Origin of the sequence: Pseudomonas sp. SJZ077, assembly GCF_007993905.1 — a bacterium.
GTDB lineage: Bacteria > Pseudomonadota > Gammaproteobacteria > Pseudomonadales > Pseudomonadaceae > Aquipseudomonas > Aquipseudomonas mandelii.
Window position 1 is genome coordinate 113,688 of the sequence record NZ_VIUJ01000010.1, and the last position, 56,619, is coordinate 170,306.

The 56,619-nt window shown below is 57.5% G+C and carries 55 protein-coding genes (2 of these 55 running past the window's edge); 13 read left to right on the forward strand and 42 right to left on the reverse strand.

Features of this window, described 5'->3' with window-relative positions; genetic code table 11:
- Positions 1-342 carry the 5' portion of a co-chaperone YbbN gene (locus FBY01_RS16690; protein ID WP_042932242.1) on the reverse strand. It extends 45 nt beyond the left edge of the window, so the window shows 342 of its 387 coding nt (coding positions 1-342); it begins with the start codon at positions 340-342; its stop codon lies beyond the left edge, outside the window.
- Here FBY01_RS16690 and FBY01_RS16695 point away from each other — a divergent pair.
- Both FBY01_RS16695 and FBY01_RS16700 read left to right on the forward strand, forming a co-directional pair.
- Positions 341-784 (forward strand): PilZ domain-containing protein, encoded by a 444-nt coding sequence (locus FBY01_RS16695; protein WP_010461337.1) that lies wholly within the window; start codon positions 341-343, stop codon positions 782-784. The two genes, FBY01_RS16690 and FBY01_RS16695, sit on opposite strands and share 2 nt — an antisense overlap.
- Before the next feature lie 161 nt (positions 785-945).
- Entirely contained in the window at positions 946-2,022 is a 1,077-nt protein-coding gene (locus FBY01_RS16700) for a 3-deoxy-7-phosphoheptulonate synthase (protein WP_010461339.1), read from the forward strand.
- A 66-nt stretch (positions 2,023-2,088) separates the two neighbouring features.
- Here the strand turns inward: FBY01_RS16700 and FBY01_RS16705 are convergent, their stop codons facing one another.
- Positions 2,089-2,376, reverse strand: a complete 288-nt coding sequence (locus tag FBY01_RS16705) for a GNAT family N-acetyltransferase (protein WP_010461341.1) — start codon at positions 2,374-2,376, stop codon at positions 2,089-2,091.
- Positions 2,377-3,016: 640 nt separating this feature from the next.
- On the opposite strand from FBY01_RS16705, the gene oprI reads away from it, so the two are divergent.
- Positions 3,017-3,268, forward strand: coding sequence for an outer membrane lipoprotei OprI (gene oprI, locus FBY01_RS16710; RefSeq protein WP_002553018.1), 252 nt, complete (start codon positions 3,017-3,019; stop codon positions 3,266-3,268).
- A 122-nt stretch (positions 3,269-3,390) separates the two neighbouring features.
- Here oprI and FBY01_RS16715 read toward each other — a convergent pair whose 3' ends face one another.
- From FBY01_RS16715 to FBY01_RS16725, 3 genes are all read right to left on the reverse strand, one after another.
- On the reverse strand, positions 3,391-4,362 hold the full coding sequence (locus FBY01_RS16715) for a L,D-transpeptidase family protein (protein WP_145308653.1): 972 nt from the start codon (positions 4,360-4,362) through the stop codon (positions 3,391-3,393).
- 102 nt (positions 4,363-4,464) lie between these two features.
- Entirely contained in the window at positions 4,465-4,758 is a 294-nt protein-coding gene (locus FBY01_RS16720) for a hypothetical protein (RefSeq protein ID WP_003226812.1), read from the reverse strand.
- Positions 4,759-4,814: 56 nt separating this feature from the next.
- On the reverse strand, positions 4,815-5,420 hold the full coding sequence (locus tag FBY01_RS16725; protein ID WP_010461351.1) for an arylesterase: 606 nt from the start codon (positions 5,418-5,420) through the stop codon (positions 4,815-4,817).
- Between the two features lie 10 nt (positions 5,421-5,430).
- Between FBY01_RS16725 and FBY01_RS16730 the strand changes: the two genes are divergently transcribed.
- Genes FBY01_RS16730 through greB form a run of 3 tightly spaced genes read left to right on the forward strand, consistent with a single transcriptional unit; the run spans position 5,431 to position 9,150 of the window.
- Positions 5,431-6,114: an ABC transporter ATP-binding protein gene (locus tag FBY01_RS16730; protein ID WP_010461353.1), complete on the forward strand. Its 684-nt coding sequence runs from the start codon at positions 5,431-5,433 to the stop codon at positions 6,112-6,114.
- The gene (locus tag FBY01_RS16735) at positions 6,114-8,618 is read left to right on the forward strand and encodes an ABC transporter permease (RefSeq protein WP_145308656.1); all 2,505 of its coding nucleotides are present in this window, start codon (positions 6,114-6,116) and stop codon (positions 8,616-8,618) included. The genes FBY01_RS16730 and FBY01_RS16735 overlap by 1 nt, the downstream gene beginning before the upstream one ends.
- A gap of 34 nt (positions 8,619-8,652) precedes the next feature.
- Positions 8,653-9,150, forward strand: a complete 498-nt coding sequence (gene greB / locus FBY01_RS16740; protein ID WP_007943614.1) for a transcription elongation factor GreB — start codon at positions 8,653-8,655, stop codon at positions 9,148-9,150.
- Positions 9,151-9,154: 4 nt separating this feature from the next.
- Here greB and FBY01_RS16745 read toward each other — a convergent pair whose 3' ends face one another.
- From FBY01_RS16745 to FBY01_RS16755, 3 genes are all read right to left on the reverse strand, one after another.
- Complete coding sequence (locus FBY01_RS16745) at positions 9,155-9,463, reverse strand: hypothetical protein (protein WP_010461613.1); 309 nt, start codon at positions 9,461-9,463, stop codon at positions 9,155-9,157.
- Positions 9,464-9,710: 247 nt separating this feature from the next.
- A complete protein-coding gene (locus tag FBY01_RS16750) occupies positions 9,711-10,145 on the reverse strand; it encodes a DoxX family protein (RefSeq protein WP_077747921.1) in 435 nt (144 codons plus the stop codon).
- 103 nt (positions 10,146-10,248) lie between these two features.
- Complete coding sequence (locus FBY01_RS16755) at positions 10,249-11,670, reverse strand: transglycosylase SLT domain-containing protein (RefSeq protein ID WP_077747922.1); 1,422 nt, start codon at positions 11,668-11,670, stop codon at positions 10,249-10,251.
- A gap of 235 nt (positions 11,671-11,905) precedes the next feature.
- Between FBY01_RS16755 and FBY01_RS16760 the strand changes: the two genes are divergently transcribed.
- From FBY01_RS16760 to FBY01_RS16770, 3 genes are all read left to right on the forward strand, one after another.
- Positions 11,906-12,715: a TatD family hydrolase gene (locus FBY01_RS16760; protein WP_145308658.1), complete on the forward strand. Its 810-nt coding sequence runs from the start codon at positions 11,906-11,908 to the stop codon at positions 12,713-12,715.
- Positions 12,716-12,919: 204 nt separating this feature from the next.
- Positions 12,920-14,401 (forward strand): methyl-accepting chemotaxis protein, encoded by a 1,482-nt coding sequence (locus FBY01_RS16765; protein WP_145308660.1) that lies wholly within the window; start codon positions 12,920-12,922, stop codon positions 14,399-14,401.
- Positions 14,402-14,611: 210 nt separating this feature from the next.
- A complete protein-coding gene (locus FBY01_RS16770; protein WP_010461619.1) occupies positions 14,612-14,977 on the forward strand; it encodes a terminase in 366 nt (121 codons plus the stop codon).
- Here the strand turns inward: FBY01_RS16770 and FBY01_RS16775 are convergent, their stop codons facing one another.
- The 3 genes from FBY01_RS16775 to FBY01_RS16785 form a co-directional block, all read right to left on the reverse strand.
- Positions 14,978-15,775, reverse strand: coding sequence for an acyl-CoA thioesterase II (locus FBY01_RS16775; RefSeq protein ID WP_145308662.1), 798 nt, complete (start codon positions 15,773-15,775; stop codon positions 14,978-14,980).
- Between the two features lie 232 nt (positions 15,776-16,007).
- Complete coding sequence (locus tag FBY01_RS16780; protein WP_010461622.1) at positions 16,008-16,775, reverse strand: CHAD domain-containing protein; 768 nt, start codon at positions 16,773-16,775, stop codon at positions 16,008-16,010.
- 45 nt (positions 16,776-16,820) lie between these two features.
- Positions 16,821-17,099, reverse strand: coding sequence for a hypothetical protein (locus FBY01_RS16785; protein ID WP_010461623.1), 279 nt, complete (start codon positions 17,097-17,099; stop codon positions 16,821-16,823).
- Positions 17,100-17,322: 223 nt separating this feature from the next.
- On the opposite strand from FBY01_RS16785, the gene FBY01_RS16790 reads away from it, so the two are divergent.
- Positions 17,323-18,363: a patatin-like phospholipase family protein gene (locus tag FBY01_RS16790; RefSeq protein ID WP_010461624.1), complete on the forward strand. Its 1,041-nt coding sequence runs from the start codon at positions 17,323-17,325 to the stop codon at positions 18,361-18,363.
- 138 nt (positions 18,364-18,501) lie between these two features.
- Here FBY01_RS16790 and FBY01_RS16795 read toward each other — a convergent pair whose 3' ends face one another.
- The 6 genes from FBY01_RS16795 to kdpF all read right to left on the reverse strand — a co-directional run bounded on the left by FBY01_RS16795 (position 18,502) and on the right by kdpF (position 26,638).
- The gene (locus FBY01_RS16795) at positions 18,502-19,200 is read right to left on the reverse strand and encodes a response regulator (RefSeq protein ID WP_010461630.1); all 699 of its coding nucleotides are present in this window, start codon (positions 19,198-19,200) and stop codon (positions 18,502-18,504) included.
- Between the two features lie 36 nt (positions 19,201-19,236).
- Entirely contained in the window at positions 19,237-21,888 is a 2,652-nt protein-coding gene (locus FBY01_RS16800) for a sensor histidine kinase KdpD (protein ID WP_083374712.1), read from the reverse strand.
- 138 nt (positions 21,889-22,026) lie between these two features.
- On the reverse strand, positions 22,027-22,572 hold the full coding sequence (gene kdpC / locus FBY01_RS16810; protein WP_010461634.1) for a potassium-transporting ATPase subunit KdpC: 546 nt from the start codon (positions 22,570-22,572) through the stop codon (positions 22,027-22,029).
- A 205-nt stretch (positions 22,573-22,777) separates the two neighbouring features.
- On the reverse strand, positions 22,778-24,835 hold the full coding sequence (kdpB, locus tag FBY01_RS16815; protein ID WP_145308666.1) for a potassium-transporting ATPase subunit KdpB: 2,058 nt from the start codon (positions 24,833-24,835) through the stop codon (positions 22,778-22,780).
- A gap of 10 nt (positions 24,836-24,845) precedes the next feature.
- Positions 24,846-26,540, reverse strand: coding sequence for a potassium-transporting ATPase subunit KdpA (kdpA, locus tag FBY01_RS16820; protein ID WP_145308668.1), 1,695 nt, complete (start codon positions 26,538-26,540; stop codon positions 24,846-24,848).
- Positions 26,541-26,548: 8 nt separating this feature from the next.
- On the reverse strand, positions 26,549-26,638 hold the full coding sequence (kdpF, locus tag FBY01_RS16825; RefSeq protein WP_007899818.1) for a K(+)-transporting ATPase subunit F: 90 nt from the start codon (positions 26,636-26,638) through the stop codon (positions 26,549-26,551).
- 395 nt (positions 26,639-27,033) lie between these two features.
- On the opposite strand from kdpF, the gene eat reads away from it, so the two are divergent.
- Both eat and FBY01_RS16835 read left to right on the forward strand, forming a co-directional pair.
- Positions 27,034-28,398, forward strand: coding sequence for an ethanolamine permease (eat, locus tag FBY01_RS16830; RefSeq protein ID WP_145308670.1), 1,365 nt, complete (start codon positions 27,034-27,036; stop codon positions 28,396-28,398).
- A 125-nt stretch (positions 28,399-28,523) separates the two neighbouring features.
- Positions 28,524-28,691: a DUF2897 family protein gene (locus FBY01_RS16835; protein WP_010461642.1), complete on the forward strand. Its 168-nt coding sequence runs from the start codon at positions 28,524-28,526 to the stop codon at positions 28,689-28,691.
- 92 nt (positions 28,692-28,783) lie between these two features.
- On the opposite strand, the gene FBY01_RS16840 is transcribed toward FBY01_RS16835, so the two are convergent.
- Together FBY01_RS16840 and FBY01_RS16845 are read right to left on the reverse strand one after the other, a co-directional pair.
- Positions 28,784-29,635 (reverse strand): DUF1989 domain-containing protein, encoded by an 852-nt coding sequence (locus FBY01_RS16840; RefSeq protein WP_077747932.1) that lies wholly within the window; start codon positions 29,633-29,635, stop codon positions 28,784-28,786.
- A 15-nt stretch (positions 29,636-29,650) separates the two neighbouring features.
- Positions 29,651-30,304 (reverse strand): GntR family transcriptional regulator, encoded by a 654-nt coding sequence (locus FBY01_RS16845; protein ID WP_077747933.1) that lies wholly within the window; start codon positions 30,302-30,304, stop codon positions 29,651-29,653.
- 176 nt (positions 30,305-30,480) lie between these two features.
- Here FBY01_RS16845 and FBY01_RS16850 point away from each other — a divergent pair, with 176 nt between their 5' ends.
- A complete protein-coding gene (locus FBY01_RS16850; RefSeq protein ID WP_077747934.1) occupies positions 30,481-31,038 on the forward strand; it encodes a TetR/AcrR family transcriptional regulator in 558 nt (185 codons plus the stop codon).
- Here the strand turns inward: FBY01_RS16850 and fabF are convergent.
- The 23 genes from fabF to serC form a co-directional block, all read right to left on the reverse strand.
- The gene (gene fabF / locus FBY01_RS16855) at positions 31,035-32,309 is read right to left on the reverse strand and encodes a beta-ketoacyl-ACP synthase II (RefSeq protein WP_010461652.1); all 1,275 of its coding nucleotides are present in this window, start codon (positions 32,307-32,309) and stop codon (positions 31,035-31,037) included. The genes FBY01_RS16850 and fabF overlap by 4 nt on opposite strands.
- A 32-nt stretch (positions 32,310-32,341) precedes the next feature.
- The gene (locus FBY01_RS16860; protein WP_145308673.1) at positions 32,342-33,136 is read right to left on the reverse strand and encodes an SDR family oxidoreductase; all 795 of its coding nucleotides are present in this window, start codon (positions 33,134-33,136) and stop codon (positions 32,342-32,344) included.
- A gap of 195 nt (positions 33,137-33,331) precedes the next feature.
- Positions 33,332-33,667, reverse strand: a complete 336-nt coding sequence (locus FBY01_RS16865) for a helix-hairpin-helix domain-containing protein (protein WP_083374718.1) — start codon at positions 33,665-33,667, stop codon at positions 33,332-33,334.
- A gap of 112 nt (positions 33,668-33,779) precedes the next feature.
- Positions 33,780-35,774, reverse strand: coding sequence for a nucleoside-diphosphate sugar epimerase/dehydratase (locus tag FBY01_RS16870; RefSeq protein ID WP_083377234.1), 1,995 nt, complete (start codon positions 35,772-35,774; stop codon positions 33,780-33,782).
- A 108-nt stretch (positions 35,775-35,882) separates the two neighbouring features.
- On the reverse strand, positions 35,883-36,899 hold the full coding sequence (locus FBY01_RS16875; protein WP_083374719.1) for a glycosyltransferase family 4 protein: 1,017 nt from the start codon (positions 36,897-36,899) through the stop codon (positions 35,883-35,885).
- A gap of 204 nt (positions 36,900-37,103) precedes the next feature.
- Entirely contained in the window at positions 37,104-38,282 is a 1,179-nt protein-coding gene (locus FBY01_RS16880) for a DegT/DnrJ/EryC1/StrS aminotransferase family protein (protein ID WP_083374720.1), read from the reverse strand.
- A gap of 85 nt (positions 38,283-38,367) precedes the next feature.
- Positions 38,368-38,994: an acetyltransferase gene (locus FBY01_RS16885; RefSeq protein ID WP_083374721.1), complete on the reverse strand. Its 627-nt coding sequence runs from the start codon at positions 38,992-38,994 to the stop codon at positions 38,368-38,370.
- Complete coding sequence (locus FBY01_RS16890) at positions 38,991-39,587, reverse strand: sugar transferase (protein WP_145308675.1); 597 nt, start codon at positions 39,585-39,587, stop codon at positions 38,991-38,993. The genes FBY01_RS16885 and FBY01_RS16890 overlap by 4 nt, the downstream gene beginning before the upstream one ends.
- A gap of 50 nt (positions 39,588-39,637) precedes the next feature.
- Positions 39,638-40,858, reverse strand: coding sequence for a glycosyltransferase family 4 protein (locus FBY01_RS16895; RefSeq protein ID WP_083374723.1), 1,221 nt, complete (start codon positions 40,856-40,858; stop codon positions 39,638-39,640).
- A gap of 5 nt (positions 40,859-40,863) precedes the next feature.
- Positions 40,864-41,994, reverse strand: a complete 1,131-nt coding sequence (gene wecB / locus FBY01_RS16900; RefSeq protein ID WP_083374724.1) for a non-hydrolyzing UDP-N-acetylglucosamine 2-epimerase — start codon at positions 41,992-41,994, stop codon at positions 40,864-40,866.
- Positions 41,995-42,605: 611 nt separating this feature from the next.
- Positions 42,606-43,724: an NAD-dependent epimerase/dehydratase family protein gene (locus tag FBY01_RS16905; RefSeq protein ID WP_083374725.1), complete on the reverse strand. Its 1,119-nt coding sequence runs from the start codon at positions 43,722-43,724 to the stop codon at positions 42,606-42,608.
- A 4-nt stretch (positions 43,725-43,728) separates the two neighbouring features.
- On the reverse strand, positions 43,729-44,763 hold the full coding sequence (locus tag FBY01_RS16910; RefSeq protein ID WP_083377235.1) for a polysaccharide biosynthesis protein: 1,035 nt from the start codon (positions 44,761-44,763) through the stop codon (positions 43,729-43,731).
- A 2-nt stretch (positions 44,764-44,765) separates the two neighbouring features.
- Positions 44,766-46,013 (reverse strand): glycosyltransferase, encoded by a 1,248-nt coding sequence (locus FBY01_RS16915; protein ID WP_083374726.1) that lies wholly within the window; start codon positions 46,011-46,013, stop codon positions 44,766-44,768.
- Between the two features lie 144 nt (positions 46,014-46,157).
- Entirely contained in the window at positions 46,158-47,588 is a 1,431-nt protein-coding gene (locus FBY01_RS16920) for a hypothetical protein (RefSeq protein ID WP_084315790.1), read from the reverse strand.
- A 264-nt stretch (positions 47,589-47,852) separates the two neighbouring features.
- Entirely contained in the window at positions 47,853-48,092 is a 240-nt protein-coding gene (locus FBY01_RS16925; RefSeq protein WP_145308677.1) for a lipopolysaccharide assembly protein LapA domain-containing protein, read from the reverse strand.
- 24 nt (positions 48,093-48,116) lie between these two features.
- Positions 48,117-48,413, reverse strand: coding sequence for an integration host factor subunit beta (gene ihfB / locus FBY01_RS16930; RefSeq protein WP_083374729.1), 297 nt, complete (start codon positions 48,411-48,413; stop codon positions 48,117-48,119).
- A gap of 141 nt (positions 48,414-48,554) precedes the next feature.
- A complete protein-coding gene (locus FBY01_RS16935) occupies positions 48,555-48,833 on the reverse strand; it encodes a hypothetical protein (protein ID WP_077747954.1) in 279 nt (92 codons plus the stop codon).
- A gap of 213 nt (positions 48,834-49,046) precedes the next feature.
- A complete protein-coding gene (rpsA, locus tag FBY01_RS16940; protein ID WP_008148721.1) occupies positions 49,047-50,738 on the reverse strand; it encodes a 30S ribosomal protein S1 in 1,692 nt (563 codons plus the stop codon).
- A gap of 120 nt (positions 50,739-50,858) precedes the next feature.
- Positions 50,859-51,548, reverse strand: a complete 690-nt coding sequence (gene cmk, locus FBY01_RS16945) for a (d)CMP kinase (protein WP_010461679.1) — start codon at positions 51,546-51,548, stop codon at positions 50,859-50,861.
- Positions 51,545-53,752 carry a bifunctional prephenate dehydrogenase/3-phosphoshikimate 1-carboxyvinyltransferase gene (locus tag FBY01_RS16950; RefSeq protein ID WP_145308729.1) on the reverse strand — a complete coding sequence of 736 codons (2,208 nt, stop codon included), beginning with the start codon at positions 53,750-53,752 and terminating at the stop codon, positions 51,545-51,547. The genes cmk and FBY01_RS16950 overlap by 4 nt, the downstream gene beginning before the upstream one ends.
- A 28-nt stretch (positions 53,753-53,780) precedes the next feature.
- Positions 53,781-54,893 carry a histidinol-phosphate transaminase gene (gene hisC, locus FBY01_RS16955; RefSeq protein ID WP_010461683.1) on the reverse strand — a complete coding sequence of 371 codons (1,113 nt, stop codon included), beginning with the start codon at positions 54,891-54,893 and terminating at the stop codon, positions 53,781-53,783.
- 10 nt (positions 54,894-54,903) lie between these two features.
- A complete protein-coding gene (gene pheA / locus FBY01_RS16960; RefSeq protein WP_010461684.1) occupies positions 54,904-55,998 on the reverse strand; it encodes a prephenate dehydratase in 1,095 nt (364 codons plus the stop codon).
- A protein-coding gene (gene serC, locus FBY01_RS16965) for a 3-phosphoserine/phosphohydroxythreonine transaminase (protein ID WP_145308679.1) crosses the window boundary here: on the reverse strand, positions 55,998-56,619 show its 3' portion. 464 nt of this gene lie beyond the right edge of the window; 622 of the gene's 1,086 nt are visible here — the last part of the coding sequence; its start codon lies off the right edge, out of view; its stop codon occupies positions 55,998-56,000. The genes pheA and serC overlap by 1 nt, the downstream gene beginning before the upstream one ends.

Below are 56,619 nucleotides of genomic sequence, written 5' to 3' on the forward strand. Positions count from 1 at the left end.
TTCATTGAGCCCGGTGCTGGTCAGGCGCGACTGTACTGCCCCGAAAAACTCGCCGTCGCGCACTACAAACAGCGCCGGCAAATGAAAAACCTGATAACGCTCGACCAGCCCGCCATTGTCTCCGGCATCGATCCAGCACAGCCGATCGATCGCCAGATCGAGTCCTGGCAATTGCTCGCGGGCAAAACGGCAACTGGCGCAGCCGACACTGGTGAAAATTACCAGCGACACACCGCTCATCGCCAGCAGCCGCTGGTCGGCGTCGAAATCAGTCAGTTGCAATTCGACCACTATACTGGGGGAAACAATGTCAAATGGCCGACACAGGGAGTTTGTGTTCATGGGACGTTTTTTACCTCACCCTGACGATGTGCCCGTCGAGTTAACGTTGCTCAAGCATGAGTGCATTTCGCGGCAACGGCTGCACACTATCAGCCTCGGCGGCATGGCTTGCAATTACCACCGCGCCTGGCGCCACGGTACGGCGCTGGAAGTGCGCATGCCAACGTTGAATCCCGATTTGCGCTATCTGGGTTATGTGGCCTGGTGCCTGCGACGCAAACGCGGTTACCTGGTGGGCATTGCCTTCGTCGACGAACAGATGCTGTTCAGTGCGCGAATGGGCGAGCAGGTTTGCCAGATCGAACGTTATTGCCGCCTGCGTGACGCACACGATGACCTGCAGGATATTCAGGCCCTGGCCCTCGACTGGGTCCAGCAGCATGCCGACGAGTTCTCTCACGACACGGTTCGCAAGGCATTTGCACAGCCTGCGCTGGGTTAGGCAACGCTCTCAATTAGTGAGAATGCCCCTAAAACCAGCGTCTGCCCATTGTCGAGCAGGCGCGTAACGCGCTAAGGTTCGGCTCCCCGACGCGCTTAATTTGCTGTGCTCCGCCGCGCGGGTTCGCTGGCGGCCGGCACCCGTGACCTGACGAGTAAACGATGGCTGATTTACCGATCAACGACCTAAACGTCGCTTCCAACGAGACCCTGATCACTCCCGATCAGCTAAAGCGTGACATCCCTCTGAGCGACGCTGCCCTGCGCACTGTCACCAAGGGCCGTGAAGTCATTCGCAATATTCTTGATGGCACCGACCACCGCCTGTTTGTTGTCATCGGGCCTTGCTCGATCCACGACATCAAGGCTGCCCACGAATACGCCGAGCGCCTGAAGGCGCTTGCGGCTGAAGTGTCCGATACCCTGTATCTGGTCATGCGCGTGTATTTCGAGAAGCCACGCACCACCGTCGGCTGGAAAGGCTTGATCAACGACCCGTACCTGGACGACTCGTTCAAGATTCAGGACGGTCTGCACATCGGTCGTCAATTGTTGCTGGACCTGGCCGAAATGGGCCTGCCGACCGCAACTGAAGCCCTCGACCCGATCTCCCCGCAATATTTGCAGGACCTGATCAGCTGGTCGGCCATCGGCGCGCGCACCACCGAATCCCAGACTCACCGTGAAATGGCCTCCGGCCTGTCCTCGGCAGTCGGCTTCAAAAACGGCACCGACGGCGGCCTGACGGTCGCTATCAACGCCCTGCAATCAGTTTCCAGCCCTCACCGCTTCCTGGGTATCAACCAGGAAGGTGGCGTGTCGATCGTCACCACCAAGGGCAACGCCTACGGCCACGTGGTCCTGCGCGGTGGCAACGGCAAGCCGAACTATGATTCGGTCAGCGTCGCGCTCTGCGAGCAAGCGTTGAACAAGGCGAAGATCAAGCCGAACATCATGGTCGATTGCAGCCACGCCAACTCCAACAAGGACCCGGCCCTGCAACCGCTGGTGATGGAGAACGTCGCCAACCAGATCCTCGAAGGCAACCAGTCGATCATCGGCCTGATGGTCGAAAGTCATCTGAACTGGGGCTGCCAGGCCATCCCGAAAGACCTCGCCGACCTGCAATACGGCGTGTCGATCACTGATGCCTGCATCGATTGGTCCGCTACCGAAAATACCTTGCGCAGCATGCACGCCAAGCTCAAGGATGTGCTGCCCAAACGCGCTCGCACCTGATCACGTTTCGCCGAACACAAAAACGCCGGGCTAAACCCGGCGTTTTTTTGTGTTCGTATTTTAAGGTTACTGGCTCAACTTGGCGGCATGCCGCTGGTGACGTTCCATGTAGCGCTCGACGTAAGAGCACGATGGAATGACGGTGTAACCCATTTCCTCAGCGTACTCCAACGCCTTCTCGGTCAAGGCTGCCGCAATGCCGCGACCACGCAGCGCGTTGGGCACAAAGGTGCGATAGATATCCAGGGTCTGTTTCCCCAGATCCATATAGGTCAGGTAGGCACGATGACCGTCCACACTGGTCTCGAACTGATGACCAGCCTGGTCATGGTGGATGGACAACGCCTCGCTCATCACTACTCCTCGCGGGTCTTGAATTCTGACCCCTACCTTACCGATGTTTTTCCGGCGAAGGAACATCTACGCCACCTCGTGCCTGAATGGACACCGAGAAGAGCGGCACCGATCTCGCACAACCGAGCACGTATCAAATAGTAGGCACCATTGGCAGAAATGCTCAAGGTACGCTCGTCATCGCGCTCAGTGGCGGGTGCTGCTCCGGGTGACGCAGGGACGGCTCGACCGGAGATATCTGCGGGTCGATAGCCTGAACATTGCCGGATGTTGAGACTTAAGACGAACGCGCGCTCTTAAAGTCACCATCAAGAGGGATAAAGATTATGAGAGCCACGGCGCAAAATCCGAACAAAAGTATGGACGAATCCATATAGACAGACTTTAGCCAAGAATGAGAAAAACAGCGGTGAGTACACGGAACTTTTTTCGGCGGCTCGCTCATCTCGGGCCTCCTGGCTGGATATTTTTTAAACAACGCAGTTAAAAGTTGCTCGAAAAAGAATCAACGCCTACAATTTTTTTTGCTTCTTGCTACACGTCAGTTTACTTACTAGAAGTAATGGGTAGTATGTACGCCGGCTATTTCCTCACTCTGAGGAGACAGCTACTTAATAGAAAGTCCTTGAAGGGGAACACGATGAACAACGTTCTGAAATTCTCTGCTCTGGCTCTGGCCGCAGTTCTGGCTACCGGTTGCAGCAGCGTATCGAAAGAAACCGAAGCACGTCTGACTGCTACTGAAGACGCAGCAGCTCGCTCCCAGGCTCGTGCAGACGAAGCTTACCGTAAAGCTGATGAAGCTCTGGCTGCTGCTCAAAAAGCACAACAGACTGCTGACGAAGCTAACGAGCGTGCTCTGCGCATGCTGGACAAAGCTAGCCGCAAGTAATAATCCTTCGGGGTTGTTATCAAGCCGACCCATTTTTGGGTCGGCTTTTTTTTGCCCGGTGTTTCCTGCCGGCCATAAAAAACCCGCCGACGCGGCCTGCGTCGGCGGGTTCTTTTCAAGCCTTACTGCAGCGGATCGATCGGCGCACTCGTCACCATCGACGTAGAAGCGTTCGGCACTGCGATTTCAACCGGCAAGCCATCTTCAGCGGCAACCACGTCACGCACCACATCCCAATTCATGCGCAGGTTGTTGGTGATGTCCTCGCGCTTGAGCATCGCGTTGATCACCGCGGTGTGCTTGTCGACCACCGACGGGTTGCCGTTGTCGTCCAGCGGGGTGTGCGCTTCCAGATACACCTTGCCCCCACTGACGCCAAACTTGTAAGGGTCGTTGATGATGCGCACCGACGTCCCGACCGGCACCATGCCCGCCATTTCGAGCACGTTGTTGTTGAACATGCGGAAGCAGCCGTGGCTGGTGCGCATGCCGATGCCGAACTTCTTGTTAGACCCGTGGATCAGGTAGCCCGGCGTGCCCAAGGTGAATTTGAACGGCCCCAGTGGATTGTCCGGGCCTGCCGGCACGACGTTCGGCAGCGGATCGCCATCAGCGGCGTGCTCGGCCTTGATCGACGCTGGAGGGGTCCAGGTCGGATTCGGCGTCTTGGCGATGATGCTGGTATGGGCAATCGGCGAGCCCCAGCCTTCACGGCCGATACCCAGCGGGAAGGTGTACACCACGTTCCGGCCTTTCGGGAAGTAGTAGAGGCGGTACTCGGCCAGGTTGATGACGATGCCTTCGCGCGGACCCGGTGGCAGGATGAAACGCGTCGGCAGGACGATCTCGGTGCCAGCGCCCGGCAACCATGCATCGACGCCAGGGTTGGCCGCGACCATTTCCGAATAGCCCAGATCGTAAGTGGTGCCGAGGTCGGCGAAGGTGTCTTCGTACTTGGCATTGATCACTTGTACCTGACCGATGATGTCTTCACCGGGCGGTGGCAGGGGCAGCTCCAATGCGGCTACGGGGCCCGCCACACAAAGGGCGGCAAGAGACAGGCAGCGGGTGACGGCAGGAAAACGCGGCAACATCCGGAAAATCCTTCGCATGATCGACAAGGGTATAAAAACGCGATTGTACACTGGCATCTGGAAAATCGGGGAGTTGACCGATAGCAAGCAATCTATCGGCTTCTAAAGCTCGAAACGCAGTTCCGGCCAGATCGGCGAGGTGCCGCGCTTCTGCGATTCGAGAATGGCCCGGCACAGCGAACACAGGCGCTGGTCCTGGAACACCCGGCGGTCGACACTCGACCAGCGCGGTTGCGCGGGCAGCAGACTGCCGCACAAGGTTCGATCGGCCGAGCCGCCCAACTCCAGCTGACGGGTCACCAGATGCACCCGCACTTCCTGGCAGGCGAACAGATCCAGCTGTTCGTCAGGCTCGATCAGTTGGTAGGCAAAAAGGGACCAGGCAGGACGCGGCATCGGGGGCTCCAAATCGGGGGCGCCACCTTAGCCGAAACACCGCCGCTAGAAAAGCGTCAAAGCAGCGGTTTCAGTGTCGGCCAGACATTTTCCAGCAACTTGTCCTGAGCGCCCGCAGCCGGGTGCAATCCGTCGGCCTGCATCAAGTCCGGATGACCGCCCACGCCGTCGAGAAAAAACGGTACCAGCGGGATGTTTTTCTCTTCGGCCAGTGCGCTGTAGACCTTCGCAAAAGCCTCGGTATAACGAACTCCGTAGTTGGGTGGCAACTGCATGCCGAGCAAAAGCACCTTGGCGCCACTGTCTCTGGAGCTGTCGATCATCGACGCAAGGTTTTGTTGCAAATTAGCTGGGGGCATTCCGCGCAGGCCATCGTTGCCGCCCAATTCGAGGATCACCAGCTCAGGCTTATGCTCTGCAAGCAGCGCAGGCAGGCGCGCCTGGCCTCCGGCACTGGTGTCGCCGCTGATGGAGGCATTGACTACCTTATCGTCGAAACCTTCACGCTTGAGCCGTTGCTCAAGCAGCGACACCCACCCCAAGCGGGTATCCAGGCCGAAACCGGCGCTGATACTATCGCCAACGATCAGGACAGTACCCGCCGCTGCGTTCTGGGCCATGCACATCAAGGCCAGGCCAGCACTCAAAAACCACACACGCATCGGATTCTCCATGGGCGCAAGCATTCTCACCGCGAAGAACCTCAGCAAAGTGGTTCCCAGCGCGGAAGGTGAACTGACTATCCTGCACGAACTCAGCCTGGAACTGAACAAGGGCGACAGCCTGGCCATCGTTGGCGCCTCCGGTTCCGGCAAATCCACTCTCCTGGGCCTGCTCGCCGGCCTCGATCTGCCGAGCAGCGGTGAAGTCACCCTCGCCGGCCAGAGCTTGAGTAATCTCGATGAAGACCAACGGGCGCGCATTCGGGCCGAGCATGTGGGTTTTGTGTTTCAGTCATTTCAACTGCTGGACAGCCTGAACGCACTGGAAAACGTCATGCTGCCGCTGGAGCTCGACGGCCGCAAAGATGCCCGCGAACGTGCCACTCAATTGCTCCAGCGCGTTGGCCTGGGCCAGCGTCTGACCCACTCACCCCGCCAGCTCTCCGGCGGCGAGCAGCAGCGCGTTGCGATTGCCCGTGCGTTTGCCGCAGAACCCGATGTGCTGTTCGCCGATGAGCCCACCGGTAACCTCGACAGCCACACCGGCGAGCGCATCAGCGACTTGCTGTTCGAACTCAACCAGGAACGCGGCACGACCCTGGTGCTGGTGACCCACGACGAACGCCTGGCACATCGCTGCCGGCGCCTGATCCGCCTTGAAGCCGGCCTGCTGGTCGCCCCTCTGGAGCCTTGATGGCACGCCTGCCGCTGTTGCGCCTGTTCAGCCTTGCCATCCGCCAACTCCTGCGCGACGCCCGCGCCGGTGAGTTGCGCGTGTTGTTCTTCGCCCTGGTGGTTGCCGTGGCGGCGAGTACCGCCATCGGTTACTTCGGTGCCCGCCTGAACGGCGCCATGATGTTGCGCGCCACCGAATTTCTCGGCGCCGACCTGTTGCTTGAAGGCAGTTCTCCCGCGCGTCCGGAACAGATCAAAAGTGGCACGGAACTGGGACTCGAACACGCTCAAGTAGTCGAGTTCTCCAGTGTCATCGCCACCGACAACGGCATCCAGCTGTCCAGCATCAAGGCCGCCGACGACGTTTATCCGCTGCGCGGCGAACTGAAAAGCGCCCCGGCGCCCTTCGCCCCGGAAGAAACCGGTGGCGGCCCCAAACCCGGCGAAGCCTGGGTCGAAGCGCGACTGCTGACCGCGCTCGACCTGAAGATCGGCGACAGCATCGATGTCGGTCTGCGCACTCTGAAACTGGCCCGCGTCCTGACTTACGAACCGGACCGTGCCGGCAACTTCTACAGCCTCACGCCACGGGTGCTGATCAACCTCAGCGACCTCGCCGCAACCGGCGTGGTGCAACCCGGCAGCCGGGTCAGTTACCGCGAACTCTGGCGCGGTAAAGCCGAGGCACTGGAAACCTACCGTCAACTGATCAAACCCGGCCTGGCTGCCAACCAGCGCATCCAGGATGCTCGCGACGGCAACCGACAGATCGGCGGTGCGCTGGGCAAGGCCGAGCGTTACCTGAACATGGCCAGCCTGGTGGCGGTTCTGCTGTCCGGCGTGGCGGTGGCGCTGTCGGCAACACGCTTCGCCACTCGCCGATTCGACGCCAGTGCCTTGCTGCGTTGCCTGGGTCTGTCGCGTCGGGAAACCATGGTGTTGTTCAGTTTGCAGCTGACGGTACTTGGCCTGCTCGCCAGCCTCGGTGGCGCGCTCCTCGGCTGGCTTGCACAGCTTGGATTGTTCGCGTTGCTGCATGATTTGTTGCCAACCGACGTACCTCCGGGCGGTCTGTTTCCTGCCATCGCCGGGATCGGCACCGGGCTGGTGGCCTTGGCCGGTTTTGCCCTGCCGCCACTGGCTGCTCTCGGTCGAGTTCCGCCACTGCGGGTGCTGCGTCGGGACATGCTGCCGATTCCTTCCAGCACCTGGATGGTCTATGGCGCTGCGCTGGGCGCCCTCGGCCTGATCATGTGGCGCCTGAGCCTCGACCTGGTGCTGACCTTCGCCCTGCTCGGCGGCGGCGTGATCGCGGCGGTCATACTCGGCGGGTTGCTGTTGCTGCTACTCAAAAGCTTGCGTCGGATGCTGGCACGCGCTTCATTGCCCTGGCGCCTCGGGCTAGGCCAACTGCTGCGTCATCCGCTGGCGGCGGCCGGACAAGCCTTGGCCTTCGGTTTGATCCTGTTGTCCATGGCGCTGATCGCTTTGCTGCGTGGCGAGTTACTGGACACCTGGCAGAACCAGTTACCGAAAAACGCACCGAACTATTTCGCCCTGAACATCCTGCCCGCCGACAAACAGGCCTTCACCGATCGACTGATCGAGCTGTCAGCCCAATCGGCGCCGCTGTACCCGGTGGTGCCGGGACGACTGATCAGCATCAACGGCGAGCCGGTACAGGAAATCGTCAGCAAGGATTCGGCGGGTGACCGGGCTATCCAGCGCGACCTGAGCCTGACCTGGGCCGCGGACCTTCCGGCGGGCAACAAGCTCACAGCGGGCAACTGGTGGAGCGAACAGCCAGCCGATGACGTTCCTGGCGTGTCGGTGGAAGGCAAGGTCGCCGAAAGCCTGAAGCTCAAGCTTGGCGATCACATGGTTTTTACCGTCGGCGGAGCCAATCGCGAAGCGAAAGTCACCAGTCTGCGGGAGATCAACTGGGACAACTTCCAGCCGAACTTTTTCATGATCTTCCAGCCTGGCACGTTGAAGGATTTGCCGGCGACCTACCTGACCAGTTTCTATCTGGCGGCGGGTCACGACCAGCAGATTGTCGACCTGTCCAGGGCCTTCCCGGCGGTCACCATCCTGCAAGTCGAAGCCTTGCTGGAGCAGCTGCGCAGCATCCTCGCCCAAGTCACCTTGGCCGTGGAATACGTGCTGCTGTTTGTATTGGCGGCGGGGATGGCGGTGTTGTTCTCGGGCTTGCAGGCGACCCTCGATGAGCGCATTCGCCAAGGCGCGCTGCTGCGAGCACTGGGGGCCGAACGGCAATTGCTGGTCAAGGCGCGGCGGATCGAGTTCGGTTTGCTCGGCGCGGTCAGTGGCCTGTTGGCGGCGTTGGGGTCTGAACTGGTGAGCCTGGTGCTTTATCGCTACGCCTTCGACCTGCCGTGGCATCCACATCCGTGGCTGTTGGTGTTGCCGTTGATTGGCGCAGTGTTGATCGGCGGCGCCGGTGTATTCGGTACCCGTCGCGCGCTGAACGCCAGCCCCCTGACAGTGTTGCGCGAGGGTTGATAGACTCAAGACTCTCCCCTCACAAGAAGTTGCCATGAGCCGTTATCGCCCTCCCCGCCCCGCAGGCACCGCGCTGATCACCCCGGAAGGTGAAGCGCGGATGCGGGCCGAGTTTCATGAGCTCTGGCATGTCCGTCGGCCTCAGGTGACGCAATCGGTCAGCGAGGCAGCGGCACAGGGCGATCGTTCGGAAAACGCCGAGTACACCTACGGCAAAAAGATGCTGCGCGAAATCGACAGTCGCGTGCGCTTTCTCACCAAGCGTCTCGAAGCACTGAAGGTTGTCAGCGAGAAGCCAAGCGACCCGAACAAGGTCTACTTCGGCGCCTGGGTCACCATCGAAGATGAAGACGGCAAAGAGTCACGCTATCGTATTGTCGGGCCGGATGAGCTGGACTTGAAACTGGGCCTGATCAGCATCGACTCGCCGCTCGCCCGCGCGTTGATCGGCAAGGCGCTGGACGCCGAGGTTCGGGTCCAGACACCCACCGGTGAACAGTGCGTGTATATCGTGGCGATCGAGTATCTCTAAAGCTTCAGCGGCGCGTGATCAAACCTTGCCGGGCAACCCGGGTGAGCTGCCTGATCACCTCTGGCGCCTCTTCGACGCTGGGCGATTGAATCACCGCCAGATCAAAACTGTCGCTGGCAAACCGCGCCAGTGATTCACCGTCTTCGACAAACTGGATCAGGAACGCTGCAGGGCCGCCGGTACGACGTGGCCAGCCATCGAGATAACGCAGGAGCGTCGGCTGATGTTTTCCGCCAAGCAGGATTTTGGGGTTGCGCTGGGTGAGGTGTGCCGTGATCGGCGCGGGGCGTACAACGGGGCTTAGTGCATTCATTGGGTCGTGTCTCTGCCTCAAAAGTCTGCATGGCAGGTGAGAGGCAACACCGAACCAGCGCTTTAGCGGTATTTCGAAGCCTGTTACTAGCTTCTATCGGCAACTGGATGAGTTACCTGGCGCCCCGCAAGTAGCTGTTTAAATCGGCGCATGAGCAGCATCCTAGAGAAGCTGACCGGACAGTGTCAAGAATGACGCGCAACAAAAAGGCCCGCGCAATGCGGGCCTTTTCGTTGAGCCAGAGCGGTCAGTCAGCGATCGCGCGGTCTACCGACAGTTTGCCGGCACCCTCGATCAGTACCGCGATGCTGCCGCCGAGCAAGGCCAGGGCGAATTCATAACCGTTGTTGGTCATGAACAGGCCGTGGCTGATGTGCACGGTAAAAATGGCGACCAGCGAAAGGATGGTCAGCCCCAATGCTGCCGGACGTACCAGCAGACCTATGATCAGGGCCAGACCGCCGAAGAACTCGGTACCACCGGACAAGATCGCCATCAGGTGACCCGGTGCCAGACCCAGACTTTCCATGTACTGCGCGGTGCCGGCTATGCCGTAGCCACCGAACATGCCGAAGAGTTTCTGCGCACCGTGAGCAGCAAAGATGATGCCGACGAAGATTCGCAGAACGGTCAAGCCGTAGCCAGCGCGGGTAAACAGTACCTTGTTGATCAGTGTGCTCATGCTGTGTCATCCATAGTGATTGTGTGTTGGTTGGCCGTCATACTAATCGATAAAACAAATGTTAAAAGCGCATTATTTGCGACATAACAATCAGTTTAGCCGATCATTTCCGTGAGGCAACTTTCTGCCCCTGGGGCTCCAACGATTCCCTCTCACGATCGAACGCCAGGTAATACTTGTTCACGCTATTAACATAGCTGACGGCACCCATTCCCACCTGCTCCATTGCAATGCGCTCGACCTGGAAGAACCACTGATTGGGATTCAGGCCTCGGCGTCGGGCTTCGGCGCGCATGCCCTGCACCCGCTCCGGCCCCATGTTGTAAGCCGCCAGCACAAACGCCATGCGCTCGCGCTCGTTGAGTTTGGGGCTTGCGAAGAACTTGCGTCGGATCATTGCCAGGTACTTGGCCCCGGCCTGCACATTGGCGTCGAGGTTCTGAATGTTGTTGACCCCGACGCGCTGGGCGGCGGACGGGGTGATCTGCATCAGGCCGGTGGGGCCGCTGCCGCTTCGGGCGTTGGGTTGCAGGGCAGACTCCTTAAACGCCAGTGCTGCCAGGTTCAGCCAGTCCATGCCCTGGGCATCTGCGTGCTTTTGCAGCACCGGGCGAAGTTTTTCCAGACGCTGCCGATCAGCCTTGGCCAATGGATAGTGCACTTGATACAGACGTCGATAGATGCGCAGGAACGCCGCATCCTGGTCCGACGGCTTCTTGTAGGTCGTCAGGAAGCGATCGATGCTCGCGCGCAGCATCGAAGCGTCGCGTCGCACGAACCAGAACTCTTCACCCGGATCGCTGATCGACACCTGCTTATCGAGACGTAATTTGGGCAGGATCTTGCCCCAGCGCTCGGCAATCGGCTGCTCGACGATGGTCAGGTGAAAGATCCCGCCCTGGACCATTTCCAGAACGTCTTCGACCGCCAGACTGGGGTCGACCCATTCGATTTTCATCGGTGCCAGTTTGTGCAGCGCCAGCTTTGAATTGATCTGACTGACCGCATCCCCGGCCGCGCTGCCGGTGGGCAGCGCCAGGGTCTTACCCGAGAGTTGTTCGACGCGGGTGTAACGGCGCTCACCCTTGATGCCCACCAGCACCAACGGGATGTTGCTGGCAATCGGTTCACTGCTGCTGACCGCATGGCCCGGTTGCAAATCGAGCAGTTCCCCCGGCGCCACCAGGTCGCCCTCCCCGCGTTGCAAGGCACCGAGCAGTTGGTCCTTGCCTTTGGGAATGATCTTGAGGGTTATTTCCTGCCCGTCACGGGCGTGACCGTTGAGGTATTGCTCGAAGGCGCGCAGGCGGTGGTATTCGACGCCGATGGCCTGGCCCTGGACTTCACCGGAACTATTGCGGCTCTGGTTGACCAGCACCCGCAGCACACGACTGCTGCGAATCTCCGCCAGGTCACGGACCTTGGCCGCCGGCACGGCTTGCAGCGGGCCGGCCAGACGCGCAACCGCCGGCATCGGCAGCAGCAACGAACAGCACAGCAGTAGCAACATCGAGGGACGTGTCATCCACTCTCCGGAAAGAATACTGGGCCGATCTCATGAGTTTTCATGAAATCGAACGACAGAAACAGAGCGCCTTGAGCGCTGACAAAGTGCAAAAGACTGGCACAGTGATGGCACCCTGGCCACCCCTGCGTGTCTCGCGGCATCAAGAGACAGCCTTAACTCGTTGTAGTTCTTGGCTTTTCTTATAAATCTACAGCTCTGATATGCTTTCCGGCCTTTGGTCCGAGGTAGCACCATGCAACTCATCGATATCGGCGTCAACCTGACCAACCCCAGTTTTGCGGATAAGCACCAGGCCGTACTCGATCGCGCGTATGCCGCGGGGGTCTGCCAATTGGTCCTGACCGGCACCAGTGTCGAAGGCAGCGAGCAGGCGCTGGAGCTGTGCCGGCAACTGGACGAAACGGCCCAGCGACTGTTCGCCACCGCAGGCATTCACCCTCATTCGGCCAGCGACTGGAACGCCGACAGCGACCAGCGCCTGCGCAGTTTGCTCAAGGAACCCAACGTGGTAGCCGTGGGTGAATGCGGGCTGGATTTCAATCGCGATTTCTCGCCGCGTCCCCAGCAGGAAAAAGTCCTCGAAGAGCACCTAGCGATGGCGGTCGAGCTGCAATTGCCGGTGTTCCTTCATGAGCGCGATGCCAGTCAGCGACTGCTGGAAATTCTCCGTGATTACCGCGATCAGCTGCCGGCGGCGGTGGTGCATTGCTTCACCGGGGAAAAGAAGGCGCTGTTCAGCTACCTCGATCTGGATTTGCACATCGGCATCACCGGCTGGATCTGCGACGAGCGCCGGGGCACGCATCTGCATCCGTTGGTGAAAGAGATCAAGCGCGGGCGCTTGATGCTGGAGAGCGATGCGCCGTATCTGTTGCCACGCAGCTTGCGACCCAAGCCGAAGAACGGTCGCAATGAACCGGCATATTTGACTGAAGTGCTGCGGGAAGTGGCGTTGCATCGGGGGGAAGCGGAAGATGATCTGGCCGCCCACACCACCGCCTGCGCTCGCGCGTTCTACGGCCTGCCATCAATCCCCCGGTAACCACAAATCCCCCTGTAGGAGCGAGCCTGCTCGCGATGGCGTCGGCACATCCAACATTAATGTGACTGACAGGCGCTATCGCGAGCAGGCTCGCTCCTACAGGGGGGTTGCTGATCGTTGATCCACATCAAGTCCGGAATCCCTGCATAGCGGCACAATGCTGGCACCTTGCCAATGCTGTTTCCGCTATCAGAGAAGACCTCCATGGGTGCCTGGCTTAGCAACATCTCACTGAAGTACAAATTCTGGGCGGTCAATGCGGTCGCCTTCTTCACCACTCTTTTGCTGGTGCTGTACGCCGTGCAGCTCGAACAACAGGCCCGCAGCCACGCCTCTCAAGTGTCGGCTCAGGCGCAGGCTCGCTTGCTCAATGCCTGGCCTGCCGGACAACCGCTGCCCAAGGCCGATAACCTGCTGACCTACAGTCGCGGACAGGCGCCGTTGCTGAACGAGCAGCCGGTGCTGGAACTGGCCGATGCCAAGGGCTGGGTCAAGATCAATTCAATGCCGCTGTTCGGCGAAAACCCGTTGATGGGCGCCGAGGTGTTCTCCCGCCCCGACGGTCAGCAGATCGCGGTGATCGCCCATGGCCCGAGCCTGAGCCAGGTGTTTGGCGAACGCTTCGCCAATTACGCGGTGGCGGTGTTCATCCTGATGCTGGCGATGCTGGCCGCTTCGCAGCTATTGATCCGCTTCCTGCTGAGCCAACTCAACACCTTGAAAGATGTGATGCTCCACGTCGAGAAAACCGGCGACCTGTCAGCCCGTGTGCCACTCGCCTGCAAGGACGAGGTCGGGCAGATGGCCAATGCCTTCAACGCGATGCAGGCCGGATACCAGCGAGTAGTCAACACCGTTGCCAGCACTGCCCGGCAACTGGATGTCGGCGCGGCACGACTGGCCTCAAGCATGAACGAGGTGCGTCACGGCATGCTCGGCCAGCAAAGCGAAACCGATCAGGCCGCCACGGCGATCAACGAAATGACCGCCACTGTCTATCACATCGCCCAGCATGCCGGCGCGACCCGCGACCTCTCGCAAACCGCCGATACCTTGGCCGGTAGCGGGCAGGAAGTGGTCAGCCGGGTACAGAAATCCATCGCCGGGTTGTCCAGCGGCGTGCAGCAGACGGCCGAGATGATCCAGCGCCTGGCCGAGGACAGTCAGAAAATCAACGGCGTGGTCGGCGTGATTCACAGCATTGCCGAGCAGACCAATCTGCTGGCCCTGAATGCGGCGATCGAAGCGGCCCGCGCCGGCGACATGGGCCGTGGCTTTGCGGTGGTCGCCGATGAAGTGCGCAACCTGGCCAAGCGCGTGCAAACCTCGACCGACGAGATCACGATCATGGTTTCCGCGCTGCAGGCCGGGACTCGGGACGCGGTGGACTTCATGCAGGAAAGCTCATTCAAGGCTGACGACTGCGTGCAACAGGCCCAAGAGGCTGGTGTCGCGCTGGCACAAATCACCAGCGCGGTGGCACAGATGCGCGAAAGCAATACCCAGATTGCGGTGGCGGCCGAGCAGCAGAGTCAGGTCGCGGAAGAAATGAACCGGGCGGTGGTGAGTATTCGGGATGTGACCGAGAACACCGTGCAGCAAACGGTGGATTCGGCGACGACCAGTAATGATTTGGCAGCGTTGGCTGGGGAGTTGAACAAGGCGATCGGGCAGCTCAAGCTGTAAGGGCCTCTTCGCGGGCAAGCCTCGCTCCTACAAGGGTTGGCGATGCTTTTGATGTTGCAGGAGCGAGGCTTGCCCGCGAAGGCGTCAGACCGGTCACAATCAATCCCGACCATGGCCGCTATCACTCCGATAGCCAACCTTGATTCGCCGCCCGCAGTGGCCAGGCCTATTCTTCAATCATGTGTTCAACATGGATCGAGGATTAGCATCATGGGCAAACGTCACCCCAACCTACCCGCCTGGCAATGGCGCGCCTACCCGGGCAATCACCAGCACCCGACCAATCTGGTGTTGCACCTGATTGCCGTGCCGCTATTCATCGTGGCGTTTTTGCTGATTGTTTCCGGGGTGTTCGGCCTGAACTTCGTGAACTTCGCCATCGGTGTCATTGGCGTGATCGCTGCACTAGGCTTGCAGCGCCACGGCCACAGCCTGGAGACGCAAGCCTCCGAGCCGTTCAGTGATCGTAAGGATGCGCTATCGCGCTTGCTGGTCGAGCAGTTCCTGACCTTTCCACGGTTTTTCCTCAGCGGCGGCTGGTGGCGCGCCTGGCGTGAGCGCCACCGTCGTCATTGATCAGGCGAAAATCGTCACCGTCTGCCGGCTCATGGCGATCAACTGACCGTCCGCGCTCCACAGTTTCGCGGCCGCGTGACCGTAGCCGTCAGCGCCATGCTCGATTTCCACCAGGTATTTGCACCAGTCCAGCGTATTCAACTCGAGCAACGGCTGGACGAATTCTATGGTCCAGGTCAGCGTGCTGCCCATCGCGGGTTTGCTCAGGTGTGGCAACAGGGCCGGTGGCCAGGCGTCCACCAGCGCCAGAATATGCGACTCGCCGAGCGCCTCTTCCTTCACATCCCCACGCAAACGCACCCAGCCGCCCATATCGCGGGATTTGTTGCCGGTGAACGGCAGACCGCCGACACTCCAGCGCATCGCCAGATGCTGCATGAATTCCGGTAGTACGCCTTTGATATACGGCAGTTCCTGGCAATCGTCCCAGTGCTTCATCTCAGGTGCCGGCTCGGCCGCGACCGCCACTTCGGAAGGTCGCGAGGCACCGAAGCTGCCCTGGATCAACGTCACCACTTGCCCCTTTTGCATCGCCCGGCCCAGCACCTGGCTGACGGCTTTGCCTTCGCGCAACACATCGACCTCAAAACTGACCGGCACTTCGGGTTCGACTGGCCCGACAAAGGTGATCGCCAGCGAACGCACCGGCCGATCCGCCGGGACTTTTGCGCGCATGGCTTCGTATTGCAACGCGGCCACCAGGCCACCGAAACTGGCACGCCCCTGAGCCCATCCGGCCGGAATAGACAGCGCCAGCGGCTGGCTGCGGACGGCGTCGAGCAGATCGGAAAAGCGCATGGAAACCTCAGTGCGGAAAAAAGATGGAGAGATCTTAACCAGCCAGCGCAGGCGGCACAGCGCTTATTCCGGCCAAAAGCACTGACAGATGAGCCGTGCCTGTCCCTGGTTCAACACCCAAACCACTGTGGGAGCGAGCCTGCTCGCGAAACCGGTCTGTCAGCCAGCTCTGATGCCGACTGATACACCGCTTTCGCGAGCAGGCTCGCTCCCACATTTGATCGGGGTGGTTTCAGGATTTGAAGCAGGCGTCGCTGAGTTTGTCGAGAACGCGGTCGGCGCGTTCCTCGGCCTTGGCCATGGTGGTTTTCCAGACGGCGACACACGGGTGCAGATCAGGCTCCTGTTCAGCCCTGGCCAGCCATTGAAAACAGTCATGCCACTCACCCAGGGCACCTTGTGCCGACTTCAAACGTGGCATCGCCGCATCGGGCAATCGGTCAAGTTCGGGGTAGGCGTCGATGCCGTAGCGCACGCGCTTGATCAACAGACGCAAGCGATGGCGATCATGGGCAGGATCGTGCAGGGCCTGATCGAGTTTCTTCCATTGCTTGGCGAGGCGCTTTTCGATGCGTTTGCGCAGCCCCTTGAGCAGGCCCTGACGCTGGGAAGCACGGAGAAAACGCGGAAACGCGTCGAGAATCATCAGTAACTGCGTGACCTCGGGGCTTGTCGCCACCGCCGGATACGCCTTGGCCATCTGCGCCATACGTCGTTGCGCGGCCTCGGGTTGACCGTTCTTGAGCAGGTAGGCCGCCAGCACCTCGCGATCACGCAACGGCGTGGTCAACTCGCCAACCCGGGACGACGCCGCCTCCAGTTGCTCGACGCCAGGCAGCCCGCGCAACGGTCGCAACAGACTGCGCAGCCGGCGAACCGTGGTGCGCAGCTCGTGCAACGCTTCCGGGTCAGTGCGCGCACTCAGGCGCGCCTGGCAAGCCAGCAGACGAACTTCCAGACTCAGTACTTGAGCCACCAACCGATCAACCAAGGCCGACATCGCTTGCTCCCTGAGTCGAATGTCCACTGTTCCCTACATCATGCCTCAACGGCCGGCACGTGACTCACGAATATAGAAGCGCGCCTTCTCGGCTTTCTTGGTGCAGCCTTCGAAGCCTTCGAATTGCTGCTGGGTCTTGGCCGCCGTCAACAGCGACAGGGCCTTGGAGTAGCTGACGGTGCCGGCGAACCCCTCGGCCTTGGCCAGGTCCAGTTCATGCCACGCCGCATCGAGTCCACTACCGCAGCTGTCACGATAAGCGGTTTTGCCGGCACAACCGGCAAGCGCCAGGGCAATCAATGGCACGCAAATCCAGGCTTTCATCACTCACACCTCAACATTAGGTAAACAGTCGTGCTGGTAAGACGGTCTGGCACGTGAAAAGTGCCTTGGCCCCGCCGCGCAAACGTCAAGTGTGCGTGAGAATACCCATGCGCCGCCATGGAGTGTCGAAAAAACGACGCCCTTGGCCCACCGAGCGACCTTAGCGATTGAAGCGCGCCCCGTGATGGGTGCATTGTTGAACCTTGTCAGACGAGGGCGATTCATGAAAAAGCGTGTCGCACTGGTGCTGGGCTCAGGCGGGGCCCGGGGCTATGCCCATATCGGTGTCATTGAAGAAATCGAACGGCGCGGCTACGACATCGCCTGCATCGCAGGATGCTCGATGGGCGCCGTGGTCGGCGGGATCTATGCCGCCGGCAAACTTGACGATTATCGCGACTGGATCGAAAGCCTGGACTACCTCGACGTCTTGCGTCTGGTGGACGTCAGTTTTCGTCTGGGCGCGATTCGCGGGGAGAAAGTGTTCGGGCAGATCCGCAAGATCGTCGGCGAGATCAACATCGAAGACCTGCGCATCCCTTACACGGCGGTGGCCACGGACCTGACCAACCAGCAGGAAATCTGGTTCCAGGAAGGCTGCCTGCACCAGGCCATGCGCGCCTCGGCAGCGATTCCGAGCCTGTTCACACCTGTGATGCAGGGCAATCGCATGCTGGTGGACGGCGGCATTCTCAACCCTTTGCCGATCGTGCCCGTGGTGTCGAGCCATTGCGACCTGATCATTGCGGTCAACCTCAACTCCACCAACCAGCGCCACTATAAACTGCCGGTGATTCAGCGTCCGCCCGCGTTCAAGACGCGGTTCGACAGCCTGATCAATTCCCTGGGTTCAAAAATGCCGTTCCGCCGCAAGCAGGCCGAACAATTGCTGCTGCTGGAAAAGGAAGCGTTGATGGCCGAAGCGGCCGACATCAACCCCTGGATCGAATCCGCCGAACCCGAAGCCCAGCAACCGGCAGCCGCCCCCGAACGCGAAGGCGCACCGAAATCCGCCACAGGTTCGTTCATCATCGACAACGTGGGCCCGGCGTCGTTGCTGGACCTGATCAACCAGAGTTTCGAGGTGATGCAGACGTCGTTGGCGCAGTACAAGATCGCCGGGTATCCGCCGGACATCCTGATCAACGTGCCGAAACGGGTGTGTCGGTTTTTCGAGTTTTACAAGGCGCCGGAGTTGATCGCGCTGGGGCGGGAGATTGCGCGGGATACGCTGGATAGATACGAGAATGAGCGGGATGCCTGAAGTTTTCGGATGACGGTGGCCTCTTCGCGGGCAAGCCTCGCTCCTGCAGGGTTTGAGTCGTTCGCGAGCTTTGTGAACGATTCACATCCTGTAGGAGCGAGGCTTGCCCGCGAAGACAATAGGCCGGACACCAAAAAGCTAAAGACTTCCCTCACTCAACAACCGATAACCAACCCCCGCTTCGGTAACGATAAAGCGCGGCTGGGTCGGATCATCCGCCAGCTTCTGGCGCAAATGCCCCACCACAATCCGCAAATAATGACTGTCCTCGGTATGGGTCGGCCCCCAGATATCTTTCAGCAGTTGCTGCTGGGTGATCACCCGCCCGGGATGCCGGGCCAGTTGCGCCAGCACCGCATACTCTTTGCGGGTCAGCGCGACTTCGGCGCCATCGAGCAGCACCCGGCGATAGGCCAGGTCCACGGTCAGCGGGCCAAACGTCAGCGCCGCTTGCTGAGCCTCGCCAACGGGGGCCTGACGCAATAAGGCACGCACCCGGGCGAGGAATTCCTGGATACCGAACGGCTTGGTCACGTAATCGTTGGCACCGCCATCGAGCGCTTCCACCTTTTGCCCTTCGCTGGCACGCACCGAAAGCACCAGCACCGGCGCCGTCGACCATTCGCGAAACTCGCGCAGCACTTGCTGGCCGTCCATATCCGGCAGGCCGAGATCGAGCACCAGCAAGTCGGGTTTGTTCAACGCCGCCTGGGCCAGCCCTTCGTTGCCATTGCCGGCCTCCAGTACCTTGTAACCCTGGGAAGCGAGGCTGATGCGCAGGAACTTGCGGATTTGCGGTTCGTCGTCGATGACCAAAATGGTCGCGGTCTGGCTCATGGTTTCTGATCGTGGCATGGAGATGTCCGAAGGGTATCAGGCTTCACTTTCAAGGCCCGGCTGTTCCTGCAATGGCAAGTGCAGTGTGATGCAGGTGCCGCGCCCTTCAATGCCGTCCGCGACACTGATCCGACCGCCATGCGCGCCGACCATGCCCTGACAGATCGCCAACCCCAGGCCGGTGCCCTGCCCGCCCCGATCACCACGCGCAGCGGTGTAGAACATGTCGAAAATCTTCGCCCGCTCTTCCTCCGGAATCCCTGGCCCCTCGTCGCTGACCGAGAAAAACAGCTCGCTGTCATTGGCGCCGGCGCGTAATTGCAGACGGCCGTGAGGCGGAGAAAAACGTGCGGCGTTTTCCAGCACGTTGACCAGCGCCTGCTCGATCAACGCGGCATGCACGTACAGCAGCGGCAATTCGGCCGGCACTTCGGTGCTGACCTGCAACGGCGCCAGTACCGCGCGCAGACGATTGAGCGAACTGCCGACAATATCGGCCGGCGACACCCAGTCCCGCGCCAGCTTCAACGCACCGTGACCGAGGCGGGTCATGTCCAGCAGGTTTTGAATGTAACGGTCGAGGCGCTCGGCTTCATCGCGGGTGCCTTCAAGCAGTTCGCGGCGATCCTCCAGCGGGATGGCTTCACCGAGGGCCAGCAGGCTGTCGATGCTGCCGCGCATGGAGGTCAGCGGCGTGCGCAAATCGTGGGACACCGACGCCAGCAAGGCGCTGCGCAACTGCTCGGTTTCGCCGTGCAGGCGCGCCGCTTCCAGGTCTTCGGCCAGTTGTGCGCGAGCCAAGGCCTGGGCCAGCGGTTGACTCAACGCCGTCAACAAACGCCGACGCTGACCGCTCAAGGTCTGGCCTTCTTTGGCGCACACACCGAGCAGCGCCAACGGTCCGTCTTCCACCGACAACGGCCACCACCACCAACGCCCGAACGGCAGCGTACCGGTGCCCGCGCCCGCCGGCTGGTCGTGTTGCCAGGCCCAATCGGCGGCAGCGCGCTCGGCTTCGGAAAACTCCAGCGGGCCGCCGGTCTCGACCTTCCAGCCACCCTGGCCGTCGCGGTTGAGCAGGCACAGTTGCAGATCGCTCCAGCCATTGAGGTGCTGGGCCGCGGCGCTGACCACGGCCTGGCGGTCGGTGGCGGCGGTGAGTTTGCGCGACAGGTCGAGCAGTTCGGTGGTCTCTTCCTGAGTGTCGCGCAACGCCTGCAATTGCCGCCGCTGCCGCGCCGCGAGGTTACCGGTGAGGGCCGCCATCAGCAGGAAGAACAGCAAGGTCAACACGTCTTCTTCGCGCTGGATGGCGAACGAAAAATTCGGCGGGATAAACAGAAAGTCATAGGTCAGAAACGACAGCGCCGCACAAGCCAGCGCCGGGCCCAGGCTGCTGCGCACCGCCACGAGCAACACGGCGGCGAGGAACACCAGCGATATATTCGGCAGCGGCAAGACGCTCGCCACGGCCCAGGCCAAAGCAGTGGCCAGCACCGTCGCCACGACCGCCAGCGCGTAGTCGAACCACACCAGCGAATGCGCCGAACGCTGACGCGGCTGATGCTGTTCGTGATCACTGTCGAGGACGTTGATTTCCAGCCCCCGCGCATCACGCAGCAAGCGTGATGCCAGACCGCCGCCGAACAAGCGCCGACGCAAACGCTGGCGCGATTGACCGACCAGCACCAGGCTGGCACGGCGTTCGGCAGCGTGCTGGATCAATGTTTTTGCGACTTCACCGGCGCGCAGTAACACCACTTCGCCGCCCAGTCGCTCGGCCAGTTGCTGGGCACTTTGCAGGCGCAGTCGCGATTGTTCGTCGCGCACGCTGCCGTTGTCCACGTGCACCAGGCTCCACGGCAGATGCCGACGCTGGGCGACGCGGCTGGCGTGGCGTACCAGGCGTTCGGCCTGAGCATCGCCATCGACGCCGACCAACAATCGACCGCGCACCGCTGGCGCGGCCTGGCCAAGTTGTCGATATCCCTGGGCCAGGTCATCGTCCACCTGCGCAGCGGCGGTTTGCATTGCCAGTTCGCGCAGGGCGGTGAGGTTGGTCTGGGTGAAGAAGGCGTCGATGGCCGCCCGCGCCTGCTCCGGCACGTAGACCTTGCCGTCACGCAGACGCTCAAGCAGTTCGCGTGGCGGCAGGTCGATCAGCAGCAGTTCGTAGGCTTCTTGCAGCACCCAGTCCGGCAGGGTTTCGCGAACCTGCACGCCGGTGATCCCGCGCACTTGATCATTGAGGCTTTCGAGGTGCTGAACGTTGACCGTGGTGAACACGTCGATGCCGGCGGCGAGCAATTCCTGGATGTCTTGCCAGCGCTTGGCGTGACGGCTGCCAGGGGCGTTGGTGTGGGCCAGTTCGTCCACCAGCACCAATTTCGGCTTGGCCGCGAGCAGACCGTCGAGGTCCATTTCTTCGAGCGTGACGCCACGGTATTCCAAGCGCACCAAGGGCTGCTGCGGCAAGCCGCCGAGCAGCGCTTCGGTCTCGGCGCGGCCGTGGGTTTCAACCACGCCGGCGATGACTTTCACGCCCTGGCGCAATTGGGTGTGGGCGGCTTGCAGCATGGCGTAGGTCTTGCCGACACCGGGTGCGGCGCCGAGGAAAACCTTGAGCCGGCCACGGCCATCGCGGGGCAGGTCTGCTAACAGCGCGTCGGCGCGGCCGGAGTCACTCATTTGTCATTGCCTTATCTTGATTGATCGTTCCCACGCTCCGCGTGGGAATACAGCTCGGGACGCTCCGCGCCCCCTTCAGAGCCGAACGCGGAGCGTCCGTTGATGCATTCCCACGCAGAGCGTGGGAACGATCATCTTCTACAGGTTTTCCAGCGCGATGTTTAGCGCCAGCACATTCACCACCGGCGGCCCCACCAATGGCTGCTCAATGTGCGCATTCATCAATTGCTGAAGCGTAGACACCGGCAAATTACGCGCCGCCGCAACACGCGCCAGTTGATAGGCAATCGCCGCCGGTGGCAAGTGGGGATCGAGGCCGCTGCCGGAGGTGGTCACCATCGCCAACGGCACTGGCCCCTGACCGGGCACCAGCTGTTTGTTGGCATCGTCGATCACCCGGGTGGCCAGCGCCGGATTGCTCGGCGAAAGGTTGCTGGCGCTGCTCGACACGGTGGCAAACGCACCCGCCGATGGCCGTGGATGAAACCAGGCATCGCCAACGAAATCCTGGGCAATCAGCGAAGAGCCACGGACCTTGCCGCCGGCGTCACGCACCAGGCTGCCATTGGCTTGATCCGGGAACGCGACCTGGGCGACGCCAGTGACGACCAAGGGGTAAGCGACGCCGGTGATCAGGGTCATCAGCACGAGCAAGCTCAAGGCCGGACGTATCATTGTGGACATTTCAAAATCCTCGAATTCAAAGAACATTCATCAGGCACACACGTCACTTGTGGCGAGGGAGCCTACTCCCGCTCGACTGCGAAGCAGTCGTCAACCCGGCAAATGCGGTGTACCTGAACAAACACGGTGTCTGGGATGGGGCCGCTTCGCAGCCCAGCGGGAGCAAGCTCCCTCGCCACAAAAACCCCACCACAGCTCCCGACCGTCAAACCAGATGCAACGCCGTCAGCAGCATGTCGATCGCCTTGATCCCCACGAACGGCACTACAATCCCGCCCAATCCGTAGACCAGCAGATTGCGTCGCAGCAACGCCGCCGCGCTCGCGGCCTGCACTCGAACCCCACGCAGCGCCAGTGGAATCAGCACCACAATGATTAAGGCGTTGAACACGATCGCCGAGAGAATCGCGCTCTGCGGACTGCTCAGATGCATGACGTTCAGCACGCCCAATTGCGGGTAGATCGAGGCGAACAGCGCCGGCAGGATCGCGAAGTATTTGGCCACGTCGTTGGCGATGGAAAACGTCGTCAGCGCACCGCGGGTCACCAGCAATTCCTTACCGATCTGCACCACGTCCAACAGCTTGGTCGGGTCGCTGTCGAGGTCGACCATGTTCGCCGCCTCGCGCGCGGCTTGCGTACCGTCGTTCATCGCCATGCCGACGTCAGCCTGGGCCAGGGCCGGGGCATCGTTGGCGCCGTCGCCGCACATGGCAACCAGGCGACCGTCGTTCTGTTCGTGGCGAATGCGCGCCAGTTTTTTCTCTGGCGTAGCCTCGGCCAGCACGTCATCCACGCCCGCTTCGGCAGCAATGGCAGCGGCGGTCAGCGGGTTGTCGCCGGTCACCATGACCGTGCGGATGCCCAATTTGCGCAGCTCGGCAAAACGCTCGCGGATGCCGGGCTTGACCACGTCCTTGAGGTGGATCACACCGAGCAATTTGCCGTCGGCGCAGACCAGTAACGGGGTACCGCCGCTTTGAGCGATCTTGTCGATCTCACGGGACAGCGGCGCGGCCAGGTCGGCGCGTTTCACACCGACGAAGGCCAGCAATGAATCCACCGCGCCTTTGCGATACACACGCCCCTGATAGTCGACACCGGACAGACGGGTTTCCGCGCTGAATGGTACGGCCGTCAGCAACTCGGCGGCGGGTTCAGGTTGTGGCTGAGTGCCGCGCAGGTACTCGACGATGGACTTACCTTCAGCCGTGTCATCGGCCAGCGAGGCAAACAATGCGCCCTCCGCCAGTTCACGGGCGGTGACGCCCGGCGCCGGATGCACTGCGGTGCAGCGACGGTTACCGAACGTGATGGTGCCGGTCTTGTCCAGCAGCAGGACGTGAACGTCCCCCGCCGCTTCCACGGCGCGACCGGATTTGGCGATCACGTTCAGGCGCACCAGACGGTCCATCCCGGCAATACCGATGGCGGACAACAAACCGCCAATGGTGGTCGGAATCAACGTGACCAATAACGCCACCAGGAACACCAGCGGCAGGCTGCCGTTGGCGAAGTGGGCGAACGGTTGCAGGGTGACGACCACCAGCAGGAAGATCAGGGTCAGGCCGATCAGCAGAATATCGAGCGCGACTTCGTTCGGGGTTTTCTGGCGTTTGGCGCCTTCGACCAGGGCGATCATGCGGTCCAGTGTCGACTCGCCGGGGTTGGCGGTAATCTTCACCAGCAGCCAGTCAGAGACCAGGCGGGTGTTACCGGTGACAGCCGAACGGTCGCCCCCGGACTCACGAATCACTGGCGCGGATTCGCCGGTGATCGCCGCTTCGTTGACGGCGGCAATACCTTCAATGACCTCGCCGTCGCCGGGAATCATTTCCCCGGCTTCAACGCGCACCACATCACCTTTGCGCAGGCTGGTGGCCGGTACCACTTGAAAGGTGCCGTTATTGGTTTTACGGCGGGCGCTCAAGCCTTCGCTGCCGGCCTTGAGGCTGTCGGCGCGGGCCTTGCCGCGACCTTCGGCCAAGGCTTCGGCGAAGTTGGCGAAGAGCACGGTGAACCACAGCCACAGGGCGATTTGCGCAGCGACGAACGTCGGCACGGCACTGTCGGGAATGAAGCACAGCACGGTGGTCAGGATCGCGGTCAGTTCGACCACCAGCATCACCGGTGCACGCTGCAATTGCCGTGGGTCGAGCTTGACGAAAGCTTGCACCAGCGCCGGGCGCCACAGGGCCGAGATCGCGGTTTTTGGCTGTTCCGTCGCCTTGACGGCCGCCGGTTTGTTTACAGGCATATTCATCATTGACTCCTTAGAAGCCCATGCTCAGGTGTTCAGCGATAGGACCCAGCGCCAACGCCGGCAGGAAGGTCAAACCACCCACCAACAAGATGGTCACGGTCAGCAGGATCACGAACATCGGACCATGGGTCGGAAAGCTGTTCTGGCCGATTGGTGCGGTTTTCTTCATCGCCAGGCTGCCGGCCAACGCCAGTACCGGGAGGATGTAACCGAAGCGACCGATCAACATACCCAGTCCCAGCATCAGGTTGTGGAACGCCGTGTTGGCACCGAAGCCGCCGAAGGCCGAACCGTTGTTGGCACCGGCCGAGGTGTAGGCGTACAGCAACTGGCTGAAGCCGTGGGCACCGGGGTTGCTCACCGCAGCGACCGGACCGGGCAGGCTAGCGGCAATCGCGCCAAGCACCAGCACGCCGAGCGGCATCACCAGCAAGGTCACAACCAGCAACTGGACTTCCTTCGCCTGGAGTTTCTTGCCCAGGTATTCCGGGGTACGACCGATCATCAGGCCGGCGAGGAACACCGCGATCAACACGTTGAGCAACATGCCGTATAGCCCCGCGCCGACGCCGCCGAAGATCACTTCGCCAACCATCATGTTGACCAATGCGACCATGCCGCTCAGCGGGTTGAGGCTGTCGTGCATGCCGTTGACCGAGCCGTTGGACGCTGCGGTGGTGGTCACCGACCACAGCACCGTGGCGGTCGTGCCGAAGCGCGCTTCCTTGCCTTCCAACGGCGCGGTCTGTTCGACGGCGACGTTGTTCAGGGTCGGGTTAGGTTGGTATTCAGCCCACAACGAGGTCGCGCCGCCGATCAGGAACAGCGCCAGCATGCAGGCGATGATCGCGCGGCTCTGACGCAGGTCTTTCACGTAGTGGCCGAAGGTGAACACCAGGGCAGCCGGGATCAGAATGATCGAGCCAACTTCGAACAGGTTGCTCCACGCTGTCGGGTTCTCGAACGGGTGCGCCGAGTTGACGCCGAAGAAGCCACCGCCGTTGGTGCCCAGTTGCTTGATCGCAATCTGGCTGGCGGCCGGACCGAGCGGAATCACCTGATCGACGCCTTGCATGGTCACGGCATTCACGTACTGCGCGAGGGTTTGCGGCACGCCCTGCCAGACCAGGTACAGCGCCAGCAGCAGACACAGGGGCAACAGGCCGTAGAGGGTTGCGCGGGTCATGTCGACCCAGAAGTTGCCCAGGGTCTTGCTCGACTTGCGACCAATACCGCGGCACAGCGCAACCAATACCGCCAGGCCGGTGGCGGCGCTGACGAAGTTCTGCACGGTGAGGCCGACCATCTGGCTCAGGTAGCTCAGGGTCGCTTCGCCGCTGTAGGACTGCCAGTTGGTATTGGTCATGAAGCTGACGGCGGTGTTGAACGCTTGCGTCCACTCCTGACCCGGCAGGTTTTGCGGGTTCAACGGCAAGTGATCCTGGAACAACAGGATCGCGAACAACAGCAAAAAGCCCGCGAGGTTGAAGGCGAGCAAGGCCAGTGTGTATTTCTGCCAGCTCTGTTCGACCTGCGGATCAACCCCGGCCACCCGATAACAACCACGTTCGACCGGTCCGAGGATCGGCGAAAGCCAGGTGCGCTGGCCTTCCATGACCTTGTAGTAGAACCGCCCAAGGAACGGTGCCGGGATCAGCACCACGGCAAAGAAGGCCAGGATCAGCCAATAGTCATAACTGTGCATAGCCGCTCCTAGTTCCGGTCCGCGCGCAACAGCGCAACCAACAGATAAATGAACAGCCCCACTGCCAATAGCAGTGACACCCCGTCCAGAACGCTCATGGAAGTTCTCCGTGTTACGGCGTATTGCCGCGTGTGGAGTCATTGTCGGCAGGGAGGCTGTAAAGGAACGAGACCGAGGGGTGTGGCGGGGCATAAAGAATGCGTAAAGAGTGGGTTTATGCCGGCGTTACAGAGGTGTCTGGACCGGCGACTTCGCGGGCAAGCCTCGCTCCTACAGGTCCGTGGAGCGCTCGCCCTTGTAGGAGCGAGGCTTGCCCGCGAAGGCGGCATCACTGGCAACAACGCCCTCCACTGGCGCACAAAAACCAGCCATCCCGCAGCGAACATCCCCGATACGACACCTTTTTACGCTTTACGACTGCTATCACAACACTGGCACGCCCACTGCAAACGCCTCCCCCCGACGCTTTTCAAACCGTTCAGGGAGCAAACGCATGAACACACAACTCAAACCCACGCTGGGCACGTTGCACCTGTGGGGTATTGCGGTCGGGCTGGTGATTTCCGGTGAGTATTTCGGCTGGAGTTACGGCTGGGGCGTGGCCGGAACACTCGGGTTCCTGGTGACCTCGTTCATGGTCGCCACGATGTACACCTGCTTCATCTTCAGCTTCACCGAACTGACCACGGCGATTCCCCACGCTGGCGGCCCCTTTGCCTACAGCCGCCGCGCCTTTGGCGAGAAAGGCGGATTGATCGCCGGGTTGGCGACGCTGATCGAGTTCGTCTTCGCCCCGCCGGCGATTGCCTTGGCTATCGGCGCTTACCTGAATGTGCAATTCCCGGCCCTCGACCCGAAACACGCAGCGGTCGGCGCCTACATCGTGTTCATGGGCCTGAACATTCTCGGCGTGAAACTGGCCGCCACCTTCGAGTTGATTGTCTGTGTATTGGCCGTGGCGGAACTGCTGGTGTTCATGGGCGTGGTCGCTCCGGCGTTCAGTTTCAGCAACTTTGCGCTCAATGGCTGGGCCGGTTCCGATGTGTTCGGGGCGCCGGCGATTGCCGGGATGTTCGCGGCGATTCCTTTCGCCATCTGGTTCTTCCTCGCCATTGAAGGCGCAGCGATGGCCGCCGAAGAAGCCAAGGATCCGAAACGCACGATTCCCAAGGCCTACATCAGCGGCATCCTGACCCTGGTATTGCTGGCCATGGGCGTGATGTTCTTTGCCGGCGGCGTCGGCGACTGGCGCACCCTGTCGAACATCAACGACCCGCTGCCACAAGCCATGAAAACCGTGGTCGGTGAAAGCTCGGGCTGGTTGCACATGCTGGTGTGGATCGGCCTGTTCGGCCTGGTGGCGAGTTTCCATGGGATCATCCTCGGCTACTCGCGGCAGTTCTTCGCCCTCGCCCGCGCCGGTTACCTGCCGGCGTCGCTGGCCAAACTGTCGCGCTTCCAGACACCCCATCGGGCGATCATTGCCGGCGGCGTAATCGGTATCGCGGCGATCTACAGCGATGGTCTGATCAATCTCGGTGGCATGACGCTGACCGCGGCGATGATCACCATGGCGGTGTTCGGCGCAATCGTGATGTACATCATGAGCATGCTCAGCCTGTTCAAGTTGCGTAAAACCGAACCGAACCTGGAGCGCACCTTCCGCGCGCCGTGCTACCCGCTGGTGCCGATGATTGCGTTGATCCTGGCGGTGGTGTGCCTGGTGGCGATGGCCTGGTTCAACACGTTGATCGGCTTGATCTTCCTCGGCTTCATGGCGGTGGGCTTCGTGTACTTCATGCTCACCGCGCAATTGCGCGCGGATGCACCGGCCGACGCGATGTTGACCGGACGCTGAATGGTCTCAGGCGTTACCGACAGATCAGGCATAGAATGGAACCACCGCGATATGAAATCGCTCAAAGTGGTATGCACGATCGATTGGCGAAACCCGCCAATCGGCCTGCCCTCAAGGAGAGCCCTATGCCCTGGTATGCCTGGTTGATTCTGGTCGTTGCAATCGGCTCGATCGTTGGTGGTTTGATGATGCTGCGTGACACTGCCAACAAGGTCGAACTGACCGAAGAGCAACGTAAACGTGTCGCGGAACGCAACGCGGAAGCGGACGCCAAGGATGCGCAGGACCGCTAAAAAACTGCTGAACAGCTTCTGTAGGAGCGAGGCTTGCCCACGAAGGCGATCTCAGGGACGCCTTCGCGGGCAAGCCTCGCTCCTACGTCCGATTATTTTTCCCAGTCGGCCTTGGCGATGTGCAAGCCATGCAGCCCTTTATACGCAGCACGTTCAGGCTGGCTCCAGCCCTCGAGCAATGAATCCTCCAACCGATAAATCTCCACGCCCAGCGGGCGACAGACGCTGAGCGGATCCTGCGCATCCGGCCCCCACATGGCCAGTGACAGGTCCCCTCCCGGACAGGTCGACAGCGCACACAGCAGATCGATCTCGGCAAAGAACTCCAGGTAATCGCCCTTCTGCGCCGGACAGGCCTTCATGAAGTACATGTCGTCGTGGTTCAGGCCCGTACACTGAAAAATGTTCAGCACGTCATGCACGTCGAACTCGGTCAGGCCATGGGGCAACACGGCGCGCGTCAGGTTGGAGTGGCAGTGATGATGGAAGTCCTCGCCGGTGAGCATTTTGTTCACATAGGGATCGCAGCGCGTACCCAGCAAATCGTGCAAACGCCCCCCATGTTCATCGATGCCGTAATCGGCCAGGCTGTCGTCGGTGATGGTCACCAGCGGCCGTAAAAAAGGCAGGTTCGACCAGAGCCGGTCATGGGTGCTGACATGGGCGCCCTGCAGTTGCCGGGTCCGCGCTGCCCACAAACGCTCGCGCGGGTCGTTGGCGTTCCAGACGTTGAAGTCGCCGACTTGCGGGCCGACCGGCGTGGTCACACGAAACACGTGCCCGGCCGGCACGTTCCAGGCGCGACCGGTGCGGATCGGCACTTCAAACTGCTCGATCAGCGTGCGGCCTTCCCTGGTGTCGCGAATCCGTTCGTAGAAGGCTTTGTCCACCTGCAAGGCCGAGCCTTTGCTGACTTGATAGGCCGCCGGATAGTCTTTGTACATGGCACACATCCTCGATCAGTGATGGGGGGTTGGGGCAAGCATTCGCAACAGAAGGTGTTCAGAGTCATCGAGGTAAGCGCTCATGGCGTCTGCGGCGGCGCGCTTGTCGCCCTCAGCGAGAAAGTCATGGATCTGCCGGTCGCGAGCCAGCCAGGGCGCCTGAAAACGTGATTCATCGGGCGCGGCGCAGAACGCCAGGCGCAGTTGCGCAACAACGTTGGTGAAAAACTCATCGAACAATGGGCTGCGCAGCAACCCGACGATGTGTTGATGAAACGCCAGGCTGTGGGTGCCGACGGCGCGCCAGTCCTCGCGTTCCCGGGCCAGCTCGGTGGCCTCCAGCGCCTCGAGCATCCGGCCCGATTGATCATCGCGCAATGGCGGGCTCACGCTGATGGCTTGCAGTTCCAGGGTACGCCGGACCTTGAACAAATCCCGAACATCATCCTGACCCAGCCTGCGCACCATCACGCCCTTGTTGCGCACGTAACGGGTCAGTCCATCCTGCCCCAGGCGGTGCAACGCTTCACGAATGGTGTTACGGGAGGCGTTGTAGGCAAACACCAATTCGTTTTCCACCAGCGCCATACCAGGCAGCAGGCGACCGCCTATGATGTCGGCGCGCAACTCCAATGTGATGTGATCGGCCAGGGACAGTCCACTGTTCATGCTCATCGCCTCGTGATTGTTCAACAATCGTCAGCTGACAAGTAATCACTATTCGTGCCAGCTGAATCGATGCGGCAGGACGAAGTTGGTCGCATCTGCATGCTTTTTAGAAGTAGAAGTACAGTCACCATCCCATTTTCATTGGTTAAGATGGCGCATTGTTGCGGAGATTTCAGATGCGTTACTCGCAGGACCATAAAGCCCAGACCCATCAACGCATCATCAAGGAAGCATCGGCGCGATTTCGCCGCGACGGTATTGGCGCGACCGGCCTGCAACCCCTGATGAAAGCGCTGGGGCTGACCCACGGCGGGTTCTACTCGCATTTCAAGTCCAAGGACGAACTGGTGGAAAAGGCCCTGCAGGCCGCCGGCGAACAGTGCGACGCCATCTGCGCCGAGCTGTTCGCGCAGGAGCACCCGCTGGAAGCATTCATCGACACCTATCTGTCTGAATGGCACCAGACGTCACCCGACCAGGGTTGCCCGCTGCCGACCATGTCCTCGGAGCTTGGCTTGCGCGGACAACCCAGTCCGACCTCTGACGTGGTGCTCAATTCGAGGCTGGAACAAGTGCAAGGCACGCTTGAAGGCGAAGATGCCGCCGACCGCAGCATCTTCATTATGTCGGCCCTGGTCGGGGCGTTGTTGCTGTCGCGCAGTGTCGAGAATCAGGAGATGGCCCAGCGGATTCTCGACGTGACACGCGAATTTCTCAAACAGCCCTGGGATTAGTCCTGCCAGCGTTTGAAGAGCACGCTGGCATTGACCCCGCCAAACCCGAAGCCATTGGACAGTGCATACTCGATCGCCATCGGCCGCGCCTGACCGTGGACGATGTCCACGCCTTGCGCCGCAGGGTCCGGGTTTTCGAAATTGAGGGTGGGCGGCACGACTTGATCCCGGATCGCCAACAGCGTGAAGATCGCCTCAATCCCGCCCGCCGCCCCCAGCAAATGCCCGGTGGCGGACTTGGTCGATGTCACCGCGATCTTGTTGTCCGAACCGAACAATGACTTGATGGCCGCCAATTCTCCAAGGTCCCCAACCGGGGTCGAGGTGGCGTGAGCGTTGAGATGCTGCACCTGTGCGGCAGAAATGCCCGCCTGGGCCAGGGCCAGCGACATTGCCCGACGCGCGCCGCTGCCATCTTCGGGGCCGGCAGTCAGGTGATAGGCATCGGCACTGGTGCCGTATCCGACCAGTTCGGCCAAGGGCTGAGCCCCACGGGCAAGGGCATGTTCAAGCGATTCGATCACCAGAAGGCCAGCACCTTCCCCCATCACGAAACCATCACGACCACTGTCGAATGGCCGAGAGGCACGCTCCGGGGTGTCGTTATAACCACTGGACAAGGCACGCGCAGCCGCGAAGCCGGCGAGGCTGACCCGATCGATCGCGGCTTCCGCGCCCCCGCACACGGCGATATCCGCCTCACCACAACGAATCAGCCGCGCCGCATCGCCAATCGCCTGGACCCCGGCCGCGCATGCTGTCACCGGAGCACCCAGCGGGCCTTTGAAACCATGCTGGATCGACACATGACCGGCCGCGAGGTTGACCAGAAAGGAAGGAATGGTAAATGGCGACAAACGTCGCGGACCACGGCTGTCGGTCGTACGGACCGCATCGGCAATTGCGCCGAAACCACCCACGCCCGAGCCGATAATCGTCGCGGTGCGCTCCTGAGCATTAGCGTCTTGCGCTTGCCAACCGGACTGCTCCACCGCCTGGCGCGCGGCCTCCATGGCAAACATAATGAAGCGGTCCATTTTTTTCTGCTCTTTGGGCGGCGTCGCCCGGTCCGGGTCGAAACCCGCCTCGGGATCTTCCGTCATGGAGAGCACCGCGCCGCCGACCTTGGCCGGCAGATCGGCAACCACTTCGTCAGGCAACTGACGCAACCCGGAGCGTCCAGCCAACAGGCGCCCCCAGACCACCTCGACATCGCTACCCAGCGGGGACACCAGGCCCATGCCCGTTACAACCACTCGACGATTACTCATACCGCAATTACCTCAAGCCGATTGAAGACGCCTCACTTGTAACGCGTGGCGGCCGTACTTTTGGAAAGATTCGGGGCCATGACCAGGCGAGCTTTTACAAAGTCATCCCACTCGGAGGCGTTCGGCAACGATGGAATGGTGATCAGCTCACCCTGGTCCAGACCGGACAATGCCGCATCGACCATCTCCCCGGCTTCCATCACCATGTCTGCGGGAATCTGAGCAGCGTCGATACCGGAGCGCTCCCAGATTTCGGTGCGTGTTACGCCTGGCAACACGGCCTGGACCTTGACCCCGGTACCGTCCAGTTCCGCGTTCAACGACTGCGTCAGACTTAACACATAAGCCTTGCTCGCGCTGTAGGTCGCGTTGAATCGCTCAGGAAACAACGCCACTACCGAGGCGATATTGATGATCGTGCCACGGCCAGCCTTTGCGAAAGCGGCGGCCGCTGCCGATGCCAGGCGCGTGACGGTGGTGACGTTGAGCTGGATCAGCTTTTCCATCTGGTCCATGTCGGAATTGGCCAACAGACCATCCGTTGCGACACCGGCGTTGTTGAGCAGCAGGCTGATACTCGAATCGCTGCGTAGACGCTGCTCAATCTTCAGAACGTCGTCTTTTTGTGTGAGGTCTGCCTTGAGCACTTCGACCTGGACACCATGCTCGGCGCGCAACTTGCTCGCCGCTGCCTGCAAGCGTTCCTCGTCGCGAGCGACCAGCAACAGATCAAAACCACGCGCCGCCAACCGCTCAGCGTAGATGGCGCCGATTCCGGAGGACGCTCCGGTGACGAGGGCGGTTCCTTGGGTCTGGACAGAATTCATGAGCGTGCTCCTGGGAGGATGTGATTGGAAGATGAGCGTCTGCTTTGGCGGACTCAGGAATTATTATAGGCATAATCCAAAGACAATATGATAGTCGTAATTTTTTACATACCGATAGAAGGCAAGCCGCCGTCCTTAACGCCAAAATGCAAAAAGGCCGGTCAATGACCGGCCTCTTGGGCGTTTATCTAAAGCTTAGTTCACTTCCAGCTTCTCGCGGTTCTTATCCAGAATCGCCTTGCCTATCCCCTTCACTTCCAGCAATTCGTCCACGGACGAAAATGGCCCATTACTGTCACGATAAGCAACAATCGCCTTGGCTTTGGCCTCCCCAATACCGGATAGCTCACGCTGCAGCGTCGGTGCATCAGCTCCATTGAGGTCGACTTTGCCAGACAGCGCCTTAGGCGCGACTTCCAGCGCAATAGGTGCGTTAATAGCCTCAGACTTTGCCGCAGGCGCGGCGATGGCAGCAATAGAGGCGCTGGTCAGTAGGGCGAAAACCAGAGAATAGAAATAGCCTGTACGCATAAATGAAGCTCCATGACATCGATTGAGAAAGCAGCTTTTCCGAAGCTGCCTTCCAAACTTAGGCGATGTGGTGGGGCTGTCAAAAGTGTGTCTGTTGCAGGATGTGAAACAATCAGGGTTCGAGGCGGCGTTGTTGATAGATCCAGTCGACGATTTCGCCGTCGGGGGTGTAGCCGCTGACGGTTTCGCGCAGGAGTTGGCGGACGCGTCCGTAGTCGTCCTGATCAACAGCATTCAGCAATTCCGTCAGACGTACCTTGAGCACATCCCAAGGCAAATGGTCCTCGTTGGCACACATGATCATCGGGTGTTGAGTCGCCGCTACGTTATCGCCAATCAGCAGCTCCTCATAAAGCTTTTCGCCAGGGCGCAGCCCAGTGAATGCGATGGAAATATCACCGTGGATATTCTTGTCCGATCGGACACTCAGGCCTGACAAATGAATCATTTTCTCTGCCAGCTCGACAATTTTTACCGGTTCCCCCATGTCCAGAACGAAAACATCACCTCCCTGCCCCATAGAGCCGGCCTGGATCACCAGTTGGGCCGCTTCCGGGATTGTCATGAAATAACGGGTGATTTTCGGGTGGGTGACCGTCAACGGGCCGCCGGATTTGATCTGGCTGTGAAACAGCGGGATGACTGAACCGGAGGACCCCAGAACATTGCCGAATCGAACCATTGTGAAGCGGGTTTTGTTCACTCGCGAGACATTGGTCGTATCGCCAAACAACACCGGCGCAAGTTCTCGACTGAGGGCCTGCAGCGTTAGTTCGGCAAGGCGTTTAGTGCTGCCCATAACATTTGTCGGACGCACCGCTTTGTCTGTCGAGATCAACACAAAGTTTGCTACGCCTGCCTGCAACGCTGCCTGAGCGGTATTGAGCGTACCGATCACATTGTTGAGAACACCTTCTGCGATGTTGTGCTCAACCATCGGAACATGCTTATAAGCGGCGGCGTGATAAACAGTGTCCACGTGCCAGGTTTTCATGACATCCAGCAACTTGTCCTGATTGCGTACAGAACCCAAAATCGGCAAAAGACGAACAGATAAAGACTCTCGCGATATCCGCTGCTCAAGCTCGGACAAGATGCTGTAAAGATTGAATTCACTGTGCTCAAACAGCAAAAGCGTGGTGGGACGCAAAGCCAGAATCTGGCGACATAGTTCGGAACCGATTGACCCTCCAGCCCCCGTCACCAGTACCGACTGACCCTTGATGCAATGCTCAAGCAAGTCATCCTGGGCCGGAACAGCATCACGACCCAAAAGGTCAGCGATGTCTACTTCCTGGATATCGTCGACTTTTACCCGACCACTGGCCAGGTCCATGAAACCGGGAACGCTTCGAACGTGGAGAGGGAAACCTTCAAGGAAACCGAGAATCTCCCGGCGGCGACCACGGGAGGCGGAAGGAATGGCTAATAGAATTTCCTGCGCGCCGGTTTCATCGATCATTTGCTGGATGTGCTTGGGCTTATAAACTTGCAATCCGGAAATGACGCGAGCGGCGATACTTTTGTCATCGTCAATAAAGGCCACCGGGCGCATGATTCGCCCCATTCGCAACGCCGCTACCAACTGGTTCCCCGCGGCTCCAGCACCAAAAATAGCAACCCGGGGCAGTCCATCATCCCGATTGGTGAAAGGCACATGCTGCGCCGCAGCAAACCAATCACCCAGGAAATATTGACGCATTGCCAGGCGCAAACCACCGACCATAATCAGGCTCAACCACCAGTAGTTGAAGATGATGGAGCGAGGGACAATGTTCTGATGGTTGCTGTACCAGTAAACGATTACGCCGAGGATCAGAGAAGATAAGCTGACTGCCTTGATGATTGCGATCAGCGCATCATTCCCGAAGTAACGCATCACGGCACGATACATGCCGAAACGGATAAACAAAGGGATAGCGACGACTGGAGCACTCAGAAACAGCCACGAATGGACGATAAGTGGATTGACCATATCATCTATGCCGAGGCGTACCAAAAATGCCAACCATAACGCCGCCCATACTAAAACGACGTCAGCCGAAACCTGAATCAGTCGCTTCTGGCGACGTGGCAGCCCCAGCAACAATGTGCGTAACTTGTCCATAACTCCGTCGTACACCTCGAACCGCTCCCCATTGATCGTGTGTGACGAGTGTACGTCTCTCTGACGCACTCGTTACTTTAAAAATTCCATGAATCAACTGCTGATTGTCTATTTTTCTTCCATTTCGCCCGCATGAAATTTTACCGCCAGAATTACAAGAGGGATGTATGCGATGAGCAAACCAAATGCTCCGTTCAACCCTGAACAAGCAACAAATAGCGCCACGGGCAACAGCCACGCAATATTAATTGCCCCAACAGCAAGAGTGACGGGTAGATGTTTTTGGTATCGGCGGGATGCAAATTGATACGCATGACTGCGATGAGCTTCGTAGACTTTCTCTCCCCCTATCAGCCGACGTAGCAGCGTGAAAGTCGCGTCCACGATGAAAACGCCTAACAAAATCAACCATGACCAAAGTAGCTGCGGTGAAATCCACGCCGCCTGTATTGAAATCACACCCAGCACCATGCCGAGAAATCCGCTACCCGAGTCCCCCATGAAAATGCGTGCTGGAGGGAAATTCCAGAACAGGAAACCGGCCACTGCCATGGCTAGCATTGCCGGGACCCACATCTGATTCTGGAACCCGCTCAACCAGTAAAGCAAGCAGGCGCAAAGGCAGACGGTAACCGCCTCGACACCTGCGATACCATCAATGCCATCCATGAAGTTGTACAAATTCAGCATCCACACCAGGTAGATCGTAGCCAATACATGTCCCAGCCAGCCTAGATCCAACGAGTGGCCAAAGAAATCAAGCGAGGGTAGGCCATCGAGCCAGAACAAGGCCCAGACGGCTCCAGCAAAATGGCCAAGCAAACGCCACCGAACTGGCACATGACTGTGGTCATCCAACCAGCCGAGAAGCGCAATGCCAGCCCCAGCCCCCAGCAAGGCAAAAATATAATTCCAGTCGATGACTCCAACAAGGCCGAGAACCGGTAGTGCTGCAAGGAAACTGAAAGCGATGGCTATACCACCAGCCCTTGGCGTAGGTATGGAATGCGAACTGCGACCGTTTGGAATATCCATAAGGCTGCGAGCCAGAGCAAAACGACGCAAGGCTCCCGTTAGCGCCAGAGAAACGCTAGCTATTACCGGCAACGACAACCAAAGAGCCATCAAAGAGGTACCCAAAAAAGTGCGAAGTATAACGCCTGCTCCTTCAGACCTCTCGCACTTGCTATCCGACGTGATTGACCAGATAGACATGGATTACGCGCAGAAATCAGAATCAGGGGCTGGTAGATCGAACGGTTCATCGACGCCCGAGCCCGCAAGAAGCTGACCCGGGATTCCCCTCAGATGTTGTAAACCCACGCGAGCCTAGGGCTTACAGGCTTGCTGCATAACACTGCAAATGGCTTTACAGGTCTTATTGATTTCAGATTCAGTCAATGTCGGATGCACAAGGAACATCAGGCTGTTCTCTCCGAGTTCCTTGGCAACGGGTAACCGGACTTCTGGGCGCCAGCCAGTATCATCAAACGCTTTCTCAAGGTACACCTCAGAGCAAGAACCAGAAAAACATGGCACACCAAGCGCTGAAATCTCTGACAGAATTCGGTCACGGTTCCAGTCTGCCTTTAACTGATGTGGCTCTAAGAATACATAGCATTTATAAGCAGCGTGAGTGTAGGTTTCGGGAATCGCTGGCACGCGCAAACCTTTAAGCTCACGAGCATTCGACCAGATACGTTCGGCATTATTTATACGGCTGGCATGCCATTCGGCCATTCGACGAAGCTGAATGCGGCCAATGACTCCTTGCACTTCCAGCATCCTCCAGTTAGTGCCAAAGCTTTCGTGCAACCAACGGAAGCCCGGCTGATGCTCGCGTTCGTAGATAGCTTCCCAGCTCTTGCCATGATCCTTGAACGACCACATTTTTAACCAGAGGCTTCGGTCGTTCGTCGTGACCATTCCGCCCTCGCCTCCGGTCGTCATGATCTTGTCCTGACAAAAAGACCAGGCGCCGATATGACCAATGGAGCCTACAGGACGCCCCTTGTACTTCGCACCATGTGCCTGGGCGCAGTCTTCAATTACCTTAAGATCATGAAGTGCGGCAAGCTCCATGATGGCATCCATATCACATGGCCACCCTGCCAGATGCACACAGATTACGCCCCGGGTACGGGGCGTCAGTACAGCCTGGATTGTCTGCGCGGTAATGTTCTGGGTATCGCGGTCGACCTCGGCAAAGACCGGTATGGCACCGGCATTGACGATACTGGAAACTGAGGCGAGGAAGGTCCGGGGAGTGACGATGACTTCATCCCCATGTCCGATTCCCAGAGCATTTAAAGCGAGATCAAGGGCAACGGTGCCGTTCGCCAAGGCGATGGCATATTCCGTGCCGGCCCAAGCGGCAAACTCCTTCTCAAATTCGCGGCATTCTTGCCCGGTCCAATAGTTGACCTTATTGGAAAGCACTACATCGCGAACAGCGTTGGCCTCTTCCTCAGTGAACGAAGGCCAAGGAGAAAATGGGGTATTCAACACGATTTTTACCTGCCATCCATAATTAAAAAAGTACCGTCGAAAATTCAAACGGCCAATCAGTCACATGTATCCGATGGTTAAGCACTCAGGATCTGACAATCGCTCGAGCGGGAACCCCGGCTACTGTCATGTTATCAGAGATATTGCAGACCACAGCCGCACCGGCACCGACCATCACATTTGAGCCTATTTGGAGCACCTGTCTGACACAGGCACCGATGCCTATCCAGCTCCCGTCACCTACGCTAACGGCGCCTGCCAACCTGGCGCCAGGACTGATATGTACGCATGCGCCGAGAATACAATCGTGATCAACGCTACATCCTGTGTTCAAAATCGCCCCTTCTCCCACCGACGCATAGGCATTGACTACTGCAGATGCAAACACAACGGTTCCAGGCCCAATCTTAGCGTATCGACTTATGATCGAAGAAGGATGCGCCAGCACTGGAAGCTTTGCGCCCAAGGCCTTTAACTCATCAATTTTGCTGCGCCGGACACCGTTGTTGCCGATAGCGACCAGGACACCATCGAACTCCGTTATGCGATTGAGCAACTCGCTGGTATTCCCAACCACTGACCAAACGCCGATGGATGAAACTTGAGGCCACGCATCATCAAAGAACTCAATGACCTGCCACCCACAACATTCAGCTGTGTCAGCGACAACCTTGCCATGACCACTCGCACCAAGAATTGCCAGTTTCTTCATTTTTTTGACCCGGTGAACTTGGTCATTGTGACTTCACCTTCAGCACTAATCCCATCCCTGACGAGTACTTTTTTGATGGTGAGGAAGATGATTTTGAGATCAAGCCACAACGACTGATTGTCTACATACCAGACGTCAAGTTTGAATTTCTCTTCCCAGGACAGTGCATTGCGACCATTTATCTGGGCCCACCCGGTGACGCCCGGACGTGCGTCATGTCGGCGAACCTGGACCTCATCGTACAGGGGTAGATACTCCATCAATAGGGGACGAGGGCCTACCAAGCTCATATCCCCCTTGATCACGTTCCACAACTCAGGAAGTTCATCCAGGCTGCTGGAACGAAGAAATCTGCCAAAATCCGTCATTCGCTCAGAATCGGGCAAGGGATCACCGTCAGCGTCCAAAGCGTCCCGCATCGTGCGGAATTTGACCATTTCAAAGGGTTCACCACCGAGACCCGGTCTGACTTGTCGAAACAAGATTGGAGATCCCAATCGTTTGCGAATCAAGAATGCGACTATCGCGATCACGGGAGACAAGACAATCAACCCGGCGACCGAGGCCACAATATCGAAGAAGCGTTTTGACATCGGAGGTCCTTGAAAAACACATTATCGTTGGAGAAAAGGAGCGTCATAAATCATTTCGACATGCGCTTGAAGTGCTCACCGAAACGCTCGACACCGACTCGCAAAGACAGCTCTTTTTGATAGAACGCTGCCCCATTTTCAGCCATACAGCTGCGCCCCTCCGCCGATACTTCCATCAACGCCAGTACCGCATCCACAAGCGCTTGCGGGTTGTCTGACTCGCTGACGACCCCACAACCGGCGTCACGTACCAAATCTGCAGCATCACCGTCCACAGCCATCAAAATCGGCTTCCCGGCTGCCATATAAGCCTGGGTTTTTGAAGGGATAGTGATGGTAAACAAAGGGTCTTTCTTCAGATGAACAAGCAGTGCATCAGCAGCGGCCAGATAAGCGCCGACATCCGGCATGGGAACAGCGGGCAAGAAAAACACGTTGTCTAGATTTCTGCCTTTCGCAAGCGCCTCCAACCTGGAAGTTTCAACGCCTCCGCCAAGAAAGATAAACGCTACTTGACTTGCTTGCTCCTGCAGTAACTGCGCCGCGTCAATCACTGTATCGAGGGACTGTGCTTTACCCATATTGCCGGCAAACAGAATTCGAAACTTCGAGGTCACCGGAAAGTTGGTCGGTAATTTGTCTGGCGTAGCGCGGACCATATCCTCCGAACACCAGTTATAAATCACGTCAATTTTTTGCGACGGCACCCCACGCTCGATCAAGAGACGCTTGAAACCTGGAGATAACACCACTATCTGGTCTACGTTTCTGTATACCCAATTACAGACGCAAGAGACAATCTTCAGGAGTTTTTCGTTGGAAAACATACCCGTGGCCTTGAGTGTATCAGGCCACATATCTTGGATATCATAAACCACGGGAACACGCCGAAAAAAACGAACAAGTGCAGCTGCGATACCCACCGTCAACGGAGGATGGTAGGCGTATACAACATCCGGCTTCTTCGCACGAAAAAGACCATACAACGAAATACTGGCCGCGAAGCTTATATAGTTAAGCAGTCGCCCGACACCACTCTGCCCGTGACTTGGGTAGAGTGGCACGCGCGTTATCTGGACGCCGTCGATGACTTCGCGTTGCAAGGCCTTCATTTTATATCCGGGATACAATTTACCGCCGGGATAATTCGGAAACCCTGTAACCACTTCAACATCAAAGCCTTGTGCGACCAACTCTCGTGCAAAAACCAATCCTTTGAACGTCGGCTCAGGGTCAAACCATTGAGTAAATAGTAAAACACGAATAGCCATTCGTATTAGTACCTTCTCCAGACGGTCCGCATAACATAATCCCGATAGCTGTGGATGATCCGAACGACTTTCTCTGCCACGTTAGGCATACTGTAGTCCGCGACAAGACGCAAGCTACGCTCATCATCGCGACTTTGCCCTTCCAGCACTTGCAAACCTTGCATTACGCGCTCGGCTTCCAGCCCGACCATCATTACAGCAGCTTCTTCCATACCCTCTGGACGTTCATGCGCTTCGCGAATATTCAACGCCGGAAAGTTAAGAATGGAAGACTCTTCGTTGATCGTGCCGCTATCAGAAAGAACTGCCTTGGAGTCCAGTTGCAACTTGTTGTAATCTTTGAAGCCCAAGGGTTTGAGCAAGCGGACGTTCTCGTGAAACTTCACACCCATGGCGTCGACCCGCTTTTGGGTGCGGGGATGCGTGGAGACAATAACCGGGTACCCATAATGCTCAGCAACGGTATTTAGCGCTTCAACCAATTTTGCGAAGTTTTTATCAGAATCGATATTCTCTTCACGATGCGCGCTGACCACGAAGAACTTACCTTTCTCGAGACCCAGACGAGATAGAACATCCGACGCCTCAATACCTTCTCGGTAATAATTGAGCACTTCAAACATAGGACTGCCAGTCTTGATGACCATGTCCGGTGACAACCCTTCACGCAGCAAATAATCACGTGCGATCGTGCTGTAAGTTAGATTGATATCCGCCGTATGATCAACAATGCGGCGATTAATTTCCTCAGGTACGCGCATATCGAAACAGCGATTGCCGGCTTCCATATGGAAAGTAGGGATTTTTCGACGTTTGGCAGGAATTACCGCCATGCAACTGTTTGTATCACCCAAGACCAGCAGAGCCTCTGGCTCGATCTCTGCCAACACGCGGTCCACACTAATAATCACATTCCCGATAGTTTCGGCGCCCGTAGCGCCTGCGGCATTCAGGAAGTGATCCGGCTTGCGGATGCCCAAGTCTTGAAAGAAAATCTCGTTAAGTTCGTAATCGTAATTCTGACCAGTATGAACAAGCACATGATCACAGTACTGATCCAGAGCCGCCATTACGCGCGACAAGCGAATGATCTCCGGGCGGGTTCCCACTACAGTTACGACTTTTAGTTTTTTCATTTTTAAGCGTCACATTTCAAAAAAGTGATAGACAAATAATCAGTAGTTTTCGCCTCCTAGATCATGAAACCGAAGCGAAAACTCCATCATTACCCTGCTGCTGTCGGACGTGTCGCAGTGGGGAATGCCCACGCATCACTGCTAAAGCAAGCGAGAAATTTCGTGGGACATAATGACACATTGAATCGATTTTTTACTCTCAGTTTAGCTACTGCAAGCTTCTCCTGACCCTCCACCCGGCTTCCGGATCGATGGCACGGGGCCGGTTCTGGGAAGACGCAAGCACTTCGAATCAAAAAGCCAATCGGCAGCTGCTCGAAAAACAAGCCTCGAAGCTGCCCAAAGCTTCGACCAGTATCGAAAACACTAGAAGACTGAACGAACGCCAGATGCCAAGGAGTCAGCTGGGACGCACAGCCATAAGCGCAGGATGATGAACCGCGGGATGCGGCGTTAACCATAAGGGGTGATTTACGGGGGGAAGATCGCGCCAAAATAACCGGCCTTTAAAACAAAGAACGATGCAAGCCTGGCCTGAACCCAAGCTCATTTCCGTTTTACCAAAAAATTGGATCTCTGCTCCGCCTACGGAGCAGAGAGAACCTATTTTGTTATAAAGGCGCTGCCACTGGACGTGCGTACGTGTCCGGGAGTTCGCGATCGAAAATCTCGTTCGCCCAAAGCATGACGATCATTTCATCATCTCCTGCATTGGTGATATCGTGTGTCCAACCTGGAACGGTTTCTACAATTTCCGGCTTCTCACCTGTTGTAAACAACTCGTAGAATTCCCCGGAAACTATATGTCGAAACCGAAAACACGCCTTACCTCTAATCACTAGAAACTTTTCAGTTTTTGAGTGATGGTAATGACCACCACGCGTGACTCCAGGATGAGCAGTAAAATAAGAAAACTGACCGCTGTCGGCTGTTTTTAACATTTCAACGAATACACCTCGAGGATCCCCGTACTTGGGAACCTCGTAAGTGAAACGATCCGGCGTCAGATAACTGACATACGTAGAATAAAGCGCTCGCACCAGCCCCGTACCGACCGGCTCGGTTATCAACGTATTGCGGCTATCACGGAATGCCTCTAGCTGACTCGCCAACGCTCCAACACTAATTGTGTATTGAGGTTCAACAATGGCGAAACGCTCAGCCGACAACCTTCCATCCATCGCGTCAATAAAGCATCTGACGACGTCATCTATATAGACGAGATTGATGTTCGCCTGAGGGTCGTTGATCTGAACGGGAAGACCGCGGACCGTATTATGGCAAAACGTAGCCACAGCAGAGTTATAGTTCGGACGCGCCCACTTACCAAAAACATTCGGCAGTCTGAATATATATACTGCAGCACCGTGATTATCAGCCAGTTCGATCAACGCTTCTTCGGCAGATCGTTTACTGATGCCGTAAAGGTTGTCTAACTCCGCTTGACTGGAAGATGTGTACAGTACAGGTACAGACCGACCACATGCTGCTACGGCATCGCACAGTGCACGGGTCAGATCTGCGTTGCCAGTCTTGAACTCCTGGGGATCCTGCGGGCGATTTACTCCCGCCAGGTGAAATACAAAATCCACTTCGGTCATCAAGGCGGGCAGTTGGGCAACGTTATCGTCACGAGTAAAGCGCAAGACTTCAACGTCACTGCGCTCACTAAGGTGCGCGATAAGATTCTTGCCGACAAAACCATTGGAACCGGTGATCAGAACTTTCACTCTGTCACTCCTCAGGCGTCGCATGTTCGCCACGCTGAATAGCACGCATGAAATTAAGCTTAAGTAACAGCTGCTTCATACCTTCGACATCCAACCTTACTGTGTTATGCGAATTGTAATCTTCAGTGCGAGAAATTTTCTCTTCGCCCTGCTCTACAAATTTTGCATAGTTCAAGTCGCGCAAATCAGGTGGCACTCGGAAGTAATCGCCACGATCTTCTGCACAAGCCATTTCCTCGCGGCTCAACAACGCTTCGTATAGTTTCTCACCGTGACGGGTACCTATCACTTGAATCGGATGCTCAGGCAAGTTGAGCATTTGCGTCAATGCCTGAGCAAGAACTTCCACCGTGGCTGCAGGTGCTTTCTGCACAAACAAATCGCCGTTATTGCCATGCTCAAACGCATACAACACGAGGTCTACAGCATCCGCGAGCGTCATCATGAAACGCGTCATATTGGGATCGGTGAGGGTGAGTGCCTTGCCTTCCCGAATCTGCTGGATAAACAGTGGAATGACCGAACCACGAGACGCCATTACGTTGCCGTAGCGGGTACCGCAAATGACCGTTTTATCGTCATCGGCACCGCGAGATTTTGCCACCATCACCTTTTCCATCATTGCCTTGGAAATACCCATGGCATTGATTGGATACACTGCTTTGTCGGTACTGAGACAAACTACACGCTTGACTCCGTTCAAGATGGAGGCTTCGAGTACATTCTCAGTACCCATTACGTTGGTTTTCACAGCTTCCATCGGGTGAAATTCGCACGATGGTACTTGTTTGAGTGCGGCGGCGTGAAAGATATAATCCACGCCACGAGTAGCATTTATAACGCTTTGGTAATCGCGAACATCGCCAATATAAAATTTAAGCTTTGAGCTTGCGTAATGCTTACGCATGTCATCCTGTTTTTTCTCATCCCGACTGAAAATACGAATTTCAGCGATATCAGTATCCAGAAAACGCTTAAGCACCGCATTACCAAAAGAGCCAGTGCCGCCAGTGATCAATAGTTTCTTACCGCTAAAAATAGTCAATTATGTATCTCCATAAAATCTAAAATTTTTCGTCCGACGGCAAAGCTAGTCTTATTCTTTGAAATCCAAATCTTACCACACGCGGCCTTCCTGAACAAAAATTGTCGATCAGCTGCACAAAATTCCGTCAAAGCGGCGCAAATGCCGTCTGCAGAGGAGTCTTCGATAACATTCAAAAACTCAAAATACTCGTCGGGTATTCCGCCTAGTCGAGTGGTAAGAACAGGTATTCCACTGACCATGTACTCAAGCAGTTTAGAAGGAAAAGAATAGCGCGTGTATCGCTCCTGTGGATTTCGACTTAGAATCAAACAGGAAGCGCTGGATTGTATTTTTTCAACTTCTTGAGCACTCAAAAAACCCAGATATTTCACTGACGGATAGCGACCTGACACCTCCGAAAGATATGACTCTAACTCTCCACGACCACACAACCAGAGCTCATAGTCAACACCGGCCTTAATGAAACCTTCAACCAATTCGACGATCCCGTATGCCCTGCTCAATCCTCCGGCATAAAAAATGATATTCTTCTGCTCAACTACAGATATTTCCTCGGGCGCAGTAATCGTAGAATTAGCGATCCCCTCAAGAACCAAAAACGGTTTTTTCGACCATTTAGCACTGTCCGCAGCCATATACTTACTTGCTACAAAAACACCAGACGAGCGAAAAATGAGATTATCGATAATCTTAGAGTCTAACTTCTTCAAAACCCTCATAAGAAAGGACCGACCCATCCCCATATCCATATACACAGGAAGATCGGGAATATAAACAAAAAAAGGAATACCATATAGCTTGCGCACTACATAAGCAGCCACCAAGTTCGGTGTATGAGCCGCATAAACGCAAATCGCATCCACCCCGGATTTTCGCAGACGCAGCAAATTAAAAAGCGTACCTAGTAGTCGACTAACAATTTTTAATAATGGCAAATTAAGCAAGGGAATGACTTTGCACCTGCCGCCCGCCCCTAGTTCCGACGCCCCTGGAAAATACACCTTGCTATTACGCGGGTATGTCGATACTGCAATACTGGCGACGTTATTAACAACCCCCCCATCAAAGCGCAGAGCCTCAAGAAATCTACCTTCAAGTTTATATGCCGCAACCTGAGGAAATGGGTCTCCCTTGGAATACTGTTCGAAGTATTCATCACCTACGTAGAACCCCACCAAGACAATTTTTTTTCCCATTTCCGCCTTCTCAAAATCCGCTCGACGAATTAAACCTAATGACATATCTCAGAGAAACCCATCCTATCCCTCCCCAGCACTGAGAAGGCACAAGACCGTCTTTCACCTTTGTAATACTACGCCACCCAGATCTGCCTATCTCAACCGTTGAATGCGTATTTCAGACTTTATAAAAACCTGCCACTTCGGTCATAGTGTAGCCTTCATAAACTCAATCCACCTCACTCCTTTCCAAAGGGATAGAAGCGATACCACCGAAAATCCTACTAACCAAAAAAGCGACTTTTCCCACCAAAAAAAATCGACCCATTCACTTTGCAAGCCCAAATAAAAAACATAACCCGCTAAGAAAGCTAATGACGACACCATAAAGGGCTGCAGGAAACCCCTATATACATTGAGACGTTTATACATACTGGCAACGACACAAATGAAATAAATGGATTGGGCCAATAAAACCCCCAAGGACACACCGTACAGCCCCCAGAACATACCGCCGAGCCAAGCAAAACAGACGGACATAAGCGCGGACATGAGTGAAAGATACGCTAGCAACTTCATTTTTCTATGTACTTCGAGACGCTTCTGAAAATACACGGCCGCGCTGTTTAAAAAAACACCCGCGAAAGCATAGAAAATGACGATAGTGGATGCCCCTATTTTCTTTCCCGTCATCCTCTCAAAAAAATCAAACCCGACAAAATACAACGCACACCAAAGCAATGAAAACGCGACAATTAGAAAACTGGAGGAGCTTTCTATGATCCTGATAGCAAATACGCCTTCCCTAAACTTTTTAATAACAAATGGATGGACCATCATCAGCAGTGGCATACTTAAGAGCCCGGCACCACCTACAAATAGATCCTTTAAAGACAAGTACGAATCACCATGCTCAATCTCATAATAACCGATAGCAAGTCGATCAGCCCCCGCCATCACTAACATACCTAGAATCCATGGCGACAGGGCAGCACCATATTGGTAAATAAGCTTTAGATCGACTTTGAACAACTCAATACTCGAAAACGGATTACAAAGACCAAATATACGCGACACAGAGAACAGCATAAAAAATGCTGCGATGGCATAACCTGCTACTGACGCAACTAACGCATATCTGAAATCGACTTCTGAAAATCTAAAAAAAACCATTACCAAGCCAATCTGCATAACAGCCTGCAGAAGCACAGCGATGAGTTGCTGCTTCACCAAGAAGCCAGCCTGACACATGGATGAAAGGAAAAAAAACAGGATCTGGCTAAAACATAGCATCCAAACAAACAGAAACAAATCGCGCTCAGATATCAAACAAATAGAAATTACACCCGCCAATATCGAGGCCATGGGTGCAATTAATAAAATCACACATATGCAATTTGAAACAAACAACTTTTTATCTTCAACACCTGAGTAATAATAAATAAAAGAATTACCAACCCAACCAGCGCACAATTGCGCAGCCACCAATGAACAGAACAAGCTTACTGAATAACTTACATACTGCCCCTCAGGAAACGATTTATATAAAAAGAAAACTAAAAAAATACCTGAAACAGCAGGTATCATTTTGACCGGCACATAAAGAAGAAGCTTTCGAAGAAAAACGTTCATATTCATTTGTTTTCGTTAAACTCTTTTTTCTTCGCAATAAACTGAAACAGACAACGAAATTCAGTGCTGTGCAAGTGGCGTAGATACACATTCAGCAAAAAATAATGGATGGAGGATCGCATGTTTGCGATTTTCAGGCAAGGCGCTACCCCCATTCGAAACAGATTAAGACGGGCGGAAATAGCAGATTGGCGGGGATAATCGACACTGAACCAGGTAGGCTGAACAGGCTCGTCACATCCCTTATGGCTACCGGATGCGACGGCCACCTCAAATCGAATGGCGCTGCCGCTGTCTTCTAGCGCGCCCAAACAGAAACGTAAAAAGCGGACCAATCAACATTCCAACTAGCAGAGCGAATATTATAGCAATCGATATAGGCACTTCTGGCAGAGGCCAACCCAGCAACAACAAAGAAATGCTCTGTTGATTTTCAAGAACAAATGTCAACGTGAGCAGAACAAACACTAAAACGAGCACTACCAATGTGACGCGCCTGAAATTACGCATAACTCACTTCCCGATACGACACATTCAAATCTCACCCTCCTCATCTTCATTCACTCGATCCCTAAGCTCCTTCCCCGGCTTGAAATGCGGAACAAACTTTCCGTCAAGACTCACCGACTGCCCAGTCTTCGGATTGCGCCCCACCCGCGGCGCACGATAGTGCAGTGAAAAACTGCCAAAACCCCGGATCTCAATACGATCCCCAGTCGCCAGGCATTGGGACATTTGTTCAAGCATAGTCTTGATAGCCAGCTCCACATCCTTGGATGAGAGCAGCCCTTGATGGGTGACAATTCGTTCGATCAACTCCGACTTCGTCATATTTTTCCCTTCTTTTTCAAGCAGCTAGGAAAAGCGCTTCAAAGGTTTTAGCATGCCCGGAGGAATTTGAACAGCCCGGGTTTTCACATATTTTCACCAGCAATGACCACCCAATTACGAGGAACTACGACGCGATCTAGCTCAGCGACAAATAACCAGCATGGTGCGCGTCAGATACCCCGCGGGATTGAAGCCGAATGGGTATTCATCCTCATCCTTGGCATCATCGGACCTTGCTACAACCTTATAGCCCGCCGCCTTACACTCTTTGTCCGCGCGCTTACGGCACTTCTCCCATCCAGAACCCAATCCCGAACAATCTATCTCTACGCCACTGACTCCACGCACGGCATGAGTCTTGGCATTCGTACCGCAACCCGCCAGCATCAAGACTGCCATTGCGACAATGAGCTTGTTCATTCACTTCCTTATGGCAGACGCCCTGCCCGGCTATCGTTCTTTAGCTAAAGACTAGCTGCAAATAAGCGATTGATCCGATTAAAGAAAGAGACAACACAGAAGGATCATTGGTTTCAAGAACAGCCACCCCGCGCACGAACCACCCGACAAACCCAAATCCCAGACACAAAAAAGGGCGACCGAAGTCGCCCTTTTTCTATGGTCTGACAGAACTCAGTTCTGTTTTTCCATTTGTGCACGCAACAGGTCGCCCAGAGTGGTAGGACCAGCAGCGATGCTATCCGAAGGCTTGTCTTTCAAGCTTTGGATGGCTTCTTTCTCTTCAGCATCGTCTTTCGACTTGATGGAGAGCTGGATTACACGGCTCTTGCGGTCAACGCTGATGATCTTGGCTTCTACTTCCTGGCCTTCTTTCAGAACGTTGCGCGCGTCTTCAACGCGGTCACGGCTGATTTCGGAGGCTTTCAGAGTCGCTTCGATATCGTCGGCCAGAGTGATGATGGCGCCTTTAGCGTCAACTTCTTTCACGATGCCTTTAACGATGGCGCCTTTGTCGTTCTCTTGAACGTACTCGGAGAACGGATCGCTTTCCAGTTGCTTGATACCCAGGGAGATGCGCTCGCGCTCTGGGTCAACCGACAGGATAACGGTGTCCAGCTCGTCGCCCTTCTTGAAGCGGCGAACGGCTTCTTCGCCCACTTCGTTCCAGGAGATGTCGGACAGGTGAACCAGACCGTCGATGCCGCCGTCCAGACCAATGAAGATACCGAAATCGGTGATCGACTTGATGGTGCCGGAGATTTTATCGCCCTTGTTGAACTGGCCAGAGAAATCTTCCCATGGGTTAGATTTGCACTGCTTGATGCCGAGGGAGATACGACGACGCTCTTCGTCGATGTCCAGAACCATAACTTCCACTTCGTCGCCGACTTGTACGACTTTCGAAGGGTGGATGTTCTTGTTGGTCCAGTCCATTTCGGAAACGTGTACCAGGCCTTCAACGCCTTCTTCCAGCTCAGCGAAGCAGCCGTAGTCGGTCAGGTTGGTTACACGAGCGGTAACGCGAGTGCTTTCTGGGTAACGGGCTTTGATAGCAACCCATGGATCTTCGCCCAGTTGCTTGAGGCCCAGGGAAACACGATTGCGTTCGCGATCGTACTTCAGAACCTTGACATCAATCTCGTCGCCAACGTTGACGATTTCGGAAGGATGCTTGATACGTTTCCAAGCCATGTCGGTAATGTGCAGCAGGCCATCGACGCCACCCAGATCGACGAATGCGCCGTAATCGGTGAGGTTCTTGACGATACCTTTGACTTGTTGGCCTTCCTGCAGGGATTCCAGCAGAGCTTCACGCTCAGCGGAGTTCTCGGCTTCGAGGACGCTACGACGGGAAACGACAACGTTGTTGCGTTTCTGGTCAAGCTTGATGACCTTGAATTCCAGCTCTTTGCCTTCCAGGTGCGTGGTATCGCGCACAGGACGGACGTCAACCAGAGAACCTGGCAGGAACGCACGGATGCCGTTAACGTCGACAGTGAAGCCGCCTTTAACCTTACCGTTGATAACGCCCTTGACCACTTCTTCGGCTGCGAAGGCTGCTTCCAGAACAATCCAGCATTCAGCGCGCTTGGCTTTTTCACGGGACAGCTTGGTTTCACCAAAGCCGTCTTCAACCGAGTCCAGAGCAACGTGAACTTCGTCACCGACGTTGATAGTCAGTTCGCCAGCATCGTTGTAGAACTGCTCAAGCGGGATGAGTGCTTCAGACTTCAGGCCAGCGTGAACGGTTACCCAGCGAGCTTGGTAATCGATATCAACGATAACACCGGTGATGATGGAGCCTGCCTGAAGGTTCAGGGTTTTTAGGCTTTCTTCAAAGAGTTCCGCAAAGCTTTCGCTCATTTTAATTCCTGTTGAATAAGGGCGAAGGATACGCCCATCTCCACATCCCAGACGACGTGGGTTATGTTCATTTAAAGAAGCACTGCAAGACTATGACTGGTCCCCTGCAGAGCTTCTTGGTCACCCGGCGATATCGCGAATGGCGATCTCGCTCATGATGCGTTCCAGCACCTGATCGATGGATAACTCCGTGGAATCCAGCTGTATGGCGTCAGCCGCCGGCTTGAGCGGGGCTACCGCTCGCTGGGTGTCACGCTCATCGCGTGCACGGATCTCATCTAGCAGACTCGACAGACTAACACCATCGACTTTGCCCTTCAACTGCAAGTATCGACGGCGCGCACGCTCCTCGGCACTGGCAGTGAGGAATATCTTCAGCGGCGCGTCCGGAAAAACCACCGTGCCCATGTCGCGTCCATCGGCGACCAACCCCGGCGATTCCTGAAACGCCCGCTGACGCTGAAGCAGCGCCTCGCGTACCGCGGGCAATGCAGCCACCTGGGACGCACCCGAGCCGACGCTTTCCGTACGGATGACATCACTGACTTCGTCACCCTCCAGAATGATGCGCTGCAGTTGACCTTCGGTCGCCGCAATGAACTGCACATCCAGATGAGCGGCAAGCTTTTTCAGCAGTTCTTCATTCGTCAGGTCAACGCCGTGGTTATGCGCAGCGAACGCCAACAGACGGTAGAGCGCACCGGAATCGAGCAAATTCCAGCCCAGACGCTTGGCCAGTATCCCGGCGACCGTGCCTTTGCCAGAGCCGCTTGGCCCATCGATGGTGATGACCGGTGCGATGATTTTCACGACTGAGCCTCTTGTGCAACACGAATGCCGACCTGCGCACAAAGCGCGAGGAAGTTCGGGAACGAGGTTGCGACGTTGGCACAGTCATGGATGCGAATCGGTGCGGTGGCACGCAGCGAAGCAACGCTGAACGCCATGGCAATCCGGTGATCGCCGTGACCGTGCACTTCGCCGCCGCCGATCAGGCCGCCGTCGATGATGATGCCGTCCGGGGTCGGTTCGCATTTGACGCCCAGCGCCAGCAAGCCATCCGCCATGACCTGGATACGGTCCGACTCCTTGACTCGCAGCTCTTCGGCGCCACGCAACACGGTGCGCCCTTCGGCACAGGCCGCGGCCACGAACAACACCGGGAATTCGTCGATGGCCAGTGGAACCAGCGCTTCGGGAATCTCGATACCCTTGAGTTTAGCTGCCCGTACGCGCAGATCCGCCACCGGCTCGCCGCCGACTTCACGCTGGTTTTCCAGAGTGATATCAGCGCCCATCAGACGCAAAATGTCGATCACGCCGGTGCGGGTCGGGTTGATGCCGACGTGCTCGAGCACCAGCTCCGAACCTTCGGCGATCGATGCCGCCACCAGGAAGAACGCGGAAGACGAGATGTCGCCCGGCACTTCAATGTGGGTCGCGGTCAGCTTGTGGCCGGACTCAACCGAAGCGGTCGCACCGTTAACGGTGACCGGATAGCCGAAGCCGCGCAGCATGCGCTCGGTGTGGTCGCGGGTCGGAGCCGGTTCGGTGACGATGGTCTTGCCTTCGGCGTACAGGCCGGCTAGCAGCAGGCAGGATTTAACCTGGGCGCTGGCCATCGGCATGGTGTAAGTCAGACCCTTGAGCTTGTTGCCGCCACGAATGGTCATCGGTGGACGACCTTCAGCGGCGGTCTCGATCACGGCACCCATTTCACGCAGCGGATTGGCCACGCGATTCATCGGGCGCTTGGACAGCGAGGCGTCACCGGTCAGGGTGCTATCGAAGTCCTGCGCAGCCAGCAGGCCCGACAGCAGACGCATCGAGGTGCCGGAGTTGCCCAGATAGATCGGGCCCGGCGCAGGCTTCAAGCCATGCAGGCCGACGCCGTGAATGGTCACGCGACCGTGGTGCGGACCTTCGATCACGACGCCCATGTCGCGGAAGGCTTGCAAGGTCGCCAGGGCGTCTTCGCCCTCGAGGAAGCCTTCGACTTCGGTGACGCCTTCGGCCAGGGAGCCGAGCATGATCGAACGGTGGGAAATCGATTTATCGCCCGGTACACGAATCCGCCCAGTCAGGCGGCCACCAGGTTGAGCCAGGAAAATCAGGTCGTTGGAGTTCATAGCGTCCACATAAGCCCGGCGGGCCAGGATTTTACTGAAATGTTCGCGGGCAACCCGGGCGCGAGTGAATACGCCCAACAATTGGTGCCCATCCCCTGCATCGACCGCGTCGCGCAAGGCGTCGAGGTCGCTGCGAAATGTATCAAGTGTGCGCAGGACAGCTTCGCGGTTGGCGAGGAAGATGTCGTGCCACATGACCGGGTCGCTCCCCGCGATTCTTGTGAAATCGCGAAAACCGCCCGCAGCGTAACGGAAGATCTCAAGGTTTTCATTGCGTTTGGCCAGTGAATCGACCAGACCGAACGCCAGCAAGTGTGGCAAATGGCTGGTTGCCGCCAACACTTCGTCGTGACGCTCGACCTGCATGTGCTCGACATCGGCGCCCAATTCACGCCACAAACGGTCGACCACTGCCAACGCGGCCGGATCGGTCTGATCCAGCGGTGTCAAAATCACTTTATGGCGACGGAACAGCTCGGCATTGGAGGCTTCCACCCCGCTCTGCTCGGAACCGGCAATCGGATGGCCCGGCACAAAACGCGACGGCATGCCGCCAAACGCTTCGGTCGCGGCACGCACCACATTGCCTTTGGCGCTGCCAACATCGGTCAGAATCGCCTGCCCCAGGTCCATGCCGGCCAAGCGGCCAAGCATTTTTTCCATGGCAAGGATCGGCACGGCGAGCTGGATCACATCCGCGCCCTGACAAGCAATCGCCAGGTCTTCTTCGCAGCGATCCACTACGCCCAACTCAACCGCGAGCTTGCGCGACTGCGGGTCGAGATCGACCCCGACCACTTCGCGGCACAGGCCACTTTCGCGCAACCCCTTGGCAAACGAACCGCCGATCAACCCCAGGCCGACCACCACCAGGCGACCGATCATAGGGCCAGCAGGTTGCAGTGCAGTGACATCAACCACGAGCCAGAACCTTGGTCAGCGCCTCAAGGAAACGGCTGTTTTCAGCGGGCAAACCGATGGTGATGCGCAGGTGGTTCGGCATGCCGTAGTTGGCCACCGGACGCACGATCACGCCTTCGCGCAGCAACCCCTGGAAGATCGGCGCAGCCACCTGCCCCATATCGACGCAGATAAAGTTGCCCTTGGAAGGAATCCAGCTCAGCCCCAGCTCACGGAACCCCGTTTCCAGTTGCTGCATGCCGGCTTCGTTCAGGCGACGGCTTTCAGCCAGGTAATCGGCATCTTGCAGTGCAGCGCACGCAGCGGCCAGGGCCAGGCTGTTAACGTTGAACGGCTGACGCACGCGATTCAGCACATCGGCAACCACCGCAGTGGACAAGCCATAACCGACCCGCAGTGCCGCCAGACCATAAGCCTTGGAGAACGTGCGCGAAACCAGCAGATTCGGGTACGCCGCCAGGAAGTCCAGGCCATCCGGCAAGTCGCTGCCCTCGGCGTATTCGATGTACGCCTCGTCCAGCACCACCAGCACATGCTCCGGTACGTCCTGCAGGAACTCATCCAGTGCCTCGGCACCGAACCAGGTCCCGGTCGGGTTGTTCGGGTTGGCGATGAATACCACACGAGTATCGGCATCGATCGCAGCCAGCATGGCCGGCAGGTCATGGCCCCAGTCTTTGGCCGGGACCACTTTGGCTGTCGCGCCGACGGCTTGCGTGGCGATCGGGTAAACAGCAAACGCATGCTCACTGAAAACTGCGTTCAGGCCGGGCGCCAGGTACGCACGCGCCACCAGCTCCAGAATGTCGTTGGAACCGTTGCCCAGCGTCACCTGATTCAGCTCGACGCGGCACTGCTCGGCCAGCAGGGTCTTGAGCGCAAAACCGTTGCCGTCCGGATAGCGGGTCAGCTCGGCCAGTTCGTCGCGAATGGCTGCCAGCGCCTTTGGACTGGCGCCCAACGGGTTTTCATTGCTGGCCAGCTTGATGATTCTGGCTGGATCGATGTTCAGCTCACGCGCCAGTTCGTCCACGGGTTTGCCCGGAACGTAAGGCGAAAGTTGTTGCACGCCCGGCTGCGCCAGAGCGAGGAAGTTGCCACTCATTTGCTACCCCTTAGAGAACTGCTTTCGGGTAAGAACCCAGCACTTTGAGTGCTACTGCTTCCTGACTGATCTTTTCCAGTACACCTTTGATCAACGGATCACGGTGGTGGCCGACGAAGTCGATGAAGAACACGTAGGTCCATTTACCGCTGCGCGACGGACGGGTCTCGATTCGCGTCAGGTCGATACCGTTGTCGTGGAACGGCACCAGCAACTCATGAAGCGCGCCGGGCTTGTTGCTCATGGAGACGATGATCGACGTCTTGTCGTCGCCGGTCGGCGGTACTTCCTGGCTGCCGATCATCAGGAAGCGCGTGGAGTTGTCCGGGCGATCCTCGATTTTCTCGGCCAGGCGGGTCAACCCGTACAAGCTGGCGGCCATGTCGCCGGCAATCGCCGCCGAGTTCCACTCACCCTTGACCCGCTTGGCTGCTTCGGCATTACTCGACACCGCCACGCGCTCGACATTCGGGTAGTGCGCGTCCAGCCACTTGCGGCACTGGGCCAGGGACTGGGCGTGGGAGTAGATGCGGCTGATGCTGTCGGTCTTGGTGTTTTCACCCACCAACAGGTGATGGTGAATCCGCAGCTCGACTTCGCCACAGATGACCATGTCGTGTTCGAGGAAGCTGTCGAGGGTGTGGTTGACCGCGCCTTCGGTGGAGTTTTCCACCGGGACCACGCCAAAATTCACCGCACCGGCCGCCACTTCGCGGAACACTTCGTCGATCGCCGCCATCGGCTTGCTGATCACCGCGTGGCCGAAATGCTTCATGGCGGCGGCTTGAGTGAAGGTGCCTTCAGGGCCGAGGTACGCCACTTTCAGCGGCTGTTCGAGGGCCAGGCACGAGGACATGATTTCGCGGAACAAACGCGCCATCTCTTCGTTGCCCAGCGGCCCCTGATTGCGCTCCATTACGCGCTTGAGCACCTGAGCTTCACGCTCAGGACGATAGAACACCGGCACTTCGCCTTCGGCCAGCGAGGCCATCTTTACTCGCGCAACTTCCTGGGCGCAGCGTGCACGCTCACTGATCAGCTCCAGGACTTTGGCGTCCAGGGCATCAATGCGAACGCGCAGTGCCTTGAGTTCTTGCTCAGACATTAGCCGTGTTCCTTCTCGAACTCTGCCATGTACGAAATCAGTGCGTTGACCGCAACGATGTCGACGGCGTTATAGATGGAGGCACGCATGCCGCCCACGGAACGGTGACCCTTGAGGTTCAACAGGCCACGTTCGTCGGCACCGGCCAGGAATGGCTTGTCGAGACGGTCGTCAGCCAGGCGGAACGGCACATTCATCCACGAGCGATCCGACTTGTTGATCGGGTTGCTGTACAAGCCGCTGGCGTCAATGAAGTCGTACAGCGTGCGCTGCTTCACTTCGTTGAGCTTGCCGATAGCTTCAACACCACCCTGCTCTTTCAGCCACTCGAATACCAGACCGGACAGATACCAGGCCAGGGTAGGCGGGGTGTTGTACATCGAGCCGTTATCGGCCGCGACCTTGTAGTTGAGCATGGTCGGGCACAGGGAACGGGCATGACCCAACAGGTCTTCGCGAATGATGTTCACGACAATGCCGCTCGGGCCGATGTTTTTCTGCGCGCCGGCGTAGATCATGCCGAAGCGCGAAACATCGATTGGACGCGAGAGAATGTCCGAAGACATGTCGGCCACCAGCGGAACGTCGCCAGTTTCCGGGACCCAACTGAATTCCAGGCCG

Excerpts from the sequence above, each read along its gene's own strand:
- kdpC (WP_010461634.1), bottom strand. The coding sequence starts at position 22,572 with ATGTCCACAATGATACGTCCGGCCTTGAGCTTGCTCGTGCTGATGACC.
- wecB (WP_083374724.1), bottom strand. The coding sequence starts at position 41,994 with ATGAAAAAACTAAAAGTCGTAACTGTAGTGGGAACCCGCCCGGAGATC.
- FBY01_RS16755 (WP_077747922.1), bottom strand. The coding sequence starts at position 11,670 with ATGACACGTCCCTCGATGTTGCTACTGCTGTGCTGTTCGTTGCTGCTG.
- FBY01_RS16785 (WP_010461623.1), bottom strand. The coding sequence starts at position 17,099 with ATGAAAGCCTGGATTTGCGTGCCATTGATTGCCCTGGCGCTTGCCGGT.
- fabF (WP_010461652.1), bottom strand. The coding sequence starts at position 32,309 with ATGAGTAATCGTCGAGTGGTTGTAACGGGCATGGGCCTGGTGTCCCCG.
- rpsA (WP_008148721.1), bottom strand. The coding sequence starts at position 50,738 with ATGAGCGAAAGCTTTGCGGAACTCTTTGAAGAAAGCCTAAAAACCCTG.
- FBY01_RS16845 (WP_077747933.1), bottom strand. The coding sequence starts at position 30,304 with ATGAACAGTGGACTGTCCCTGGCCGATCACATCACATTGGAGTTGCGC.
- FBY01_RS16780 (WP_010461622.1), bottom strand. The coding sequence starts at position 16,775 with ATGTCGGCCTTGGTTGATCGGTTGGTGGCTCAAGTACTGAGTCTGGAA.
- FBY01_RS16835 (WP_010461642.1), top strand. The coding sequence starts at position 28,524 with ATGCCCTGGTATGCCTGGTTGATTCTGGTCGTTGCAATCGGCTCGATC.
- FBY01_RS16895 (WP_083374723.1), bottom strand. The coding sequence starts at position 40,858 with ATGGCTATTCGTGTTTTACTATTTACTCAATGGTTTGACCCTGAGCCG.
- FBY01_RS16790 (WP_010461624.1), top strand. The coding sequence starts at position 17,323 with ATGAAAAAGCGTGTCGCACTGGTGCTGGGCTCAGGCGGGGCCCGGGGC.
- FBY01_RS16800 (WP_083374712.1), bottom strand. The coding sequence starts at position 21,888 with ATGAGTGACTCCGGCCGCGCCGACGCGCTGTTAGCAGACCTGCCCCGC.
- FBY01_RS16915 (WP_083374726.1), bottom strand. The coding sequence starts at position 46,013 with ATGTCATTAGGTTTAATTCGTCGAGCGGATTTTGAGAAGGCGGAAATG.
- FBY01_RS16765 (WP_145308660.1), top strand. The coding sequence starts at position 12,920 with ATGGGTGCCTGGCTTAGCAACATCTCACTGAAGTACAAATTCTGGGCG.
- FBY01_RS16750 (WP_077747921.1), bottom strand. The coding sequence starts at position 10,145 with ATGAGCACACTGATCAACAAGGTACTGTTTACCCGCGCTGGCTACGGC.
- FBY01_RS16840 (WP_077747932.1), bottom strand. The coding sequence starts at position 29,635 with ATGTACAAAGACTATCCGGCGGCCTATCAAGTCAGCAAAGGCTCGGCC.
- FBY01_RS16735 (WP_145308656.1), top strand. The coding sequence starts at position 6,114 with ATGGCACGCCTGCCGCTGTTGCGCCTGTTCAGCCTTGCCATCCGCCAA.
- ihfB (WP_083374729.1), bottom strand. The coding sequence starts at position 48,413 with ATGACGAAGTCGGAGTTGATCGAACGAATTGTCACCCATCAAGGGCTG.
- kdpF (WP_007899818.1), bottom strand. The coding sequence starts at position 26,638 with ATGAGCGTTCTGGACGGGGTGTCACTGCTATTGGCAGTGGGGCTGTTC.
- pheA (WP_010461684.1), bottom strand. The coding sequence starts at position 55,998 with ATGTCTGAGCAAGAACTCAAGGCACTGCGCGTTCGCATTGATGCCCTG.
- oprI (WP_002553018.1), top strand. The coding sequence starts at position 3,017 with ATGAACAACGTTCTGAAATTCTCTGCTCTGGCTCTGGCCGCAGTTCTG.
- FBY01_RS16885 (WP_083374721.1), bottom strand. The coding sequence starts at position 38,994 with ATGAAGAAACTGGCAATTCTTGGTGCGAGTGGTCATGGCAAGGTTGTC.
- FBY01_RS16865 (WP_083374718.1), bottom strand. The coding sequence starts at position 33,667 with ATGCGTACAGGCTATTTCTATTCTCTGGTTTTCGCCCTACTGACCAGC.
- FBY01_RS16950 (WP_145308729.1), bottom strand. The coding sequence starts at position 53,752 with ATGATCGGTCGCCTGGTGGTGGTCGGCCTGGGGTTGATCGGCGGTTCG.
- FBY01_RS16850 (WP_077747934.1), top strand. The coding sequence starts at position 30,481 with ATGCGTTACTCGCAGGACCATAAAGCCCAGACCCATCAACGCATCATC.
- FBY01_RS16860 (WP_145308673.1), bottom strand. The coding sequence starts at position 33,136 with ATGAATTCTGTCCAGACCCAAGGAACCGCCCTCGTCACCGGAGCGTCC.
- FBY01_RS16870 (WP_083377234.1), bottom strand. The coding sequence starts at position 35,774 with ATGGACAAGTTACGCACATTGTTGCTGGGGCTGCCACGTCGCCAGAAG.
- FBY01_RS16705 (WP_010461341.1), bottom strand. The coding sequence starts at position 2,376 with ATGAGCGAGGCGTTGTCCATCCACCATGACCAGGCTGGTCATCAGTTC.
- FBY01_RS16770 (WP_010461619.1), top strand. The coding sequence starts at position 14,612 with ATGGGCAAACGTCACCCCAACCTACCCGCCTGGCAATGGCGCGCCTAC.
- FBY01_RS16725 (WP_010461351.1), bottom strand. The coding sequence starts at position 5,420 with ATGCGTGTGTGGTTTTTGAGTGCTGGCCTGGCCTTGATGTGCATGGCC.
- FBY01_RS16715 (WP_145308653.1), bottom strand. The coding sequence starts at position 4,362 with ATGTTGCCGCGTTTTCCTGCCGTCACCCGCTGCCTGTCTCTTGCCGCC.
- FBY01_RS16890 (WP_145308675.1), bottom strand. The coding sequence starts at position 39,587 with ATGTCAAAACGCTTCTTCGATATTGTGGCCTCGGTCGCCGGGTTGATT.
- eat (WP_145308670.1), top strand. The coding sequence starts at position 27,034 with ATGAACACACAACTCAAACCCACGCTGGGCACGTTGCACCTGTGGGGT.
- kdpA (WP_145308668.1), bottom strand. The coding sequence starts at position 26,540 with ATGCACAGTTATGACTATTGGCTGATCCTGGCCTTCTTTGCCGTGGTG.
- FBY01_RS16730 (WP_010461353.1), top strand. The coding sequence starts at position 5,431 with ATGGGCGCAAGCATTCTCACCGCGAAGAACCTCAGCAAAGTGGTTCCC.
- greB (WP_007943614.1), top strand. The coding sequence starts at position 8,653 with ATGAGCCGTTATCGCCCTCCCCGCCCCGCAGGCACCGCGCTGATCACC.
- FBY01_RS16720 (WP_003226812.1), bottom strand. The coding sequence starts at position 4,758 with ATGCCGCGTCCTGCCTGGTCCCTTTTTGCCTACCAACTGATCGAGCCT.
- FBY01_RS16695 (WP_010461337.1), top strand. The coding sequence starts at position 341 with ATGGGACGTTTTTTACCTCACCCTGACGATGTGCCCGTCGAGTTAACG.
- FBY01_RS16745 (WP_010461613.1), bottom strand. The coding sequence starts at position 9,463 with ATGAATGCACTAAGCCCCGTTGTACGCCCCGCGCCGATCACGGCACAC.
- FBY01_RS16925 (WP_145308677.1), bottom strand. The coding sequence starts at position 48,092 with ATGCGTAATTTCAGGCGCGTCACATTGGTAGTGCTCGTTTTAGTGTTT.
- FBY01_RS16795 (WP_010461630.1), bottom strand. The coding sequence starts at position 19,200 with ATGAGCCAGACCGCGACCATTTTGGTCATCGACGACGAACCGCAAATC.
- FBY01_RS16760 (WP_145308658.1), top strand. The coding sequence starts at position 11,906 with ATGCAACTCATCGATATCGGCGTCAACCTGACCAACCCCAGTTTTGCG.
- FBY01_RS16700 (WP_010461339.1), top strand. The coding sequence starts at position 946 with ATGGCTGATTTACCGATCAACGACCTAAACGTCGCTTCCAACGAGACC.
- FBY01_RS16920 (WP_084315790.1), bottom strand. The coding sequence starts at position 47,588 with ATGAATATGAACGTTTTTCTTCGAAAGCTTCTTCTTTATGTGCCGGTC.
- FBY01_RS16875 (WP_083374719.1), bottom strand. The coding sequence starts at position 36,899 with ATGGCTCTTTGGTTGTCGTTGCCGGTAATAGCTAGCGTTTCTCTGGCG.
- FBY01_RS16935 (WP_077747954.1), bottom strand. The coding sequence starts at position 48,833 with ATGAACAAGCTCATTGTCGCAATGGCAGTCTTGATGCTGGCGGGTTGC.
- kdpB (WP_145308666.1), bottom strand. The coding sequence starts at position 24,835 with ATGAATATGCCTGTAAACAAACCGGCGGCCGTCAAGGCGACGGAACAG.
- FBY01_RS16775 (WP_145308662.1), bottom strand. The coding sequence starts at position 15,775 with ATGCGCTTTTCCGATCTGCTCGACGCCGTCCGCAGCCAGCCGCTGGCG.
- hisC (WP_010461683.1), bottom strand. The coding sequence starts at position 54,893 with ATGAGTGGCAACTTCCTCGCTCTGGCGCAGCCGGGCGTGCAACAACTT.